This window comes from Mesorhizobium sp. B4-1-4 (genome assembly GCF_006439395.2).
GTDB lineage: Bacteria > Pseudomonadota > Alphaproteobacteria > Rhizobiales > Rhizobiaceae > Mesorhizobium.
This window is the reverse complement of record NZ_CP083950.1, coordinates 576,715-633,086: the sequence shown is the minus strand read 5'-3', so window position 1 is coordinate 633,086 and position 56,372 is coordinate 576,715. Positions and strand designations below refer to the sequence as shown.

Sequence of the window (56,372 nt, the reverse complement as noted above, 5' to 3'; positions counted from 1 at the left end):
CGTCACCACCGCCGCCAGCATGTGGATCATGACCGTGATCGGGCTTGCGTTTGGCGGCGGCCAGTTCGGCCTTGGCGCGATCGCAACGCTGCTGACGATGGTAACGCTCCAGGCGTTGAAATGGATCGACCTCAAGATTCCGCGCGACCATCATGCGATCCTGTCGGTCTCCTCGGCGAAATCCTCACCGCCCGACCTTCGGGAAATGGTGCGGCCGCTTGGCTACGACGCACGTCTTTCCACGATGGAGCATGACTCCGGCCGCGGCCGCTTCGTGTACTCCTTCAACCTCGAGTGGAAGCAACCCGAGGCGGCGGAAACGTCAACGGAAATCCTGGCGGTGGTCGGCCGGCACTGCGAGATCGAGCGATTTGAGCTGGTCGGCGAGAAGTCGCCCTGAATGACGGAAGCGTTGCGGTCTCACTTCCGCGCTACCAGGAACTCGATTCCCACGCTGCCATCCAGGTGAAACGCCACCGCCCGAGCGGAACGTTCCGGTACGGAGTGCAAGCGAGTGCGGCCTGACCGTGTTGCTCCGCAAGCGGACGCCCCGATGCCAGTCATTCGAAGGAAACAGATCCTACTGCAAAATCCGCGCGGCAGGCGGTACGGAGTGGTTATGGGCGATGCCGGCGTCGGCATCGCCCTCGCCGAGCGAACGGTCGAGGCCGGTCGCCACCACCGAAACCCTGAAGCGGCCTTCCATGCTCTTGTCGAAGATCGCGCCGACGATGATGTCGGCGTCTTCGTAGACCTCCTCGCGGATACGGGTGGCGGCCTCGTCGACCTCGAACAGGGTCATGTCCCTGCCGCCCGATATCGACACCAGGACGCCTTTCGCGCCCTTCATCGACATCTCGTCAAGCAGCGGATTGGCGATCGCGGCTTCGGCCGCCTTCATCGCCCGGTTCTCGCCGGACGCCTCGCCGGTTCCCATCATGGCGCGGCCCATGCCGCGCATGACCGACTTGACGTCGGCGAAGTCGAGATTGATCAGGCCTTCCTTGACGATGAGATCGGTGATGCAGCTGACGCCGGAATAGAGCACCCGGTCGGCGATGACGAAGGCATCGGCGAAGGTGGTCTTGGCATCGGCGATGCGGAACAGGTTCTGGTTCGGGATCACGATCACCGTGTCGGCGCTTTCGCGCAGCCGCTCGATGCCCTCCTCGGCCATCTGCATGCGGCGCCTGCCCTCGAAGGTGAAGGGCTTGGTGACGACGCCCACGGTCAGGATGCCTGCCTTGCGCGCGGCCTGGGCGATGATCGGCGCAGCACCGGTGCCGGTGCCGCCGCCCATGCCGGCGGTGACGAAACACATATGCGTGCCGGCCAGATGGTCCATGATTTCGTCGAGCGATTCCTCCGCGGCGGCGCGGCCGATCTCGGGCAGCGAGCCGGCGCCCAAGCCTTCGGTGACATGCGCGCCAAGCTGGATCAGCCGCGTCGCCTTCGACATGGTCAGCGCCTGGGCATCGGTGTTGGCGGCGATGAATTCAGTTCCCTGAAGCTGTTCGGCGATCATGTTGTTGATAGCATTGCCGCCGCCACCGCCAACGCCGATGACGGTGATCTTGGGCCTCATCTCGGAGATTTCCGGCTTCTTGAACTCGGCCATGCTGCTTCTCCTTCGCCAATTGCGCGCGCTTCACGACCCACCCGCAGACTGCCTGTAAGACATTGCGATCGAGCGGCATGACGCGAATCAGTCCGTTCGGATGGGTGCCCCAAAAAGCCAGAGAGCGGCCGGACGTGCAAGAGCGCGAAAGGTCAAGATTTGTGATGAAGGGGCCGACCATGCGCGGCAGGCTGTCCGGTCCTTGGCGAATGCGTGCGATTCGGCCTTCGCTTCAGGACGCCTTGCGCTCCGGAACCTGGCTGGTCGCCCGTTCCTCAGATGGAAATGATAGATCGGGTCAAGCAGGTAGGCCGCCGGCAGATATTCTTCGGCGAGATAGCGAAACACATCCGGGCCATGGATCTTGTTGTAGAGCACGTTGGTGCCGGCAGAGAAACGAGTTGGCTTGCCGCGCAGCGATTGAAGCGTCTATCATGTGGCGACAAACCGCTGGGTTCGGCGCTTTCGCCGTGCCCGGCCCGATCGGGACTGTCCACGGCAGATGTCGTCGGGGTAGATTTCAGAACGAATGAAGTAGCGCCCCCCGCCCATGGCCGACAGAACACAATTCGGGTTGACCGCCGTCGACACCGTCCCGTTGCATGAGAAGGTCTATCTGGAGCTTGTGCGGGCCCTGATGTCGGGCCAGTTCACGCCCGGGCAGAAGCTCACCTCGCGCAAGCTCGCCAAGGAACTCGGCACCAGCGACATGCCGGTGCGCAGCGCCTTCATGCGGCTGCAGGCGCTGCGGGCGCTGAGCCCGATGCCGAACGGCAGTGTCGAGGTGCCGGCGATCTCCGCCGACCGGTTCTCGCAACTGACCGTCGTGCGCACGATCCTCGAAGGCTCGGCGACCGAACTCGCGACAAAACGCATCAACGGCAACAATCTTCGGGCAATCCGGCGCCACAGCCTGGAATTGACCCTGGCGGCGCGCGAAGGCGATATCGACGACTATCTCAGGAAGAACTACGCCTTCAAATTCTCGATCTATCGCCATTGCGGCAACGAGCAGATGATCTTCTTGATAGAGACCGTCTGGATGCAGGTTGGCCCCTTCCTCCGGAATCTCGCCATGGGGTTCGAGGACGATCTCTCCTCCATCCTCGACATCGACTATCACGAGGAAGTCGTCGCCGCGATCGAGGCGCAGGATGGGGCACGAGCCCGCGCGGCCATCGTCCGCGACATCGAGGAGGGCGCCGCGCACATCCTCCAGCAGGCCAGATTTCCGGACGCTGGAAGCTAGGATTACCCGGCGATCCAAAGCCTAGGCGTGGCTGCCGCGGCCGATCAAGCACGTCGAATGTCCCTTGGCTTTCGGCCCTCTTGCCTCTATGTTGCGATCGCAGATCGCGAAATTGGTTTTGAAATGCCTCCCGATATCCCAGCTAGTGACTTGAAAAAATAAGGAAAAGCATCCGGCGGCGACCGGATATGCTTTTTGAAAACTCACTAGCATTTTTATCCGGGATAGCGCAGCCGGCCAGGCTTGGGCACCTTCGAAAACCAGAGGTTGGAAATTGAGCGATGCAATTGCGGACGTCCTGAGCTGGCTTGAAAGCAGGAACGACATCCAGAGCCTGAGGGCGGCGGTGTGCGATCTCAACGGCGTCATGCGGGGGAAACGCATCCCTGTGGAGCAGGCCCGGAAGGCGCTGGAAGGCAAGCTGCGCATGCCTTACTCGCTGATCGGCCTCGACATCTGGGGCGAGGACATCGAAGGCAACACGCTGGTGTTCTCGACCGGCGATGCCGACGGACTTTGCCACTGGACGGGACGCGGCATCCTGCCGGTGGACTGGACGGCGCATCCGACCGCGCTGGTCCCGCTCTGGCTCGCCGACGAAAGTGGCGCGCCCTATCTCGGTGACCCCCGGCGGGCGCTGGCCCGCATCCTCGGCCGCTACAAGGCGCTCGGCCTCACCCCCGTGGCGGCGACGGAACTCGAATTCTATCTGGTCGACCCGCAATCGCAGCGGCCGGTCGGGCCCGTCTCACCGGTCACCGGGCGCCGGCTCGATTCCGACGCCGCGCTGTCGATCGACGAGATCGACGATTTCGAAGCCTTCATCCACGACGTCTACGAAGCCTGCCGGGCGCAAGGCATTCCCGTCGACACGGCGATCGCCGAGAACGGCGTCGGCCAGTTCGAGATCAACCTGAACCATGTCGCCGATGCCCTGCGGGCGGCCGACGACGCGGTGTTGTTCAAGCGCACGGTCAAGGGCATTGCGCGCAAGCACGGTTTTGCCGCCTGTTTCATGGCCAAGCCCTATGGCGACCGGGCCGGCAACGGCTTCCATGTCCATTTCAGCCTGATCGACGCCGAAGGGCGCAATGTGTTCGACGACGGCACCGACCAAGGCTCCGACATCATGCGCCACGCCGTCGGCGGGCTGCTGGCGGCGATGGCCGAGAGCACATTGGTATTCGCGCCGCACTTCAATTCCTACCGCAGGCTGCGCCCGCGATCCTATGCGCCGACCGCGGTCGCCTGGGGCTACGAGAACCGCATGGTCGCAATCCGCATTCCCGGCGGCCCGACCGGAGCGCGGCGCATCGAGCACCGCGTGTCGGGCGCGGACGCCAATCCCTATCTCGTCCTTGCCGCCATACTGGGCGCGGCGCTGATCGGCATCGAAAGGCAGATGTCGCCAGGCGAGCCGACCGGAAGCGATGGCCAAGGCCTTCCACCGGCGAAGTTGCCGCCGGACTGGGCTTCCGCGATCGCAGCCTTCGAAGGCGGGGCGCATGTGGCGGAAATTTTCCCGGCGATCCTGCGCGACTCCTTCATCGCCTGCAAACGTCAGGAGTTGAACACGTTCGCCCTCAATGTCAGCGACTTCGAGATCGAGACCTATCTCGAAAGCGTCTGAGGGCCTTACGGCGATCGCTCGGCCTTCAGCACCGAGACCGCCGCTTCGCTGTTGTGGACATAGTCGTTGGCGTCCGGCTGCCTCTGCACCAGCAGGATGAACAGCAGGTCCGTCAGCGTCAGCTGCGCGTCGCGCGCGGTGATGGAGGAGGAGCGCGCACGCTCTTCATCGGCGATGGTGTAAAGGCGGATGTCGGCGACGCGGCTCAGCGGATTGTCCTGAAGGCCGGTGACGGCGATCACCATCGTGCCGCGCTTGCGGGCAAGCTCGGCGATGCGCAAAGTTTCGATGCTGGCGCCGGAATAGGACAGCGCGAACAGCACGTCGCCCTCGCCAAGGGTCGAGACATTGGCCATCTGGATGTGGCTGTCGCTGTCATACACGACATTGCGGCCGAGCTTCATCAGCTTGTAGGAGAAATCGCGTGCCACCAGAGAGGAGGCGCCGACGCCGACCAGATGGATGCGACGCGCGCCATCCAGCAGTTCCAGCGTCCGGGAGATGATGCGCTCGCTGTTGGCGGCGATGGTCTGCTGCATCGACAGAAGCTTGCTGCCGATCAGCTTCTTCAGGATGACCGGAAAACCGTCGCCGACCTCGATGGAACCGTGGATGACGCCGGCCGGCACCTGCCAGTCCCGCGCCTTGGCCTCGCTGACGGCGAGCTTGAGCTCCTGGTAGCTGGCATAGCCGAGCTTCTGGCTGAACTTGACCACACTTGACTGGCTGCGGCCGATCTCGGCCGCGAGGGCGGCCGTCGACAGCCGCAACATCTGGTCGGGATTGTCGACGATGTACTGGCCGATCTCACGATCGCCAGGCGACATGCCGTCGAGCTTCGCATTGATTTTCTTCAGAACGGACATGGACCCTCTAGAGCATGATGCCGAAAAGTGTGAAGCGGTTTTCGGACGACATCATGCTCCATCCCCTTGATCTGGTGCTCCGGTGCTCGACTTCAGAGGAATAAATTATTCCAATTCCGATTGACAGCCAAGAACGCAGAATTAATTCTCCGACTGGACAGGCGAAAGCTCGGGATTCGAGACGGGCTCCCGAAAGCGAGCCGGACGGCCGCCCGGATACGCTACACAAGGTATCAGCCATGGACAGACTGCGGATCGTCGGCGGACAAAGACTACAAGGCGCGGTAACGATCTCCGGCGCCAAGAATGCCGCCTTGCCGCAGATCGCGGCCGCCCTGCTCAGCCCCTACCCGCTCGAACTGACCAACCTGCCGGAAGTGACCGACGTCGAGAACATGCTCGGCGTGGTGCGGCTTCACGGTGCCGACGTGACGCGGTCGCCGCATGCCGCGACGATCGATACCAGGGCCGCCGTTTCCAAGGAGACGTCCTACGACACGGTGCGGAAGATGCGGGCGACGGTGCTGGTGCTGGCGCCGCTGCTTGCCCGTTTCGGCCATGCCCGGGTTTCGCTGCCGGGCGGCTGCGCGATCGGCGCGCGGCCGGTCGATATGCATGTCGCCGCGCTCGCGGCACTCGGCGCCCGGATCGCCATCGAGAATGGCTTGATCGTCGCCTCGACACCGAACGGGCTGACCGGCACGCGCATCGTCTTGAGCTCGCCATCGGTCGGGGCAACGGAAACCGCCATGATGGCCGCGACCACCGCCAAGGGAGAAACCGAGATCCTCAACGCCGCGCGCGAACCGGAGGTGGCCGATCTCGCGGCCTGCCTCAACGCCATGGGCGCGCGCATCGAAGGCGCCGGCACGCACCGCATCCTGATCGCGGGCGACAAAGGCTGGCATGCCGCCAGGCATGACATTATCCCGGACCGCATCGAGGCCGGCACCTATGCCATCGCCGCGGCGATCACCGGCGGGCAGTTGGAACTCACCCATGCCCGGCTGGAGCACATGGCCTCTGTCGTGCAATTGCTGGAGGCCACGGGCGTGAGCGTCTGGCCCGGCGATCGCGGGCTCATCGTGTCGCGCGAGCGGCCGCTCAGGGCCGCCGACCTCACGACGGAACCTTATCCGGGTTTTCCAACCGACCTGCAGGCGCAGTTCATGGCGCTGATGTGTTGCGCGGACGGCGCGTCGCTGCTGCGCGAAACCATCTTCGAGAACCGCTTCATGCATGTTCCTGAACTGATGCGGCTCGGCGCCAACATCAAGCTGCAGGGCACGACGGCGCTGGTGCGCGGCGGCGCGAAACTGCACGGCGCGCAGGTGATGGCCACCGACCTGCGCGCTTCGGTGTCGCTGGTGCTGGCGGCGCTGATCGCCGAGGGCGAGACAACCATCAACCGCGTCTATCATCTCGACCGCGGCTATGAACAACTGGACCGCAAGCTGCGTCTGTGCGGCGCCGACATAGAGCGGCTGGGCGCATGAGCGGCGCGATTTATTTCCTCGGCGTCGACGGCGGCGGCACCGGCTGCCGGGCCCGCATCGAGGATAGAGAGGGCATCGTGCTGGGACAGGGTCTGTCCGGCCCGGCGACAACGCGGCTCGGCATCGACGCGGCCTGGGCCTCCGTTGCAAAGGCGTTCGGCGCGGCGATCGAGGAGACAGGATTCGGCCCGGCCGAAACCGCCCGGATCCGCGCCGGCATCGGCCTTGCCGGCATCGGCCGCAAGGGTGCGCTGGAGGCGTTGCGGGCGATCGCGCATCCCTTTGCCAGCATCGATTTCGTCAGCGACGGCGTCGGCGCCTGCCTTGGCGCGCATTCCGGCCTCGACGGCGCCATCGTGATTGCCGGCACCGGTTCGATCGGCCTCGGCTTTGTCGAAGGCCGCGACCTGCGCGCCGGCGGCTACGGATTTCCGATCTCCGACGAGGGCAGCGGTGCCGACCTTGGGCTGAAGGCCGTGCAACTGGCGTTGCGCGCGCATGACGGCCGGCACGAGCGGACGGCGCTGCTGGCGGAAGTGATGCAGCGCTTCGAGGGTGACCCGATGGAAGCCGTCGCCTGGATGGACCGCGCCAGCGCCACCGATTACGCGGCGCTGGCGCCCATGGTGATGCGCCACGCCGACCAAGGCGATCCTGTCGGACGGCGCATCGTGCAAGGGGCCGCCGAGCAGATCGACACGCTGGTGCGGGTGCTGTTCGAGAAAGGCGCGCCGCGCGTGACCTTGCTGGGCGGCCTCGCCAGCCCGCTCGAACCCTGGCTCTCTCCCGATGTCCGGCGCCGCCTCAAGCCCGCTGACGGCGACGCCGTATCCGGCGCGATCATTCTTGCCAAGCGGTCACTCTGCACACGGTAGGCTTAGTAGGGTGAGGAATAAAATATTCCAAAAATCTGTTGACGGTGCGAATATCGAATTCTAAAAAGTTAACAACAGAGACTGAATGGCGACAGGCGGATTGATTCATCCGTGTGCACCGGCACCGGCCGAAGATCCATATTCGACGCCCGGCCGCGCGGCGATTTGAAAGCACCGAGATGACTGAACAAGGGTTGATGTCCGAGCTGGACCGGCTGGTTTCCGAAGGCCGGAACCCGAGGACTGTCGACATCGACCTGCTGCCTACCCTGGACGTCCTGCGCAAGATCAATGACGAGGACAGGGTTGTCCCGTCGGCTGTCGAAAAGGTGCTGCCGGAAATCGCGGCCGCGGTCGACCGCATCGTGCTTGCCTTCCAGAAGCGCGCGCGGCTGATCTACATCGGTGCCGGCACCAGCGGGCGGCTCGGGGTTCTCGATGCTTCGGAATGCCCGCCGACCTTCCGCGTGCCGGAAGGCATGGTTGTCGGCCTCATCGCCGGTGGTTCCGACGCGCTGGTGCGGTCGATCGAAGGCGCCGAGGACGATCCGAAGATGGGCGCACAGGCGCTGCGGGAGATCGAGCTCGCACCGGACGACGTGGTGGTCGGCATCGCGGTCAGCGGGCGCACACCCTACGTCATCGGCGGGCTGAACTATGCCAAGCAGATGGGCGCTACCACGGTCGCCCTTTCGTGCAATCCGGCATCGACCATTGCCGGGATCGCCGACATCGCCATCTCGCCGGTCGTCGGTCCTGAAGTGCTTACCGGCTCGACACGGCTGAAATCGGGGACCGCGCAGAAGCTGGTGCTCAACATGCTGACCACCGCCTCGATGATCCGCATCGGCAAGAGTTTCCAGAACCTGATGGTCGACCTCAACCCTTCCAACAAGAAGCTGGTGGCCAGGGCAATCAGGATGGTCATGCAGACGACCGGCTGCACTGCGCCTCAGGCACGGCACGCTCTCGACCAGACCGGAAACGACGTCAAGCTGGCCATCCTGGTGACGATCACCGGCATGGGCGTCGAGGAGGCGCGGGCGGCGCTCGGCAAGGCTGGGGGATTCCTGCGAAAAGCAATCACCGACATGACGGCATGATGGCGCATGAGACAAGACGGCGTGAAGCCGCATAGACTGGGCCGATACTCCAAAGCATGTGTCTCTTGGAAGCACTCGGCGGAAACTGCAAGGCATCGAGTTCAAAACCATAATGGGAGACGAAAAAATGGTAAGGCACTTCACAAGAACATTGCTGTCGGGCTTCGCCGTGGCGGCGATGCTCGGCATCGCGACGGTTTCGCCGCAGGCGGCGACGCTGCATATGGCGTGGTCGCAGGACGCCACCGGGCTTGACCCGCACAAGCAGACGGCCTTTTCGTCGCTGCGGCTCCTGGAACTGATCTATGAGCCGCTGGTGCGGGTCGACGCCAGCCTACAGATCGTTCCCGCCATCGCCACGTCCTGGGAATTCTCTAAGGATGGCAAGGAACTGACCTTCAAACTCGACCCCAAGGCGAAATTCCAGGACGGCACAGCGGTCACCTCGGCCGACGTCAAGGCCTCCTTCGAGCGCATCCTCGACGAGAAGACGGGTGCGGCCGCCCGTGCGAATTTCCTGTCGATCGCCAGCATCGATACACCTGACCCGACGACCGTCGTCTTCCATTTGTCGCAGCCAGACGTGCCGATCCTGACGGCGATGAGCGACGTCAACGCGGCCATCGTTCCGGCGGCTGAAATCAAGGCCGGCTCGATTGGCACCAAGGCGATCGGCTCGGGACCCTTCAAGCTCGACAAATGGGACCCCAACGCAAAGGAAGTCTTGAGCGCCAACAAGGAGTGGGCGGGCGGCGCGACCGGCGTCGACGGTATCGAGATCAGCGTGCTGCCCGACGAGGCGGCGATCCTGGCCGCCATGCGCACCAAGCAAGTCGATTTCGCGCTGCTCAATGACCCGCTCGTCGCCACGCTGGTGCCAAAGGAACCCAGCCTGCAGCTCAACCGCGTGCCGGTGCTGGCCTATCACGTCCTACAGCTCAACCCGTCGCGCAAGCCGATGACCGAGCTCAAGGTGCGCCAGGCGATCTCCTGCGCCATCGACCGGCAGGAGGTGCTGGACACCGCTTCGCTCGGCGAGGGCAAGGTCACCGGACCGCTGACCATCCCGGCGCTGGCGACCGATCCGAGCCAGTTGTTCTGCTACAAGCGTGACGTCGAAAAGGCCAAGAAGCTGATGGCCGAGGCCGGCTTTGCCAACGGATTTTCGGCGACCGTGATCGGTGCCACCGGCGAACCGCCGACGGCCGCGGCGGAAGCCCAGGTCATCCAGTCGCAGCTCGCCGAAATCGGCGTCAAGCTGGACATCAAGATGATGGAGCTCAATGTCTATGTCGACGCCTGGCTGAAGGGCGATTTCGACATGGCGATCGCGCTCAATGGCGGCCGTGCCGACCCCTACACAATGTACAACCGCTACTGGACCAAGACGGGCAATCTGCAGAAGGTGGCGAACTACATCGACGACACGCTCGACAACCTGATGCAGAAGGGCCGCGCCGAGACCGACCCGGCGAAACGCAAGGCGATCTTCGCCGAGTTCGAGAAGCACCTCGCCGAAGTGTCGCCGTGGATATGGCTCTACACATCCTACAGCTACACGGCCCAGCAGAAGAACATTGCAGGCTTCGTGCCGACGCCGACGGGCACGCTGTTCAGCCTGAGCGAGGTTACCATCCAGCAGTAGCCGCCGCAGGCCCTAGAGTCGGATGATTTCAGGTCGAATCGACCTGAAATCTGAATCCGCCTCTAGATCAAAAGATAGAGCATGATGTCGTCCGAAGACCGCTTCACACTTTTCGGCATCATGCTCTAGACGAGAGGACTTCTTCGCGTGAACTATCTGATGCGACGACTGGCGGCGTTTCCTCTCGTCCTGCTTGGCGTATCCATCCTGGTCTTCGTCGCGATCCGAATGGTACCGGGCGATTCGATCACGGCGATGCTGGGTACCGAAGCCGGCCTGCTGACGCCGGCGCAGCGGGACTCGCTTGCCGCCTATTTCGGCATCGACCAGCCCTGGTTCGTCCAGTACTGGCGCTGGATCGGCGGGATCCTGCACGGCAATTTCGGCATCTCCGTCACCTATGGCAGGCCGGTCCTCGACGTCATCCTCGAGCGTTTCCCGCTGACGCTGGAGCTGGCCCTCCTGTCGATGATCATCGCGCTGGCCGTCGGCCTGCCGGCCGGGATCTACGCCGCCACGCACAATGAGAAGCCTTCCGATCTCGGGGTGCGCATCGTCGCCATGATCGGCCAGTCGACGCCGAGCTTCGTGCTTGGCCTCTTGATCATCTACACGCTGTCGGCCGGCTTCGGCGTGTTACCTGCAATGGGCGAATTCGCGCCGCTCCGGCAGGATCCGCTGCGCAATCTCAGCCAGCTGATCCTGCCGGCAATCACGCTCGGCTTCGCTTTCGCCGCGTCAGTCACGCGCATATCGCGCTCGGCGATGCTCGACGTGTTGAGCGACGATTATGTGCGCACCGCGCGCAGCAAGGGCGCACCGGCGCGCAGCGTCATCTGGCGGCATGCGCTCCCCAACGCGCTGATCCCGGTCGTGACGCTGAGCGGCATCGAGTTCGGCTATCTCCTGGGCGGCGCCGTGATCGTCGAGCAGATCTATGCCCTGCCCGGTCTCGGACGCATGGTGCTCGATGCCATCCTGCAGCGCGACTACGCGCTGGTGCAGGGAAGCGTGCTGTTCATCGCCCTCAACTTCATGATCGTCAATCTCCTGGTCGACCTCGCCTATGTCGCGCTCGATCCGCGCATCCGGCTGGGCGAACAATGATGCGTATCCTGCGCGCCATTTTCGCCCATGGCAGCGGCCGCATCGGCGGCATCATCGTCGGCGCCTATCTCGTGGTCGCGATCCTCGGGCTGCTAGGGCTGACGCCGCACAATCCGATTACGCAATACCGCATCGACCGGCTGCACGCGCCCAGCGCCGCCTACTGGATGGGCACCGACCTGTTCGGGCGCGATGTGGCCAGCCGCCTGATGGCTGGCATCGGACAATCCTTCACGGTCGCCTTCTTCTCGGTCGCCTTCGCGGCCCTTGCCGGAACCGTGCTTGGGCTGGCGGCTGCCTGGCTCGGCCGTCGCTGGGACGGGGTGCTGATGCGGATCATGGATGTGCTGCTCGCCTTCCCGGCGATCCTGCTGGCGCTGCTCATCGTCACCGTTGCCGGGCCCGGCACATGGACCAGCGTCGTTGCCATCGGCATCGTCTACACGCCGATCTTCACGCGCGTCGTGCGCGGCCCTGCTTTGTCGCTCAAGGCCCGCGAATTCGTCGATGCCGCGCGCACCTTCGGCAGCAGTTCGAGCTATATCGTCACGCGCCACCTGCTGCTCAATCTGGTGGCGCCCTTGACGGTACAAGTGACGCTGGCGCTGGCCTGGGCGCTGCTCACCGAGGCGGGCTTGAGCTTCCTGGGTCTGGGCACGCAGCCGCCGGCCGCCTCGCTCGGCCTGATGCTGAGCGACAGCCGCAACCTGATGGAAACCGCGCCCTGGCTGATGATCTTCCCGGGCCTGACGATCATGATCAGCATCCTCGGCTTCAACCTGCTTGGTGATGCCTTGCGCGATATACTCGACCCGAAGATGCGAAGGACGCCGGCATGACCCCGCTTCTGTCTATCCGCGACCTTCGCGTCGGCTTCGGCCGCAATCCGCAGGCCAACGAGGTGGTGCGCGGCGTCAGTTTCGACCTCGCCGACGGCGAGACACTGGCCATTGTCGGCGAAAGCGGTTCCGGCAAATCCGTCACCGCGCTGTCGATCAACCGGCTCATCGATTTCGGCGGCGGCCGCATCACAGGCGGCTCGATGCAACTGAAGCGGGCCAACGGCACCATATTCGACCTGATGAGCGCGACCGAGCCGCAATTGACCGGCATTCGCGGCGCCGAGATCGGCATGATCTTCCAGGAACCGATGACCTCGCTCAATCCGGTGCTGACGATCGGTTCGCAGATCGAGGAATCGTTCCGGCTGCATCGCGGCCTGACCGGTCGGCAAGCCACGGCGGCAGCCAGGGATGCGCTCGACCGCGTGCGCATTCCCGATGCCGCGCGGCGGTTGAAATACACGCCCAACCAGCTGTCGGGCGGCATGCTGCAAAGGGTGATGATCGCCATTGCGCTGGCCTGCAATCCACGCCTGCTAATCGCGGATGAGCCGACGACCGCGCTCGACGTCACCGTGCAGGCGCAGATCATGGCGCTGCTGGCCGAACTGAAGCGCGAAAGCGCCATGTCGATGATCTTCATCACCCATGATATCGGCCTGGTCGCCGGCATCGCCGACAAGATGATGGTGATGCAGAACGGACAGGCCGTCGAACAGGGCGAGCTGAACCAGATCCTCGACAATCCGCGGCATCCCTACACGCAGCATTTGCTGCACGCCGTGCCGCATTTCGCCAACGGCCGCGCGACGCGCGCGGACGGGCAGCGCGACAAGGATGCAGGCACGGAGCCGGCCTTGACGGTCGACGGCCTCGTGGTGCGGTTTCCGCTCAAGAGCAATTTCTTCAGCCGCGCCACCGGCGCGGTGCACGCCGTCGATGGTGTCGACTTCGACCTGATGCCGGGTGAGACACTGGCCATCGTCGGCGAAAGCGGTTCGGGCAAATCCACCACAGCCAAGGCGGTGCTTGGGTTGGTGCGGTCGACGCGGGGCAGCTTCTCGGTCAGCACGCGAACGGCCTCGGCCGAGCGCAGCGCCAAGCCCGTGCAGATGGTGTTCCAGAACCCCTACGCTTCGCTCAACCCGAGACTGACCATCGAAAGCATCCTGGCCGAACCGGTGATCGCCACCGGTGGTCGCGTTGATACCGAGACGCGTGCCAGGATGGCGAGCCTGCTCGAACGCGTCGGCCTGCCGAAAAACAGCCTGCAGCGCTATCCCCACGAATTCTCCGGCGGCCAGCGGCAGAGGCTGTGCATCGCCCGTGCGCTGATGCTCAACCCTTCCGTCGTGGTTCTCGATGAAGCGGTGTCGGCGCTCGATGTTTCGGTGCAGGCCAAGGTGCTGGAGCTGCTGGTCGACCTGCAGCGCGAGTTTGGGCTCGCCTATCTGTTCATCTCGCACGACATGGCGGTGGTCGAGCGGATCGCCCACCGGATCGCCGTCATCTATGCCGGCCAGATCGTCGAGATCGGTGACGCGACCTCGGTGCTGTCGAAGCCGAAACATTCCTATACGAAGAAACTGATCGCCGCCGTTCCGACCATCGACCGCCGACGCGAGCGTTTCGAGATCGATACACGCCAGGTGCCCTCGCTGGTGCGCCCGCAGGGGTTTGAGCCGGCGCCGGCGAAGTGGGAGCTGTTGGGCGGGGATCATATGGTGAGGGTGGAAACTTAGACATGTTTGCGGGACAGCACCCCCCTCTGGCCTGCCGGCCATCTCCCCCACAAGGAGGGAGATTGGCAGTTCTAGCGTCCCGCACACCTTACAATGCAGGAGATTGGCGAAAGCGATGGCGACATCTGATCTCCCCCCTTGCGGGGGAGATGTCCGGCAGGACAGAGGGGGGTGGGACGGAGCGCCAGCTTGCGAATAGGAGGCGGGATTGACCAACCTTGCCCATCTCTTCGACCACGCGTTCCAACCGCTAGCGGACGCGGTAGTCACCAAGCGCATTCCCGGCGGCATGCTTGGCATCGTCGACAGAAATGGCGAACGCATCGCCAAGGCGATCGGCTCCGCGCAGCTCGTGCCGAAGCAGCGGCCGATGACCGTCGAAACCTGGTTCGACCTCGCATCCCTGACCAAGGTCATCTTCACGACGCCGCGCATCCTGGCGCTGGCGGAGAGCGGTGTCATCGATCTCGATGCGCCGCTGATCTCCGTCCTGCCTGATCTGCGCCAGTACGATGCGGGAGCCTGGGAGCGGACGGTGACGTTCCGCCAGTGCCTCGGTCACCAGACGGCCTTTCCAGCCGTCGAGCCGATCTACACTTATGGGCGCGACCCCGACCTGCTGCGCGCCTTCATCCTGCAGCGCGAATGGCGGGCTCGCGACCCGGTCTATTCCGATATCAATTTCATCCTGCTCGGCTTCGCGCTGGAACGGCTGTCGGGCAAAACGATCCGTGACCTGGAACCCGGTCCAGGCTTTGCCTGGTCAACAGAGTCGGACGCCGCCGCCGCGACCGAAGACTGCACCTGGCGCCATCGCGTGCTCTCAGGCGAGGTGCACGACGACAATTGTTCGGCGCTGCAGGGCGCGGGGCATGCCGGCCTGTTCGGCACGGCAGCTTCGGTGCTCGATTTCGCGCAAGGGCTGCTGGATGGCGATGGCGTATCCGAGCACTCGATCGCGCTGATGCGAACATCCGTGTCCGCCACCCGCACCCATGGCTGGGAGCGGCCTTACGAAGGCTGGTCGGGCGGCGCATTGTGCAGCCCGGGAACGATCGGCCACACCGGCTTTACCGGCACCGGCCTGTGGATCGACTTCGACAAAGGCAAGGCGTGGACCTTGCTCACCAACCGGATCCATCCGACACGTCATTTCGACAGCGGAATCGTCCAGCTTCGGCAAGCGGTCGGCGATCTCATCAACATCGACTAAGGAAGCGATCATGGAACCAATCTGGGCCGTCGGCCTGATGACCGGCACCGTGCTGGACGGCAACATCGACGTCGCTTTGATCAAAACCGACGGCGAAAGAATCGACGATTTCGGCACTTACCGGCTGATGCCTTATCCCGCGTCGATCCGTTCCCTGCTGGAAGACACGCTGAAAGAAGCGCGGGCCTGGAATTTCGTCGGACCCGAACCGGTGATCTTCCGCAGGGCCGAGGAAGCGCTGACGCGTGCCCAGTCGGCGGCGGTGAAGGAATTGGTCGAGGGCTATGGCATGACGATGGCCGATATCGGTGTCGTCGGCTTTCACGGCCAGACGGTGCTGCATCGCGCGCCGCAGGTCGGACGGCTCGGCCAGACACGGCAGCTTGGCGATGGCGAGTTGATGCATTCCATCCTGGGTACCAGGGTCGCCTATGACTTTCGCTCGGCCGACATGCGCGCCGGCGGACAAGGCGCGCCTTTGGCCGCCGCCTATCACACCGCGCTGATGCGCAGCGCCGGCGCCAGCGGCGAGGTGGCGGTGCTCAATCTCGGCGGCGTTGCCAACATCACCTGGTGGGACGGCGCCGACAATGTCGTTGCCTTCGACACCGGCCCCGCCAACGCGCCGCTCAACGATTTCATCAAGTCGAAGGGGCTCGGCGAAATGGATCGCGACGGCGCGCTTGGCCGCGCGGGAACGGTCGATGAGGCCAGGCTGGCCAAGCTGCTGCAGCACCCCTATCTGACCAAACCCTATCCGAAATCGCTCGACCGTTTCGACTTCGGCGCCGCGATGGCCGACGGCCTGGGCGCCGAGGATGGCGCTGCGCTGCTCACCGCCTTCACCGCCGCCGCCGTCGGCAAGGCGCTTGACCTTTTGCCAAGCCGGCCGAAAAAATTGGTGGTCAGCGGCGGCGGCCGTCACAACCCGACGATGATGGCGATGCTCGCCAGCCGCGCCGGTGTCGAAGTGGTGCTGGCCGAGAAGCTCGGCTGGAGCGGCGACGCGGTGGAAGCCGAATGTTTTGCCTTCCTGGCGGTGCGTGTGCTGCGCGGCCTGCCGATCAGTTTTCCAAGCACAACCGGAGCCCCGCAGCCGATGCGCGGCGGACGTCTGGCGGGCTGATCACTCAGCCAACAGTTTCTTCTGCAGGAAGATGCGGCTGCGACCGACCGGGAAATCGGACAGCGTCCCGAAGGGTTGATAGCCCTGGCGCTGGTAGACCCTGGAGGCGTTGGGACTGAAGGTGTCGATCCAGGCGTTCCGGCAGCCGCGCGCCACAGCTTCCTGCTCGGCAGCATCCAGCATCCTGCCGGCCATGTGCTGGCCGCGCAGCCTTTCATCGACCCACAGCCATTGCACGTAGAGCCAGCCCCAGGCCGTGTAGCCGGAGATGCCGGCAACGACCGCGCCATGCTCGTCGCGCACGAACACGGCCAGCGCCTTCCTTTCCGACGCGCCGACATCGCCGTCATTGAAGGCCGTCAGGCGCTCGCCGAGAAAGGCGAGGTCTTCCGGCAAGGGGTTTGCCGTTGTTTCGAGTGTCGTGTTCATGGCTGTTTCCGGAATGCTTGGCTGGGCAGGAATGAAGCGTTACGAAGCGCAATGCCCTCGCGCAATATCTATATCCGCTCTCGGACAGATTGAGCGTCCGGATCACCGCCATTGCGAAACTCGGCAGCGGCGATGCCGTAGCGTTTGAGCTTGTCGTAGAACGTCTTGCGCGGCACGCCGAGCGCGTCGATGGCGCCGCGCACGTCACCGCCATGGTCGCGCAGTGCATCGCGGATGAGCTGTGCCTCGTATTGCCCGACCCGTTCGGGCAAGGCCGCCGAGGGTGCCGGCAACCGCGCGGGCGCTGCCCTTGCCTGGTCGTCAGGTCCGAGGCCAAGCGCGACACGGTCGGCGAAATGCGCGAGCTCCCGCACATTGCCCGGCCAGTCATGCGACTGGAGATGATCGCTTACCGCCGCGTTCATCGCTGCGACCGGGCGGCCGAAGCGTTCCGCCGCCTTGCCGAGGAAATGCCCGAACAGCATCGGTATGTCGCCGCGCCGCTCGCGCAGTGGCGGGATGCGCAGCGTCACCACGTTGAGGCGGAAATAAAGATCCTCGCGGAAATCGCCACGTTGGTCGGGCCGGCCGAGATCGACCTTGGTCGCCGCGACGACCCTGAGATCGAGGCGCCGGGTCTCGTTCGAACCGAGTGGGGTGAGGCTGCGTGTCTCCAGCACCCGCAGCAGCTTGACCTGCAGGGCCGGCGGCATGGATTCGATTTCGTCGAGGAACAGCGTGCCGCCGCTGGAGTGCTCGACGCGGCCGATCCGCCGCCGCTGCGCGCCGGTGAACGCGCCGGCTTCATGGCCGAACAACTCGCTTTCGATGACGGTCTCCGGCAGGGCCCCGCAATTCAGCGCCACGAAGGGCTTCGCGCGCCGCCGGCCCCATCTGTGCAGGAGGTCCGCCACCACCTCCTTGCCGGTTCCGGTCTCCCCTTCCACCAGCACGTCGACATCCATGTCGGCGATCTGGCGCAATGTCTCGCGAAGGCGCCGGATGGCGGGCGCTTCGCCGATCAGCGGCAGGCCGTCGGCGGCGAGCACCGCGGCCTCGCGCAGCCGCCGGTTCTCCATCACCAGCCGCCGCTTCTCGCTCGCCCGTCTCAGCGCTTCGACGAGGCGGTCACCGGCATAGGGCTTTGGGATAAAATCATAGACGCCATCCTTGAGTGCGGCCACCGCAAGATCGACATCGCCATGTCCGGTGACCAGGATCACGGGTATGTCAGGGTCTATCGCCTTGATGCGGTCGAACAGCTGCAACCCGTTCATGCCGGGCATGCGGATGTCGCTGACGACCACACCGTCGAAATCCCTGTCGACGACACCGAGTGCCGCCTCGGCGGCATCAAGAGCGACCACCGTGAAGCCGGCAAGTTCGAGCAATTGCGTGGTGGCGTGCAGCAGGTCGGCATCGTCTTCGACGAGCGCCACAAGCCCTGATCCCTCGGTCATTCAATCCGCCTCAAATCGACGGTGAAGGACGCGCCCGCCGCGCTGCCGGGGTCGAGCCGCAGCGTGCCGCCCAGTTCCTGGGCGATCTCCTGCGAGATCACCAGTCCGAGGCCAAGCCCCTTCTCCTTGGTGGTCTGGAAGGGCATGAACAGATTGGCGGCCGCTTCCGGCCCGAGACCTGGACCGTTGTCGCGCACCGAGATCAGAATCCTGTCGTCCTGCTCGGCGAGCTCGATCTCGATGCGGGGGTCGGGTTGGTTCTTCATCGCGTCCAGTGCGTTCTGCAGCAGGTTGACCAGGATCTGCTCCAGCCGGATGCGGCTCGCCATCACCATCGGCGACGCGTTGCCACGCGGCTTGACGATGGTGACACCGGAATCGCGGATGCGGCCGGACAGCAGCGACAGTGCCCCGTCGATCGCTTCGCGCACCGGCAGCGGCGAGGCGGCGGTGCCCGGCCGGCGGGCAAAAGTGCGCAAGGTGCCGGTGATCGCGCCGATGCGCTCGGTCATCGAGACGATCGACGTCAGATTGGCACTCGCCGGTTCGCTCTTCCCGCTGTCGAGGAACCGGCCGGCATTCTCGGCATAGGTGCGGATCGCGGCGAGCGGCTGGTTGATCTCATGCGCCACGCCGGCCGCGATCTGACCGAGAATCGAAAGCCGGTTGGCCTGGGCGAGATCGTCACGCAGCCGGCGCACCTTGGCTTCGGCGCTCTCACGCTCGGCGATTTCGCCGGCAAGGGCGGTGTTGGAGCGCGTCAGCTCGGCCGTTCGCGTGGAGACCCGGCTTTCCAGCTCGGCGTTCATCCGCGCCAGCGCTTCCTGCCGCAACCGGCGTGTGCGTCGGCGGCGGGTGAGCACGTAGGCAAGCAAGCCGGTCAGCAGCAGCCCCAGCAATGTCGTCAGGCGCGCCGTGTTGGCGGCGGCCGAGAGCGCGGCGTCGGCCGGCGTCAGCAGCCAGAGACGCCAGCCAGGGACCGCACCGGCCAAACCCTGCACCACCTCGACGAACTGACGCGGCTTGCCGGGGCTGTCGATCGTCGCCAGGCCGTCACCGGTGCCGCGCCGTATCGGCAGCGGGTCGAAGGCCGCATCGGCCAGTTGCAGCTGCTCGTGGGCGGCGGCGGCGTCTTCGGCGGACAGCGGCGCCAGTGCATGAAACCGCCATTCGGGCTGGCTGGTGGCCAGCACGACGCCACGTTCGTCGGTGACGAAAACCAGGAACCCACTGGAGCGCCAATTGGCCTCCACGCCGTCGAGTTCAACCTTCAGCACCGCGACGCCCAGCGGCTTGCCGCCATCATCGACGCGGCTGGCAAGGTAGAGCCCGGGCCGGCCGCTGATCGTGCCGAGGCCGTACTGGCTGGCAGCCCCCTTCGCCATCGCCTCCTGGAAATAATGCCGAAAATTGTAGTCGATACCGACGAAGCTCGTCGGCTCGCCGGCATTGCTGGCGGCAATCGCGATGCCCGCCGTATCGATGACGTAGATAGCGGACGCCGAGGCATCGCCGGCAATGGCTTTCAGCTTTTCGTTGAGAGCGGTCTCTGCCGTCTTTCCGGCCCGGCGCAAGGCGTCGCGCACCGCGTCGTCGCGCGCCAGCACGAGCGGCACCAGACGCTGCTTTTCGATCTCGCCGGTCAGGGTGCCCGCCGCCAGCGGCAGGGCGGCGAGCGCGCCGTCCCGCAGATCGCCGGCCGCCTGGCCGGCGGCGATGCGTCCGGCAATGGCGATCGCGCCGGCAAGGATCGCGAGGGCGATGACGGCGGCAAGCCAGCGGCCATCGCGCAGCCGCGCCACCGCGTCGCGCAGCACTTCGCGACCGGCAAGGCCTGGATAGCCACTATTGGTGTCTGCTGGCGGCGTCTGCCTGCTCCTTTCCTCACGGCCCTGTCCGCACTCTAATGCGAAATTCCGCCCAGGCAAACGATCCCTGTGCGGAAATCCGCACACGTACCAGCCGAAGGACGCTGAACAACGCCCGGAATCCCGGGATTCCGGTCTTTCCCCGATCTGGCACGCCGCTTGCAAAAGTCCTGGCTAGCGGCGGGCGACCGGAACGCCGCGATGGGAGAAGTCACGCAGGGCGGTGCATTTGCCGTCCATCCGGCCAGGGAGAGTTCGATGCACATCGCAGACCAATCGGCCGCGCCTGCCGCGCAGCGCAAGCCCCTCTATGCCCAACTCTACGTGCAGGTGCTGGTGGCGATCACCGTCGGCATCCTGCTCGGCCACTACTATCCGTCGATCGGCGAGAGCATGAAGCCGCTCGGCGACGCCTTCATCAAGCTGGTCAAGATGATCATCGCCCCGGTCATCTTCCTGACGGTTGCGACCGGCATCGCCGGCATGAGCGACCTGCAGAAGGTCGGCCGCGTCGCCGGCAAGGCGATGCTCTACTTCCTCACCTTCTCGACACTGGCGCTGATCATCGGCCTTGTCGTGGCCAATGTCGTGCAGCCGGGCGCCGGCTTCAACATCGACCCGGCGACGCTCGACGCCTCCACCGTCAACACCTACGCCGCCAAGGCGCATGACCAGTCGGTCACCGGCTTCCTGATGAACATCATTCCCGGCACGATCGTCGGCGCCTTCGCGGATGGCGATATCCTGCAGGTGCTGTTCTTCTCGGTGCTGTTCGGCATTGCGCTGGCGCTGGTCGGCGACAGGGGCGCGCCGGTGCTCAATTTCCTGCAGGCGCTGATGGCGCCGATGTTCAAGCTGGTCAGCGTGCTGATGAAGGCCGCCCCCATCGGGGCTTTCGGCGCCATGGCCTTCACCATCGGCAAATACGGCATCGGCTCGGTCATCAATCTCGCCATGCTGGTCGGCACCTTCTACGCGACGTCATTCCTTTTCGTGTTCGTCGTGCTGGGCGCGGTCTGCCGCTATAACGGCTTCTCCATCCTGTCGCTCATCCGCTACATCAACGAAGAGCTGCTGCTGGTGCTGGGCACGTCCTCGTCGGAAGCAGCCCTCCCCTCGCTGATGGAGAAGATGGAAAAGGCCGGCGCCAAGCGCTCGGTGGTTGGGCTGGTCATCCCGACCGGCTATTCCTTCAACCTCGACGGCACCAACATCTACATGACGCTGGCGGCGCTGTTCATCGCGCAGGCAACGAACATCCACCTGTCCTTCGGCGACCAGATCCTGCTGCTTCTGGTGGCGATGCTGTCCTCGAAGGGCGCCGCCGGCATCACCGGGGCCGGCTTCATTACTCTTGCCGCGACGCTTTCTGTCGTGCCCTCGGTGCCCGTCGCCGGCATGGCGCTGATCCTCGGCGTCGACCGTTTCATGTCGGAGTGCCGGGCGCTGACCAACTTCGTCGGCAACGCCGTCGCCACGCTGGTCGTGGCGCGCTGGGAAGGCGAGCTCGATCAGGCGAAGCTCGCGAGGGCATTCGCCGGAACAGCCGACGACAGTCTGCCGGCTGATATCGTTCCCGCCGAGTGATCGGCACGCGAAAGCAATGGCCGGAGGCAGCGATACCTCCGGCCATTTTTCATGCGCTGACGATGTCAGGCGGCACGGGCTTTGCCGAGTGGCGCCAGCGCCTTGCCATCAGCGGCGAAGAGATGGCAGTGGGACGGATCGACCTGCATGGCGATGGGGCTGTGCAGCGGGGTGATGTCGGTGCCTTCGGTCTGCACGACAAGCCTTGCCTTCTCGCCAATATCGGCGTGCAGGATGGTCAGGCCGCCAAGCCGTTCGGCCAGCACGGCCTCACCCTTGAACTGGCCGGCATCGGCGATGCGGATATGTTCGGGCCGGATGCCGAGCAGCAGCTCGGCGTTCGCGGCATTCGTTCCTGCCTCGACCGGCACGACCAGGCTGGATCCGCCCGGCAGGGCAACGGCAACGCCCTCTCCACCGGCCGAGAGAACCCGCACCGGCAGCATGTTCATCTTCGGCGAGCCGATGAAGCCGGCGACGAAGACATTGGCGGGGCGGTTGTGCTGGCGCATCTGAGAACGTCGAGCGCAACCTGCTCGGACGGTGGCAATCGGAACCGCCTGGAACGTCGGCAGGTGCTTCTTCTGCGCTTCCAGCATGCGCTCGCGACAGGGGCTATAGATGACGTGCAACGTCATGCGGGATCATGCGACGCGAATACCGGCGGTTCGATGCCGCCCGGCATCAAGGGCGAGCCGCCCTCAATATGGAAGGCCGACATAGTTCTCGGCGAGCGCGGTCGATGCCGCGCGCGAATGCACGAGATAGTCGAGTTCCGCCTCCTGGATGCGCTGGCCGAATTCGCCGGTGTCTGGAAAGCGGTGCAGCATGGTCGTCATCCACCAGGAAAAGCGCACCGCTTTCCAGACCCGCGCCAGTGCCTTGCCGGAATAGGCGTCGAGACCTGTTGGAGATTTGGCCTCATAGAACTCCCGAAACCCGTTGAAGAGATAGCACACATCGCTGGCGGCGAGGTTGAGGCCCTTGGCGCCGGTCGGTGGCACGATGTGGGCGGCGTCGCCGACCAGGAAAAGCCGGCCAAAGCGCATTGGCTCGGCAACGAAGGAGCGCAGCGGCGCGATCGACTTCTCGAAGGATGGCCCTGTCGTGACGCCCGCCGCCGTCTGCTCCGGCAAGCGGCGGCGCAACTCGTCCCAGAAGCGATCATCGGACCAGTCCTCGACGCGATCGTCCTGCGAGCACTGTACATAGTAGCGGCTGAGGTGTGTCGAGCGCATCGAGCACAGCGCAAAACCCCGCTCGTGATTGGCATAGATCAGTTCATGATCGGCCGGCGGCACTTCGGCCAGCACGCCGAGCCAGCCAAACGGATACTGCCGCTCGAAGGTTTTCAGCGCGCGCTCCGGCACCGATTTGCGGCTGACACCGTGATAGCCGTCGCAGCCGGCGACGAAATCGCAGTCCACGCGATGAGTGATGCCGTCCTTCTCGTAGGTGACGAAAGGCGCGTCACCGTCAAAGTCATGCAGTGCGACATTCAAGGCTTCATAGACGGTGACGAGCCCTGCCTCTTCGCGCTTGTCCATCAGATCGTGCGTCACCTCGGTCTGGCCGTAGACGGTGACATGCTGGCCGCCGGTGAGCGCCGCGAGATCGATGCGGTGCAGACGCCCGTCGAACGCCAGCGAGATGCCGGAATGCGGTAGGCCTTCGGCATGCAGCCGCGCCGCCGCTCTGGCCTCTCCGAGCAGTTCGACGGTACCCTGTTCGAGCACCCCTGCTCGCACACGGCCAAGCACATGCGCCCGGCTCGAGCGTTCCAGAATGACCGTCTCGACACCGATGCCGGCCAGAAGCTGCCCAAGCAGCAGACCGGAGGGGCCCGAGCCGACGATGACGACCTGGGTGCGCATCAGTGGCCGAGACTTTCGATCTGCCGGGCCAGCTCGGCCGCCAGGCGCAGCGATGCGGCGGTTGCGACCACCATCTGCGGCAGCAGCAGCCATTCCAGCGTCCAGGCCGCGCCCGAACGCTCCTGCTCGTGCACCAGCGCCTGATGCATGCCGGAAAGCTGCGTTGCGTTGAAACGGGCGAGCGCCACCAGCGCCTCGGCCTTAACCGGATTCTGCTTGTGCGGCATGGCCGACGAGCCGCCACCACCCGACAGCGCGATGTCGGTGCCACCCTGCGCCATCAGCGCGATGTCCTGGCCGAACTTGCCGAGGCTGCCGGTCAGCAGCGACAGCCAGCCGGCAAAATCGGCGAGCGCGTCGCGCTGGCTATGCCATTGCGGCGCATCGGCAAGATCAAGTTTTTCGGCAAGCGCAGCGCGCACCGCTGGCCCCTTGTCGCCAAACTTTTCCAGCGTGCCGGCAGCTCCGCCGAACTGCACCACCAGCAGGCGCCTGGACTGTTCCGACAGTCTTTCCTGATGCCGCTGCAGCGGCGCCCGCCACGCCCTGATGCGATCCGCCACTCTGATCGAGATCGCCTTTTGCATGCGCGTCATGCCCGTCAGCGCCCTGCCCCCGAAACGCTCATCGAGCGAGGTGAGGCGCAACACCGTCTCGGTCAGGAGCAGGCCAAGATGCTCGACGACGGACTTCAGCCGAAGCACAAGGCCGGTATCGATGACATCCTGGCTCGTGGCGCCGAAATGCACTTTATCGCCATGCGGTTCGCCAACCGCCATCCTGAGCTGGCGCACCAGTTCCGGCACAATGACGCCATCCTTGGCGGCGGCGGACCGCAGCAAGGCCGTGTCCGGCCGGAACGAGGCCAGCACCGCCGTAATCGCCGACGCCGCGTCCTGGGTTATGACCCCGCTTTCGGCTTCGGCTTGCGCCAGCGCGCGCTCGAACGCCAGCATCGCCTCGATTTCCGCCTCGACGGAAAAATGCCGGGCCGCCTCCTGGTCGCCAAGAAGCGCGGAAAGCAGCGGATGGTCGAAGGGCGAGACAGTCATGTCACGGGTCGCCTAGCTGTCGAAGAAGACCGTTTCCTTCTCCCCCTGGAGATGGACGTCGAAGACATAGGTATCGCCTTGGCGCGCGGCGATCAGGGTGGGCACGCGGACGCGGTGTTCGATGCGCGCCAGGATCGGATCCCCGGCATTGGCTTCTTTCTCGTCGGAGAAATAAAGCCGCGTATGCAGGCCGATATTGATGCCGCGCGCGACGATCCACAATGTGATGTGCGGCGCCATCGGGCGGCCATCTGGGAAAGGCACCCGGCCTGGCTTGACCGTCTCGAATGCGCAGAGACCGGTCTCCATGTCGGTCGGGCAACGGCCCCAGCCGGAAAAGTTCGGATCGGCAGCACCGCGCAATTCCGCGGGCGAATTGTAGAGCCCCTCCGCGTCCGCCTGCCAGATCTCGATCAGCGCATCCTTGAGCGGTGTGCCGGTGCCGTCGAGGACCCGGATGTGAAGTTTGATGCGCTCGCCCTTGGTCTTGTCGTTGACCATTGTTGCACCGAGGTCGCTGGAATAGACACCACCGATGCCGCAGAAATTGGGCGTCAGCCCGATATGGACGTAGGGTCCGGCGGTCTGCGAGGGGCTCTCCCTGAGCCGGTCGAGCGACTGGGCCATCAATTGCCCTCCATCCGGTTTTCGAACAGCGAGGAGCGGCGCCCGCGCAGCACGATGTCGAATTTGTAGGCAAGCGCGTCCATCGGGATGGTCGCCTGCGTGTCGAGGACGGCCGTCAGCGCCTCTATGGCCGCCTTGTCGGCGATGCCGCGCACGATCGGGCATTTCCAGATCAGCGGGTCGCCCTCGAAATACATCTGCGTGATCAACCGCTGTGCAAAGCCATGGCCGAAGACCGAGAAATGGATATGCGCCGGACGCCAGTCATTGGGACCGTTCGGCCAGGGATACGGTCCGGGCTTGACGGCGCGAAAGGCGTAGCCGCCATCCTCACCCGATAAGGTGCGGCCACAACCGCCGAAATTCGGGTCGAGCGGCGCCAGGTAACCCTCCTTCTTGTGGCGGTAACGGCCACCGGCATTAGCCTGCCAGAACTCCAGCAGCACGCCGGGAACGCCGAGGCCGCGTTCGTCGAGCACTCGCCCATGGACGATGATGCGCTCGCCGATGGCGCTCTCGCCCGGCCTTGCGAAATTGTGGATGAGGTCGTTGTCCAGTTCACCGAGCATGGCATGGCCGAACACCGGGCCCGATATCTCCGACAGCGTGTTGTCGAAGGACAGCAGCGCCTTCTGCGGCGAGCGCAATACCGAGCTCTTGTAGCCCGGCGTCAGCGCCGGCGGGTGCCACGTTCGGTCGCGCTGGAAGAAAGCGCCGGTCTCGGGCACCCGGTTCGAGCCGGACTCAGGCATTCTTGGCTCCATCCATTTCCGAAAACACGTCCTTGGCAATTCTGAAGGCCCGGTTGGCAGCCGGCACGCCGGCATAGATGGCGACATGCAGGAACGTCTCGCAGATATCGTCGCGTGTGGCGCCGGTGTTGGCGGTTGCGCGCAGATGCAAGGCGACCTCTTCATCATGGCCAAGCGCCGCCAGCAGCGCCAGGGTGACGATCGAGCGCTCGCGTTTGCTGAAGCCCGGTCGCGACCACACCGTTCCCCAGGCGGCCTCGGTGATCAGTTCCTGAAACGGTTGATCGAAATCGGTGGCGCCGACCTCGGCGCGGTCGACATGGCGGTCGCCGAGCACCGACCGTCGGACGGCGAGACCCTTCCGATATCTGGCTGTGTTGCCGGGGACTTCATCCATGGGTTTCTGCTCCAGGGGCAAGCGATGCGACAAAACCGCGGATCAGCGCGACCAGCGCCTCCGGCTGTTCGATGCAGGGAATATGTCCGGCATTGCGGATGATCTCGAAACGCGCGCCGGGGATCAGATCGGCCAGAGAGCGGACAAGATCGGGAGGCGTCGAACCGTCCTGATCGCCGGCGATGCAGAGCGTCGGCACGGCAATGCGGCGCGCGCTCTCGGTGAAATCGGCGTCGCGAACAGCCTTGCATGTCCCGATATAGCCGGGCAGCGCCTGCCTGGTCAGCATGTTGCGGCAACCGGCAAGGTCGGCGGCGCGGGCGGCATGGAAATCCTGCGTGAACCACACTTTCATCACACCGTCGGCGATCGCGTCGATGCCGAAGCGCTCCACGGCCGCAATGCGGCTGTTCCAGCTTTCGGCAGTGCCGATCTTGTGGGCGGTGTCGCTGAGGATCAGACCCTCGACACGTTTCGGATGGCGGGCATGGAAGCCCTGCGCGATCATGCCACCGACCGACAGACCGAACAGCACGACCTTGTCGAAACCGAAATGGTCTACGAGGGCGCAGAGATCGTCGACATGGTCGTCAATCGAACGGACGCCGTTGCCATTGTCGGAAAGGCCGTGACCGCGCTTGTCGTAGACGAGCAGAGGCATCTCACCGGCCAGAATCGTAACGACCTCATCCCATATCCGCAGATCGGTGCCGAGCGAATTGATGAACACGACCGGGGGCGTCTTGCCTTTCGCCTCGACATATCGGTGGTGCAGCGTGATGCCGCCAATGGTGACGAATGGCACGGGTTCGATCCTCCATCTCCACATTGCACGCCGCGTTTGGTTCGGTAAAATGATATTTTGCGCCATTTCATTAACTCAAGGGTTATCAAATTCATGCCCGACAGCCGCATCCGGTTTCGTCATCTGCAAGCATTCCTAGAAGTCGCACGGCAGGGCAGCGTGGCCCGTGCCGCGGACTTCCTGCATGTCAGCGCGCCGGCGGTGACCAAGACCCTGCGCGAACTGGAGGAGGCGCTGGGCGTGGCCGTCGTCGAGCGTGACGGGCGCGGCATTCGCGTCACAAGGCTTGGCGAAATCTTCCTGGACCATGCCGGCTCGGCGATATCGGCGTTGAAGCGCGGCGTCGATTCCGTTCGCCAGGACGGCGCCGTCAACCGCCATCCGATCCGCATCGGCGCCCTGCCGACAGTGTCGGCGAAGGTCATGCCGCAAGCCATGAGCCTGTTTCTCAGGGAAAACACCGGGGCGGCGATCAAGATCGTCACCGGCGAGAACGCCGTGCTGCTTGAGCAATTGCGCATCGGCGCGCTCGATCTCGTTGTCGGACGGCTCGCGGCGCCCGAAAACATGACCGGGTTCTTCTTCGAGCACCTCTACTCCGAGCAGGTGCTGTTCGTGGTGCGGGCCGGGCATCCGTTGCTGGAACCGGGAGCCGACATCTTCGCGAGGCTCGACGAATTCCCGGTGCTGATGCCAACTCGGGAATCCGTCATCCGCCCCTTTGTCGATCGCCTGTTCATCACCAATGGCATGACTGCGCCGGCGACGGAAATCGAGACGGTTTCGGACTCCTTCGGCCGCTCCTTCATGCGGCAGAGCAACGCGGTGTGGATCATCTCGGCCGGCGTGGTCGCCAACGAGCTCGCAAGCCGCGCCTTCGTCGCCCTGCCGGTCGACACGGACGAAACCAAAGGACCGGTCGGCCTGACGATGCGCACCGACACCGCCCCCTCGCCCGCCTTCATGATCCTGCTGCAAACCATTCGCGAGGCGGCACGGCCTGGCGCATGAGCCCCAGGACGGTTCGAACCGAGCTCGGCTGCGGCGCGGAGTCTCCTAACCCAGGAGTTAATAAAACACCGCAAAATATCATTTTACTGAACCAAACCGCAGGTGCACTGTACCGACCGAGGAGCACAGAGGGAGGAAACGCATGACCCATTCCATTGGCAGCAGGCCCATCATTCGTGGCGTGTCGCGACGCCAGTTCATCGCCACCTCGATCGCCGGTGGCGCGGCACTCGCGCTTGGCGGCAAGAGAGCCTTCGCCCAGACAGGCGACACGCTCAAGGTCGGCTTCGTCAGCCCGCGCACCGGGCCGCTGGCAGGCTTTGGCCAGACCGACGGTTACGTGCTCGACCTTGCCCGCAAGGCACTGGCCGGCGGCCTCGAGATCGGCGGCAAGAAATACAGCATCGAGATCCTCGACCAGGACACGCAGTCGGATCCGTCACGAGCCGGCCAACTCGCCAAGGACCTGATCAACAACCAGGCCATCGACCTCATGCTGGCGGTATCGACGCCCGAGGTGATCAATCCAGTGGCCGACGCCTGCGAAGCCGCCGGCGTGCCGTGTCTATCGACAGTCATGCCGTGGGAAGCCTGGTATTTCGGCCGTGGCGCGAAGCCCGGCGCGCCCTCGCCGTTCAAATGGACCTATCATTTCGGCTTCGGCGTCGGCGAGTTCTTCAAGACCTACATTTCGCAATGGAACCTGATCGAGACCAACAAGAAGGTTGGCGTCATGTATCCCAACGACGCCGACGGCAACGCCATCCGCGCCAATCTCGCGCCGCTGCTGGCCAAGCAGGGTTTCACCATCGTCGATCCCGGCGCCTACGAAACCGGCACCACCGACTATTCCTCGCAGATCGCGCTGTTCAAGCAAGAAGGCGTCGAGATCTTCAACTCCTTCCCGATCCCGCCGGATTTCGCCGCCTTCTGGCGCCAGGCGGCGCAGCAGGGCCTGATCAGGCAGATCAAGATCGCCCAGGTCGCAAAGACCGGCCTGTTCCCATCGGATATCGAGGCGCTCGGCGACCTCGGCATGAAGATTTCGAGCGCCGCCTACTGGCACAAGGCCTTCCCCTACAGATCGCCGCTGACGGGCGTTTCGGGGATCGAACTGGCCGACGGCTATGAGGCGGCGAGCGGCAAGCAGTGGACACAACAACTCGGCGCCTCGATGTCGCTGCTCGATGCCGGCTTCGAGGCCTTGAAGGCGAGCACCGACGCCAAGGACAAGGCGGCGGTGGCGAAGGCGCTGAGCACGCTCAAGACCGAAACCATGATTGGCAAGGTCGACTTCACCAGCGGACCCGTGGCCAATGTCTCGCCCGGGCCGATCATCGGCACGCAGTGGGTCGCCGCCAAGGAAGGATCGAAGTTCCCGCTTGACTATGTCGTGACCGAGAACGCCACCGATCCGAAGGTTCCGGTCGGGGCCAAGCTTCTTCCTTACAACGGCTGATGGACCGCTGACGAGGATAGCCCTGGTGACCCATCCGCAACAACAGGCGTTCCTCAGTGCCAATGGGATCCACAAGCGCTTCGGCGCGCTTGTGGTGCTGGACGCCGTCGATTTCACCATGGCAGCCGACGAGGCCGTCGGCATTGTCGGCCCGAACGGAGCCGGCAAGACCACGCTGCTCAGCGTGCTTGCCGGCGCCTTTCCGCCCAGTTCGGGCACGGTCAGCTTCAAGGGCGGTGATGTGACGGCGCTGCCGGCGACAGGGCGTTGCCGGCTCGGCCTTGTGCGCACGCACCAGGTGCCGAAACCGTTCAGCGGCATGACCACTTTCGAAAATGTCTTCGTCGCCGCGTCGCATGGCGCCGGGCTCGGCCGCGACGAAGCCTATGAGGAGGCGCTCGGTTCGCTGAGACTTTGCGGCATGCTGGGCGTTGCCAACCGGCGAGCCGAGACGCTTGGCCTGCTCGACCGCAAGCGACTGGAACTGGCGCGGGCGCTGGCGGCCAGGCCGATGCTGCTGCTTCTGGACGAGATCGGCGGCGGCCTGACCGATGCAGAAGCGGGCGAGCTCGTCGACACGATCAAGGAGTTGCGCCGGCGCAAGATCGGCATCGTCTGGATCGAGCACATCGTGCACATCCTGCTGCAGGTGGCCGAGCGGCTGATCTGCATGGACGCGGGAACGATCATCGCCGACGGCGATCCGCAAACGGTCATGGCCGATCCGCGGGTGGTCCACGCCTATCTCGGCGGAGGCCCGAAATGAGCCTGCTGTCGGTCGAGAACCTGGTTGTCCGGCACGGCCTGCTGCAGGCGGTGCGCGGCGTGAGCTTCAGCATCGAGCGCGGCGAGACGCTGGCGCTGGTCGGCGCCAATGGCGCCGGCAAGACGACGCTGCTGCGGGCGATTGCCGGCGCGCACCAGCCCGCCGCCGGGCGGGTGCTGCTGGACGGCGCCGATCTTACCGGCGTGCCGCCGCATAGGCGCGTCGGCATGGGCATCGCACTGGTACCGGAGGGGCGAAAACTGTTCGTGCAGATGACGGTTGAAGAAAACCTGCTGCTCGGCAGGACCGCTCGCCGGCCGGGCGACTGGAGTGTCGACAGGGTGCTGGAGATGTTCCCAAACCTGAAGCCGCGCAGGCATGCCCAGACAGGCCATCTCTCGGGCGGCGAACAGCAGGCGACGGCGATCGGCCGGGCGCTGATGAGCAATCCGGACGTGCTGCTGCTCGACGAGGTTTCGCTCGGCCTGTCGCCGGCAATCGTCGACCGCGTCTACGCGGCGCTCCAGGGGCTGATCGCTTCCGGCACGACGATCATCCTGGTCGAGCAGGATCTCAACCGCGCGCTCGCGGTCTCCGACAGGGTCATCTGCATGCTCGAAGGGCGTGTCGCGCTCGAAGGGCCAAGCAAGGAGGTTTCGCGCGACGAGGTGACAAAAGCCTATTTCGGTCTGCATCGGAAAAGCGGGAACGTTCCGGCATGAGCAACCAGATCATCCAGGGCATTCTGCTCGGCGGCTATTACGCGCTGATCGCCTGCGGTCTGTCCTTCATGTTCTCAGTGATGCGCATCATCAACCTCGCCCATGGCAGCCTCGCCGTGTTCGCCGCCTTTGCGCTGTGGCTGCTCGCCTCGCGATTCCATGTCTCGCCATTTCTGGGCCTGCTCATCGTGCTGCCATTGATGGCGGCAATCGGCTGGGCGCTGCAGCGCTTCCTGCTCGAGCGCAGCGCGCGCGGCGGCGCGCTGCTGCCGATCCTGACCACGTTCGGCCTCGCCATCGTCGTCGACAACATGCTGTTCGAGCAGTTCGGCGCCGACACGCGTTCGCTGGCGCCCTATATCGGCAGCCTCTCCTACGATTCATGGGAATGGCCGGGCGGCATCTATGTCGGCAAGCTCGCCGTGATCATGTTCGCCACCGCGGTGATCCTGCTTGGCGGGTTGCAGCTGTTCCTGACCCGCACAAGGCTTGGCCGTTCGATCCGCGCCACATCGGAAGACCCCGACACCGCCGGGCTGGTCGGCGTCGATGCGCGCCGCGCCAATGCCATTGCAGCGGCCATCGCCATGGTCACGGTCGGCCTTGCCGGCGCCTTCCTCGGCATGCGCGCCACTTTCGATCCCTATGCCGGCGCACCGCAATTGCTGTTTGCTTTCGAAGCCGCGGTGATCGGCGGCGCCGGTTCGCTATGGGGAACGCTGATCGGCGGCATCGTGCTGGCGCTTGCCCAGACACTCGGCGCGCAGGTGCATCCGCAAGGCTTCCTCATCGGTGGTCACGCCGTCTTCCTCGTCGTGCTGTTCGTGCGGCTGTCCGCCTCGGGCCAGGGCCTGCGCGGCCTGTTGCGCTTGCCTTCCCGGAGAGCGCCATGAGCGCCTCCGCCCCCATGCCAGTCATCGAGCGCGGCACGACGACGTCGCGGATCGCCGCGATCGCGGCCACACTCGTCATCGCACTGCTCGCGGTCGCGCCACAATTCCTGTCGGCCGGCGCGGTCGACCGCATGACGGCGCTGTTCATCTATGTGATCCTGGCGGCGATGTGGAACGCGCTGGCCGGCTTCGGCGGGCTGGTCTCGGTCGGGCAGCAGGTGTTCTTCGGGCTCGGCGCCTATTTCGCCATCCGGCTGGCCGATGCCGGGCTCAACCCTTTCGCCGCGCTTTTCGTTTCCGCAATCGTTGTCGGCGCGGTTTCCTGGCCGCTGTCGCTGTTCATGCTGCGGCTCAAGAACGGCGAGTTCGCCATCGGCATGTGGGTGATCGCGGCCCTGACGCATCTCCTGGTCAATCTCGACCGGCTGGTGCAGGGCGAAACCGGCACCTCGCTGATCTCGCTCAATGTCTACGACGCCGGCACCAGGCGGGTGACGATCTACTGGCTGGCGCTGGCATCGATGACCGCCCTGCTCGCCGTCCTTTTCGGCTTGCTGCGCGGCAGCACGGGGGCCGCGATCCGCGCCATCCGCGACAATGAGGATGCCGCCGCTTCGGTCGGCGTGCGCGTCACCGGCACCAAGCGGCTGCTGTTTGTGCTCGCCGCCTTCGGGATCGGCATTGCCGGTGCCTTGTGGCTGGCGACCTCCATCACCTTCCAGCCGAAGACCTACTTCAACGTCCAGTGGACCGCCTACATGATCTTCATGGTGCTGGTCGGCGGCATCGGCACCTTCGAGGGCGCCATTTTGGGCGCGCTGGTGTTCTTCCTCATCGAGACATGGTTCGGCGGCACCGGCGTCTGGTATCTCGTCGGCCTCGGCGCCACGGCGGTGCTGTTCTCGCTGTTCCTGCCGCGCGGCCTGTGGGGAACGATCGAGGAGCGCTTTGGCCTGCGCCTGCTGCCGGTCGGCTACCGCGTCAGGCTTCCCGAGAACCCGGCAGCGCCGGCCGACGATGGCATTGCATCTTCGACGCGGCAAACCACACAGCATCAGGAGAAGGCATGACCATGCTTTTCGGCAAGACGATCCTCATCACCGGCGTCGCCTCCGGCATCGGCGCACGCACGGCGGAACTCGCCGGCCAGTTCGGCGCGGATGTGATCGGCGTCGATGTGCGCGAGCCGGCTGCATCGGTCGGCAGTTTCGTCAAGGCCGACATCTCGTCGAAGGCGGGCGTCGACGATCTCATCGCGCGCCTGCCGCGGCGGCTCGATGCGCTTTGCAACGTGGCCGGCCTCTCCGGCAATACCGGCGCGGTGTCGACGCTGGCCGTCAACTTCTTCGGGCTGCGTGCACTTTCCGAAGGCCTCGCGCCCAGGCTTCGCGAAGGTGGCGCGATCGTCAATGTCGCCTCGATCGCCGGCTATGGCTGGCGCGCCAATCTCAACCGCGCCGCTTCGATGGTCGGCATCGAAGGCTTTCCCGACGTCGCCAAGGTGGTAGCCGATCACGCGGTCAGAAACGAGGAAGCCTATCCCGTTTCAAAGGAATTGCTGCTCTTGTGGACCTTTCGCGCGGCGCATCAGGATCTATTCAAACGCCGTGGCATCCGCGTCAATGCTGTGAGCCCAGGGCCGGTCGAGACGCCGATCCTGAAACAGTTCCGCACCGTGCTTGGCGATGCCCGCGTCGACAGCGACATTGCCAGGGTCGGTCGCGCCGGAACATCGGGCGATATCGCGCCCGTCGTGCTGTTCCTGTGCTCGGATGGCGCGCGCTGGATCAATGGCGCCAACGTGCCCGTTGATGGCGGGCTCGAAGCATCGATCAATGCCGAAGCGCTCGGCTTCTAACACGCTACTTGTAAGGCTCCATCGAGAGCGAGGGAGAGAACAATGGATATCGGACTTCTGATCGACGGCGATGAAAGGGCGGCAACAGGCTCGGCTTCCTACGAACGCCTGGACCCTTTCACCGGCAGGCTGGCGACACGCGCCGCCGCTGCCAGTGTGGCCGATGCCAACGCAGCCGTCGAAGCCGCTGCCGCCGCTTTTCCGGCATGGTCGAAAACCGGCCCCGGCGAACGCCGCGCCTTGCTGTCAAAGGCTGCCGATGTGATGGCCTCCAAGGTCGATGAATTCACCAGGCTGATGATGGAAGAGACTGGCGCCACTGGCCCCTGGGCCGGCTTCAATGTCATGCTGGCAGCCAACATGCTGCGCGAGGCAGCCGCCATGACGACGCAGATTTCGGGCGAGATCATCCCCTCCGACAAGCCGGGGACGCTCGCCATGGCAATCCGCCAACCCGCGGGTGTATGCCTCGGAATCGCGCCATGGAACGCGCCGGTCATCCTCGGCACACGCGCCGTGGCGATGCCGATCGCCTGCGGCAATACGGTGGTGCTGAAGGCCTCCGAACTATGCCCCGGCACGCACCGGCTGATCGGCCAGGTGCTGGTCGAGGCCGGGCTGCCGAAGGGCGTCATCAATGTCGTCACCAACGATCCGAAGGACGCCGCCGCCATCGTCGAGACACTGGTCGCGCACCCGGCCGTCAGGCGCGTGAACTTCACCGGCTCGACCAAGGTCGGCCGCATCATCGCGGAGCTCGCCGGACGGCATCTCAAGCCGGTGCTGCTCGAGCTTGGCGGCAAGGCGCCGCTGATCGTGCTCGACGATGCCGACATCGACGCCGCGGTTAATGCCGCGGCGTTCGGCGCCTTCATGCACCAGGGCCAGATCTGCATGTCGACCGAACGGCTGATCGTCGATGAAAAGATCGCCGACGAGTTCGTGGCCAAGCTTGCCGCCCGTGCTTCGAAACTGCCGGCCGGCGATCCGCGCGGCCATGTCGTCCTGGGCTCCCTGATCAGCAGCCAGGCGGCCGACAAGATGGAGGAACTGGTCGCCGACGCGCTCGGCCAGGATGCCTCCCTGGCGGCGGGCGGCAAGCGCAGCGGAACTGTCGTGGAAGCGACGGTGCTTGATCATGTCACTCCGTCGATGCGCGTCTACGCGGAAGAATCCTTTGGGCCGGTCAAGCCGGTCATCCGCGTCAAAGGCGAGGACGAGGCGGTGCGCGTTGCCAACGATACGGAATACGGCCTGTCGTCTGCGGTCTTCAGCCGCGACATAAGGCGCGCCATGGCGGTCGCCGCCCGCATCCAGGCCGGCATCTGCCACATCAATGGTCCAACCGTTGGCGACGAGGCGCAGATGCCGTTCGGCGGCGTGAAGGGCTCCGGCTATGGCCGTTTCGGCGGCAAGGCCTCGATCGCCGAATTTACCGACCTGCGTTGGGTTACGATCGAGGATCCGGGCCAGCATTATCCGTTCTGACCCGCCCCCGCCTTGAGCTACCGAGCGTCAAATAGCCAGTGAGGGCGTGAAGCGAACGCTGGCGGATCGCATCTGACCGGGCGCCAGCACGATGCGGCCGGTCTCCTCGCCGCCTGGCCGGTTGAAGGCATCGGTGATGTTGCTGACCGGCTCGGCGCAAAAATACGGCTCGCCCGGCGGCGTATAGAGGACCAGGAAATCGAGCGGCGCCTCGGCCTCGATGTCCAGTTGCCGTCCCTGCTCCGGCCAGGAGATCCGGGCGCGGCGGGTCCATCCGGTGAAGACCGTGTCGAAGTCCAGCTCCGACACGTCAAAGCCAGTGGACGGATCGGCCCCCGCCGGCGGCAGGACGTGGCGCGTTGGCAAGACCTCCGCATCCGTTTCCCACATGCCGGACACCGGCGCCTGGATGTGCGTCCACGGCGTCGACGGAAAATAGGGATGGAGCCCGAAGCCGAGCGGCATCGGTGCATCCGACAGATTGCGCACCGTGACGGTCACGCAAAGCCTGCCGTCGGCCAGCAAGATTTCCTGCTCGGCCTCATAGCTCCATGGCCAGGAATCGGCGGTGTGGCGATAGCGCAAGACAACCGCGCCAGCTTCGTGCCGCGCGACAGTCCATGGCCTGCGCCAACCATGGCCATGCTCATGATGCGGATCGTCAGGGGCCGTCGGCAGCTCAACGATGCGTCCGGCGAATTCGAAGCGGCCGCCCCTTATGCGGTTGGAGTAGGGCACGAGCGGAAAGCAGGCCATGGCGCCCGCATCGCGGCGATCGATCGCCGCCGGATCCGCCGGGCGTAGCCAATCCACGGCAGCGTCATTTCGCCACCAGCGATACGACGCCAGCGCGCCGCCGGTGGCCGGAGCAATCTCTGCCGTCGCTAGGCCGTCGCCGATCGAGACCAGCTCCGTGTGCCGCCCGGTGGAATTCTTTGTCATCGCCATTCCCCTCCCTTGACTCCCGTCGCCATCCCTTTAAAACATATCATATGAATAGTATGAAGAATAAAAAATCCTTTAGCACGGCGCGGACGTCGAGGGTCGCGGTGGCAGTCTCCAGCGGCTCCACCGCGCTGCACGCCACCGTCGTCGAGCAGATCGGCTTGCGCATCGTGCAGGGCGACTTCCTGCCTGGCGAGGCCCTGCCCAACGCCGACGATTCCAGCGAGATGCTGGGCGTCAGCCGCACGGTGCTACGCGAGGCGATCAAGGTTCTGGCCGGCAAGGGGCTCGTCGAATCGCGGCCGAAGACCGGCACACGCGTGCGCCCGCGATCCGACTGGAATTTCCTCGATCCGGATGTTCTGTCGTGGCGCTATGCCGGCGGCGTCAGCGCCGAGGACGTTCGCGCCCTGTTCGAGCTGCGCCGCGCCATCGAACCCATGTCGGCAGCGCTCGCCGCCCAGCGGGCAACCCCGGCGCAGATCGCCGAAATCCGCGCCGCGCTGGCCGAGATGGAAGCGGTGAGCGACGATGGCGACCGCTTCGCCAAGCCCGACCTGGTGTTCCACCAGACGATCCTGCGCATGACCGGCAACGAGTTGATCGGCTCGCTGGCAGCACTCGTCGAAACCGCATTGGTAATGAGCTTTCGGCTCTCCAACGACAATCCGGAAGGGCAGCGCCATTCCTTGCCGCTGCACCGCGAGGTGGCCGAGAAGATCGCCGCCGGTGACGCGCCCGGCGCGCAAAGGGCACTGCTGGTGCTCATCGACAATGCCGAGGACGACGTGCGCCGCAGCGTCGAGAACCGCAACAAACGCCGCAATGATCGGGGCCAGCAATCGTGACCGAGACCAAACGTAAACTGCGGTCCGAAGCCTGGTTCGGCGGTGAGGGCAAGAACGCCTTCATGCACCGCAGCTGGATGAAGAATCAGGGCATACCCGCCGATGCCTTTGACGGCCGCCCGGTGATCGGCATCTGCAACACCTGGTCGGAACTGACCCCCTGCAATGCCCACCTGCGGGCGCTCGCCGATCACGTCAAGCGCGGCGTCTATGAAGCCGGCGGCCTGCCGCTGGAGTTTCCGGTGATGTCGCTGGGCGAGAGCAATATGCGCCCCACCGCCATGCTGTTTCGCAACCTCGTCAGCATGGATGTCGAGGAATCCATCCGCGGCAATCCGATCGACGGCGTGATCCTGCTTGTCGGCTGCGACAAGACCACGCCGGCGCTGCTGATGGGTGCGGCGTCCTGCAACCTGCCGACGATCGCGGTCTCCGGCGGGCCGATGCTCAACGGCAAGTTCCGCGGGCAGGATATCGGCTCGGGCACCCATGTCTGGAAATTCGCCGAGGATGTGAAGGCCGGCCGCATGCAGGTCGCCGACTTCCTCTCAGCCGAGCAGGGTCAGAGCCGGTCGGCGGGCAGCTGCATGACGATGGGCACGGCGTCGACCATGGCCAGCATGGTCGAGGCGCTCGGCATCGGCATGCCGGACAATGCCGCGATACCGGCGGTGGATTCGCGCCGTGGGGTGCTTGCCCAACTGGCCGGGCGCCAGATCGTCGACCTGGTCCGCCGCGACGTGACGATTTCGCAGATCCTCACCAGGCAAGCTTTCGAGAATGCCATCCGCGTCAACGGCGCCATCGGCGGTTCGACCAATGCGGTTCTGCACCTGATCGCCATTGCCAACCGGGTTGGTGTCGATCTCGGCCTCGAGGATTGGGACCGCCTTGGCCGCGACGTTCCGACCATTGTCGACCTGATGCCGTCGGGACGGTTCCTGATGGAAGATTTCTACTATGCCGGGGGGCTAGCTGCGGTCATGGCGTCGCTTGATGAAGTGGGGCTTCTTCATCGTGACGCCATGACCGTCAGCGACAAGACGATCGGCGAATTGATCGATGGCGCCTCCAATTACAACCGCGAGGTCATCCGGCCGCTGAGCGAGCCGCTGACCAAGGAAGGCGGCATCTCGATCCTGCGCGGCAATCTGGCGCCCAATGGGGCGGTCATCAAACCGTCGGCGGCAACGCCCGAACTGATGCAGCATCGCGGCAAGGCGGTCGTCTTCGAGAACATCGAACATTACTACGCCCGCATCGACGATCCGGGTCTGGATATCGACGCCTCGTCGGTGATGGTGCTGAAGAACTGCGGACCGCGCGGTTATCCCGGAATGGCTGAGGTCGGCAACATGCCGCTGCCGGCCAAGCTGCTCAAGCAAGGCGTCTCCGACATGGTTCGCATTTCGGACGCGCGCATGAGCGGCACCGCCTACGGAACAGTCGTACTGCATGTGGCGCCCGAGGCCGCAGCGGGCGGCGCGCTTGCCCTGGTGCGCGACGGCGATCTCATCGAGCTCGATGTCGCCGGCCGCCGGCTGGAGTTGCTGGTATCGGACGAGGAACTGGCGATCCGCCGTCGCGACTGGAAGCCGCCGGCGCCGCCTCAAGGCGGCTATCAGAGCCTCTATGTCGAGCGCGTGCTGCAGGCCGACAAGGGTTGCGACTTCGACTTCCTCGTCGGCCGGCGTGACGCTGGCATCCCCCGGCATTCCCACTAGAGAGGCACGCGATGACGGATCAGATCGGCGGCTACGCGACCTACCCCAGCCTCAAAGGCCGCAGCGTCTTCATAACCGGTGGCGGCAGCGGCATCGGCGAAAGCCTGGTGCGCCATTTCTGCGCACAAGGCAGCCGCGTCGCCTTCGTCGACCTGGCGGAGGAGCCTTCACGGCGCCTGGTCGAGGCGATCGCGGCCGAGGGGCATGCCGCGCCGCTGTTCATTCCCTGCGACTTGCGCAATGTCGAGGAGCTGCAGGCAGCCACGGCGCAGGCGGCTGCACAAAACGGCCCGATCCAGGCGCTGTGCAACAATGCCGGCAATGACGACCGCCACCAGACCAAGGACGTGACACCAGCCTATTGGGACGACCGCATGGCGGTCAATCTGCGCCACCAGTTCTTCGCGGCCCAGGCCGTGAGGCCGCAGATGAGCGCGCAGGGCGGCGGCTCGATCATCAATTTCGGCTCCATCACCTGGATGGTCGGCGATCCCGATTGCCCGGCCTATGTCACCGCGAAAGCCGCGGTCTACGGCATGACGCGGGCGCTGGCCCGCGAACTCGGCCCCGAGCGCATCCGCGTCAATTGCATGGTGCCCGGCTGGGTAATGACCGAGCGCCAGATGCGCCTGTGGCTGAACCCGGCTGGTGAGCGCCAGATCGAGGAGAGGCAGTGCCTGCCCGACAGGCTGCAGCCCTCCGATATCGCGCGCATGGCGCTGTTCCTCGCGGCCGACGACAGCCGCATGTGCACAAGCCAGCAATTCATCGTCGACGGGGGCTGGGTGTGACCCGGACGGCACCGAAAGAGGAAGGGAATTTCATGCGTCTTGTTCAATTCAAAATGCCGGATGGCAGCAGGCGGGTCGGCCGCGTATCCAAGGATGGCGACCACCTGCATCCGCTCAAGGGAACGACCACCGTCCTGGAACTGGCGGAAGCCGCGATCGCGCGTGGCGTGTCCATCGCAGCGCTCGTCGAGGAGCGCACGACGGTGGAACAGGTCGACTACGACCAACTGTTGAATGGAGGCAGCGTGCTGGCTCCGGTCGATCATCCGGAACCGGCGCGTTTCCTGGTCACCGGCACCGGCCTGACCCACACCGGAAGTGCCGCCGCGCGCAACCAGATGCATGTGCTAACCCATGGCGAAGGCGCCGCGGAATCCGATTCGCTGAAGATCTTTCGCATGGGGTTGGAGGGAGGCAAGCCCGGTGCTGGCAAGATCGGCATCCAGCCCGAATGGTTCTTCAAGGGCATCGGCACCTGTGTCGTGCCGCCCGGCGCGCCGCTGCCGATGCCGGCATTCGCAAAGGCCGGAGCCGAGGAAGCCGAGATCGTCGGGCTTTATCTCAACGGACCGGACGGCCATCCCTATCGCCTCGGCTATGCGCTCGGAAACGAATATTCCGACCACGTGACGGAGGGCGAGAACTACCTTTATCTCGCCCATTCCAAGCTCCGTTCCTGCTCGATCGGCCCGGAACTGCTGATCGGTGATCTGCCGGAAGAAGTGCGCGGCCATTCCCGCATCACGCGCAACGGCGCGGTCATCTGGGAACAAGAGTTCCTGTCGGGCGAGGCACACATGTCGCACTCGATCGTCAATCTCGAACACTACCATTTCCGCTACCCGATGCATCGCCGGCCAGGCGACCTGCACGCCTATTTCTTCGGCGCGGCGGTGATGAGCTACGCCTCCGGCGTCCAGACGGCTCCCGGCGACGAGTATGAAATCCAGGCACCGACATTCGGCAAGCCACTGCGCAACCGGATGGTTTCGGTGCCGGACGAGGGACTGATTACCGTCACCCAGCTGTGACGGCAAAAGTCCGGAGCATACGGTCCACCAGAACGAAAATGGGAGATTAAAAATGGGACTGAAAAAACTGTTTCTGAAGATGGCGGCGATCGGGCTCGGCATCGGCCTGATGACATCGGCGGCACTGGCCGCGAACCTGCGGGTGCTGGCCTGGGACGGCTACGCGGATGCCGACTGGGTCAAGGACTTCACCGCCAAGACCGGCATTGGCGTCGATGTCGTGTTCATCGGCAGCGACGACGAGATCTGGGCCAAGATCAAGGGCAGCGAAGGGCAGGACTTCGACGTCTTCGCCGTCAACACCGCCCAGTTGCAGCGCTACATCAAGGCCGACCTGGTCTCGCCGATCGACGTGACCAAGCTGCCCAACCAGAAGGAGGTGCTGCCGCGTTTCCGTGACCTGAGCACGGTGAGCGGCGTCACCAAGGACGGCAAGGTCTACGGCATCCCGTTCTGTTTCGACTCCATCGGGCTGATCTACGACACCGACAAGGTCAAGCCGGCGCCGACCTCGATGTCGGTGCTGTGGGATCCGGCTTACAAGGGCAAGATCCTCGCCTACGACAATGGCGAGCACAATTTCTCGTTTACCGCGCTGACGCTCGGCTACAAGGATCCGTTCAACCTGAGCGCCGAGCAGATGGCGGCGGTCAAGGCCAAGCTGGTCGAGCTCAAGCGCAATGTGCTGAGCTTCTACACCACCGCCGACGAGGCGCAGCAGATCTACCAGAACAACGACGTTGCGCTGATCTGGGCCAATTACGGCCAGCAGCAGGTCAAGGCGCTACAGAAGATCGGCGCCCATGTCGCCTACATTAACCCGAGCGAAGGCGCGCTCGCGTGGCTCGACAATTGGGTGATCTCCAAGGGCGTCCGCGACAATGCGGCGGCCGAGAAATGGATCGACTTCATGCTGAGCAAGAAGGTCAGCGGCGAGCTTTCCGAGCGCACCGGCTTCGGCAACACAGTGGTCGAGACGAGCAGCGCCGGCGGCAACGACAAGCTGGTCTGGCTCAACAATGTCGAAGACCCGCTCAAGCGTTCGGACATGTGGAACGAGGTCAAGGCAACGCCCTGATTTCGCTGCCCCAACTTCGAAGACCCGGCGGTCCGGACGTTCCGGACCGCCGAAGCGTAAGCGAGAGCATGCCATGAACCAGAACACCGACCTGCTGACGCTGCGGTCCGTCTCGAAATCCTACGGCCCGGTGCCCGTGCTGCACGACATCGACCTGTCGATCCGGGACGGTGAGTTCCTCACCGTCCTTGGACCGTCGGGTTCGGGCAAGACCACGGTCCTGCGGCTGATCGGCGGGCTGGAGCCGCTGACAGCCGGCGAGATCCGCCTTGAGGGCGAGGACATCAGCCGCATGCCGATCAACCGGCGGCCGTTCAACACCGTGTTCCAGGATTATGCACTGTTCCCGCATATGACCGTTTCCGGCAATGTCGGCTATGGGCTTTCGGTGCGCCATATCCAGCGCAAGGAGATCGCGCGCCGCGTCGCTGAGGCTCTCGAGCTGGTGCAGCTCGGGCGCTTCGCCGATCGCTTCCCGGCACAGCTCTCGGGCGGCCAGCGCCAGCGCGTCGCGCTCGCCCGGGCGCTGATCTGCCAGCCGCGGCTGATCCTGCTCGACGAGCCGCTCGCCGCGCTCGATCTTGAGCTGCGCCGGCAGATGCAGGAATTCCTGAAATCCATCCAGCGCGAGATCAAGACCACCTTCCTGTTCGTCACCCACGACCAGGAGGAAGCCATCGGCATGGCCGACCGGATCTGCGTCATGCAGGCTGGCCATATCCGCCAGCTCGGCACACCGCACGAGCTTTACTACAAGCCGAACTGCGAGTTCGTGGCGCGCTTCTTCGGCGAGAACAATCTGGTCGCCGGAAAGCTCGGGCCGGTCCAGGGCGAGCAGCGGCCGATCGAGACGGCACTTGGGCGCCTGGTCTGCTCGATCAGCGGCCAGCCGCATCTGAAGGCCGCGCCGGATGGCGCCAGCGCCTTCGCGGCGTTCCGTCCCGAGGCCTTGCGCATTGCCGATTGCGCCGACGGCGACAACCACCTTTCCGGCACGATCGCCGATCTGGCCTTCGCCGGCTCGTCGACGGTCGCCACGGTCATGGCGGGGACGGACAATGCCACGCAACGCCTGCGGCTACGGATGCCGAGCCGGATCGACGGCAGCGCGCTGAAATCCGGCGAGGCGGTCTCGCTTTCCTTCGCGCCGCATGAAGGCCATCTGGTGCTGGCATGAGCAAGGCCGGCTCGACACACACTGAGCAAGGGCACCTGTCGCTGCTGGTAACGGTGCTGGCTTTTGCCCTGCCGGTGATCTTTATCCTCGTGCCGCTGGCGATCTTCCTGATCTATAGTTTCTTCAGCGTCGACCAGGGCACGATCGTCTACGCGCCCACACTTGGCAACTATGTCAGGTTCTTCACCGACCCGATCTTTCTGCCGGTGTTCTGGAACACCATCGTGCTGTGTGTTTCGGTGGCCATCATCTGCATCCTGCTCGCCTATCCGGCCGCCTATTTCCTGACGACCCTGAAAGGGCGGTGGCGCTATGCCTTGCTGATGCTGCTCCTGGTGCCGCTCTTGATGAGCTACGTCATCAAGATCTATGCGATCCGCAGCATCCTCGGCCTTAACGGGTTCCTCAACAAGGCGCTGGTGGCGACCGGCACCCTTGAGCAGCCGTCGACGCTTTTCGTGTTCAACATGAACGCCATCCTTTTGACGCTGAGCCTGCTTCTGATCCCTTTCGCCATCCTGCCGATCTTCCTGTCGCTGGAACGGATCCCGCAGACCCTGCTGCGCGCCTCGGACGACCTTGGCGCGAGCGGCTTGCAGACGTTCCTGCGCATCACCTTGCCGCTCAGTCTTCCCGGTGTCGCCTCGGCGGCGAGCTTCGTCTTCGTGCTGGCGATCGGCGATTTCCTGACGCCGCAGATGGTCGGCGGCATCAGCGGCTTCACCTTCGGCCGCATCCTCTATAGCCAGTTCGGCACAGCCTATAACTGGCCGTTCGGCGCGGCGCTCTCGGTGGCGCTTGCGATCGTGGTGATCTGCGCAATCCTCATCGGCGAACGGTTCGGACGCAGCCGGGGGACCTCGATATGAGCGCCCTGCCCCGGCCTTCCACCCTCTTCCTGGCCGCGATCACGACGTTGGTCGCCGTGCTGCTCTACAGCCCGCTATTCGTGCCGATCGTATCGTCGTTCTTCACCATCTCGCATGGCGATGTCGACTGGTCGTCGCCGACGCTTTCTACCTATCGGACGCTGGCTGGAAACCACGACATACTAGCCGCCCTGCGCACCACGCTGATCGTCGGCCTGTGCACCGTCGTGCTCTCGGTAGTCAGCGGCACGCTGCTGGCGCTCTACTATCACGGCCGCCGGTCAGGACGTTCGGTGCTGCAGTTCATCATCTTCCTGCCGTTCCTGATGCCGCCGATCATCAGCGGCCTGGCGCTGCTGATCTTCTTCCGCGAGATCGGCCTCGAACGCTCGCTACTGACAGTCATCATCGGACATACCGTCTTCGTGCTGGCGATCGTCTATCGCACCGTGCTGATGCGGCTGCAGTCGATGAGCCGCACGCTGGTCGAAGCATCCTACGATCTCGGTGCCACCGGCTGGCAGACCTTCTGGCGCGTCATCCTGCCGAACCTGTCGAGCGCCATGGTCGGCGGCGCCATCCTGGCCTTCGCCCTGTCGTTCGACGAAACGATGATCACCATTCTGGTCACCGGCACGCAAAGCACGCTGCCGGTCAGGCTGTGGGCGATGATGCGGCTTGGCTTCTCGCCCGACATCAATGCGCTGGTGGCGCTGATCCTGATGTTCACCGTGCTGCTCTGCGTACTCGCCGCCCGTTTTCTGATCCCCAGGCAGATGGCGACGGAACGGGCCTGAGTTACCGAGCACCTGTCATCGCGGTAAGGCAGTCGGGTTAAAGATCGAAGATCCGTCCCGGATTGAGGATGTTCTTCGGGTCCAGCGCTGTCTTCAGCCGCCGCATCGTGGCGATTTCGGCCTCGCCGCGCACCAGATGCAGCCACTGCTTCTTGTCGAGGCCGATGCCGTGCTCGGCCGAAACGCCGCCTCCCGCCGCCGCCACGCCGCGATAGATGATGCCATATGCCGCCGCCGGGTCCGCCGTCAGGACCTGATAGTGCAGGTTGCCGTCGCCGAGATGGCCGAAGACATAGATGTCGGCGCTGGGATCGACGGCATGAATGGCGGCGTCCGCTTCCCGCAGGAAGGCGCCCATGCGCGCCAACGGGATGCTGATGTCGACGCCGATCAGGCCTTTGATCGAAAACAGGACACGATTGGCGTCCTCCCGCACGTCCCAGAGCGCACGGAATTCGCGCGGCGATTGCGAGACGACCACATCGTCGACCACGCCGTCCTCGACCGCCTGCATCAGAACCTCGGCGAAGCGCCCGCCGTCGCGTTCGGGCTCGCTGCCCTGGATCTCGGCCAACACATAGACCGGTGAGCCGGCCGGCAATGGTGCCGGCATGGCCATGCTGCCGACCATGACGTCATAAAGCGGCGCGAAGTTGACCTCATAGGCGGAAAGTAGCGGGCCGAGCTTTTGTCGTAGCAGCCCAAGCAACGCGATCGCCGCATCGAGCGAAGGCAGCGCGCAGAAGGCGTTCACCTCGGATGCCGGTTTGGGATGCAGCCTGAGCGCGGCGCGGGTGACGACGCCAAGCGTGCCTTCCGCGCCGATGAAGAGCTGGCCGAGGTCGTAGCCGGAATTATCCTTGGGCAGGCCCTTGAGCGACGTCAGCACGCTGCCATCGGCGAGCACGGCCTCCAGCCCCAGCACCTGCGCCCGGTACATGCCGTAGCGCAGCACGCGGATGCCGCCGGCATTGGTCGCGATATTGCCGCCGACAGTGGCCGAACCACGCGCGCCGATGTCGACGCCGAACATCAATCCGGCGCCATCGGCTGCCTCCTGCACCACCTGCAGCGTCGCGCCCGCTTCGGCGACGATGCTGGCGGCCTGAACGTCCGGAGCGGCAAGGCCGGTCATGCGCTCCAGCGACAGCACGATCTCGCCCGGCTGGACGCGCGCGCCACCAGCCAGCCCGGTGCGTCCGCCATGGACGACGACCGGCTGGCCGACAGCGTTGCACCCGGCAAGTGCTGCCGCGACACCAACGGTATCGCGTGGGCGTAGCACCACTTCGGGAAGGACGCCAAGCTTGCCGTCGGGATCGTCGCGATAGCGCTGGTCCACCTCGGAGCCAGCGAGCACGCCGCCCGCGCCCAGCCGATCGCCAAGGGCGGACAGAAGTCGTTCCGTTTCAGGCGACATCGAGCTCAGGCGTCCGTGCGGCGAGAGAGGTCGTCTCGACCAGCAGGATGGTCCGATGATGATCCTTGTTCAACACGCTCGCCACCCTTCAACTTCGGCCGACCGACCTTATTCGTCATCGCCCGCCATGCAAGCGATATCGGCTTGTCCGCAAGCGACGGGACGAAACCTCCTACCGGCATCAATCTCGAAGAGACGAGATCGATGCCGGTAGGATGTTATCTGCTTACTGCAGCTTGGCCTGCAAGGCGTTGACATCGTCGGTGGTCATTTCACCGTCGGTGGTTACCTTGCCGTCGACAATCCTCCACAGCCGGAACGGACCGGTGATGTCGCCGAATTTGTCGAAGGCGACCGGACCGATAACGCCTTCATAGCGGATCGGCTTGCCGTCCTTGATCAGGCCGAGCGCCTTGGCGAACTCCTCCTTGCCGGCAAAGATCGGCGTGCCGGCGGGGTCGACCGCCTTGTACATGGCATCCCTGATCTTGGCCGGATCCTCGGAGCCGGCAATGGCGATGGCCAGTCCGACAATGGCGCCGGCATCGTAGGACCGGTCGGCCGCCGGGTTCGACGGCTCGATGCCGGAGAATGCCTTGTAGTTCTTGGTGAAATACTCGGTCGATGCGGTCGGGCTGGTGCCGGACGAGGTGCCATAGGCGTCCTTCAGGTAATCGGCGCCGACCGACTCGATGAAGTCAGGGCTGTTCATGCCGTCATTGAGCAGGAATTTCTGCACGCCGCCCTGCGAAATCCAGGTGCGGGCGATGGTGGCGCCATCGACCGGCGTGCTGACCAGATAGAGCCCGTCCGGCTCGCCTCCCATCGCCGCCGTGACCTCGGAAGCATAGCTCGACTGCTTCTCGTTGTAGGGCGTGTCGGAGACGATGGTGCCGCCGAGCGCTTTATAGGCGCGCGAGAATTCGGCAACCATGTTGACGCCGAAGTCGTTGTTGACGTGGATGATCGCCAGCTTCTTGAAGCCCCTGTCGATGGCGTATTTGGCCGCGGCCACACCCTGCAGCGCGTCCGAGGTGATGGTGCGGAAGAAGATGCCGTTGGTCTTGCCCTCCCGACCGAGCGCGGTCAGCGTTGGCGAGGACGACGCCGGCGAGACCTGGACGATCTTGGCCGGCGCGGTGACCGAGGTCAGGATCGGGATCGACACCGAGGAGATGATGCCGCCGATGATGACCGGCACCTTCTTGACCTGAACCAGTTGGGTCGCGGCGTCGACTGCGATGTTGCCCTGGCTCTGGCTGTCGCGCGTGTCGGTCGCAAGGTCACAGCCGCGCACGCCGCCGGCGTCGTTGATGTCGCGGAAAGCCATTTCGACCGACTTGGCGCCGGCTTGGCCGTACTCGCCGGCGGGGCCGGTCAGTTCCATGACGAGGCCAACGGTGATCTTGCAGTCGGCGGCCTGCGCGGCACTGGCAATCGTGACGAGAGCGAGCGCGGTGGTGAGTTGGAGTATCGTCTTTCTCATTGTTGTTCCCCTTGAGTTACACGAACTGGTTTGACGTCTGGAAAGTGTCAGTGTTCCGGCACCTGCAGCCAGGTTTCATGCAGATGCCGCCATTGGACGCCATTGGGCGCCGATGAACTGGTGGTGAAAACGGCACTCGACTGGCGGCGGCTATGCTTGCCGCCGCGCAACTGCGCCTCGACATAAAGGACGACGATCGTATCGCTGCCCTGCCAGCCGGGCTTGATGTCCTCGATCAAGATGGCGAAGCCGTCGTCGCATGTGGCGCGGCTGGAGCGGACGTGGTCAACCACGGCGTCACGATCGAGGATCTGGCCGCCTGGTGCGATCATGGTCAAGCCTTCGCCCATGGCGGCTTCGAAGCGGCCGAAATCCGCTTTGTCGGCGCGCGCGGCGACGAACCAGTCGGCGAAGAAGCGGTGCAGGTCGATGACTTCAGCGCTGGCTTGCGAAAATAGCCTGTCGTTCATTGCCTCACACCCGGCCCGCATTGAGATTGTAGTGCATGATCGAACCGTGCCGGCCATTGCGGTCACGCTCCAGCGTGTAGACGTCGCCCTCAAGGCCGGCACCCTGCGCTATGACGGCAGCAATCCGCGCGCGGTCATCGGCATCGAGTTCGATATCCATGATCTTAGCGTTGGCCAGCGCGTGCGCCTGGTTGCGGGCACCGACGATGACGGCGGCCACTTGCGGCTGCTCCAGCACCCAGGCGCTGGCGATGGTGGCGATGTCGACGCCGTGGCGATCACCTACGATCTTCAACGCCTGAAGCAGTCGCTGGAACAGGTCCCAGCCGCCGAAATCGTCGATGATCAGCTTGTATTTGACCAGCGAGCGGTTTTCGAGCGGCGTGGCGGGTTCGGCCACACCGAGCCATCTGTCGCTGAGGAAGCCGCCTGCCACCGAGCCGTAGCAGAGGAAGCTGACGCCGTTTGTCTTCGCAAGTGCGGCGAGGCTGTGCGCAGGCCGCTGGTCGAGGACCGAATATTGCAGCTGCTGGCTGACCAGCGGGATGCCGGCGGCCAGGATTTCGGCGAGCCGAGGCGTGTCGAAATTGGTGGTGCCGAGATTGCGCACCTTGCCCTCGCGCCGAAGCTCGTCGAGCCAGCCCATCGCCTCGACATAGCGAGGCTGCGCATAGTCCCACCAGTGGAACTGCACGAGATCGAGCCGCTCGGTCTTCAGCCTGCGCAGCGACTGATCGACGATGCCCCTGATATAGTCGCGGCTGATGCCGGCCAGCCGTTCCAGATCTGGCACCAGCTTGGTATGCACCTTCATCCTGGCCGCCGCATCGAGGCCGCGCTCATTGGCCAGCCGCAGGCGGGCGGCGCCGATCAGCTCCTCGACGCCGGTGTAGATGTCGGCGCAATCATAAGTCCATATGCCGGCATCGAAAGTGGCGATCAGGTCGGTGACCGCCTGGCTGCGATCAACAGCGCCGTGACCGCCGGCGAGTTGCCAGCCACCGCGGATTACGCGCGAGATCGCGTAGCCTGGGCCGAGTTCGAAGGTCTTGGCGGTCATGTCGGGTCATTCTCCTTCGGCAGCGGCACGGCCGTGGTTTCGGCATGGCTGAACCGCCGCTTGGCCAGTCTGACGATCCGTAGCCGACTGGCGCAATTGGGATCGGGACAGGCGATCTCGGCGTCCGAGGTCATCCAGTCATTGGCGTGGGTCGGGCGCTGCTTTGCCGCAAGCAGCGGCAGCACGGCGGCGAGCGAATAGATCGAAAAGCCTTGTCCGGCCGGCATCGACAGCATCTCGCCCTTGAGTTCGAAATAGTCGCCGGCCTTGGCGCCGCAATAGATCGGCTTGCCTTCGGGGATGACCGCCTCGACGCGAAGATCGAAGAGTTCGAAACTATCGTCAGCCATGTCAGGCCCCCATCAGGCTGAAAGTGATATCGCAGGCGCCGGTGCGGCGGATGACGCCGCATGCGGCGGCGAACTGTTCGCGTTCCTCGGCAACCACCTGCGCCACCACGCTGCCGGCCAGCCAGCCGATCGGGAACAGAAGCCGCGCCCCTTGCCCGTAGAACAGGCCGATGTCGAAGATGGCATTGGGATTGCCGCCCCACATGCGCGGCGGCACGTAGGACAGCACGATATCTCCGGGCTGCGGCGTCAGCGTGGCGTTCTCCGCCGGCAGCGGCCGCGCATAGGCCTGCCCCTCGAGATCGGCTGATGGAACCGGACAGGAAATCTCAGGTCCGGTCCACATCGCGTGGATGCCTGGGACGGCGCGTGGCGTGGCGAGATACAATGTGAGGAAGTCTGCGTTTTCCGGCGCCTTCGCTGGCAGCAGCACAGCCGTGACGGAAAGCTTCGAGCGTGGCTCGGTGATCCGGATGGAGGTCATGTCTGATCTTTCCCAGCCGCGGATTGCAGCTTGCTTCGCAGGAAGGTGAAGGGCCGGCTGATGTCGGCGACCAGCGCGTCGCGCGCCGCCTGCGCGTTCTGCGTGGCCAGCGCCTCGACAATGCGGCGGTGATACTGCGCGGTGTCAACCTCACCGGCTTCCGAGAAGGCGTAGATGGCGACGCGGATGCATGGCCCCGATTGCAGCCACAGGCTCTCGATCATCGGGATCAGCACGGCCGAGCCGCAGGAGCGGTAAATCTCGAAGTGAAAGCTCTGGTTGAGTGTCACTTCGCGGTCGACATCCTTCTTGTGCTTCAGCGCCCGCATTTCGTCCCATTCGGCCAGAATGGTTTCGATGGTGGCGATCTGGCGCGGACCCATGCGGGCGGCGGCCAGCGCGATCGCCTCGCCCTCGATCAGGATGCGGGCCCGCAGGAGATCATCGAGGCGATCGAGCGTGATTGGCGGCACGCGCACCGAACGATTGGGCAACGCCTCCAGCGCCTTCTCCGTGATCAGCCGTCCGAGCGCCTCGCGCACCGGCATGGTCGAGGTAACCAGCGCATCGGCAAGCCCACGGATGGTCAGCACCTGGCTCGGTTCGAACAGGCCACCGATCAAGGCGCGCCGCAATTCGGAATAGACGCGATCCTGCACCGTTTCGCGGCCGACCGGCGCAAGCTGGGCCGCGATCGCCTCGTTGTTCTTTTCGACGGCAGCCTTTTGCATGGAATTCCGTTCTCGGCCCGTTTTCGGCTTGCGGAGGAAATTAAAGCCGAATATCGTGATCAAAGCAAGTGTGATCACAAATCAAAAATCAGGAGGCGGCGACGATCGTCTTCGGCCAGAGGGTCTGATGAGCGAGGCAGCCAGACGGCAAGGGCGAGAGACCCGTGCGCCGGTGCTGACGGCAAGGAACGTCGTGCGGCGTTTCGGCGGCCTCGTCGCCGTCAAGGATGTCTCGTTCGACGTCAAAGCAGGAGAAATCCTTGGTCTGATCGGGCCAAACGGAGCGGGCAAGACCACCATGTTCGACCTGCTGGCCGGCAGCATATTGCCGACCAGCGGCGACATCCTCCTGAACGGTACGCCCGTTTCCGGCGAAGCCGCTCACCTGCGCATCGGTCGCGGGCTCGGCCGTACCTTCCAGATTCCGCGCCCGCTGCCCAATCTGACGCTGATCGAAAACATCATGCTGGCGGCGCAGGGCCAGGCCGGCGAAAGGCTGCTCGCCAACTTCGTCACGCCGTGGCGGGTGGCGGCGCAGGAAAGAGCCGCCCGGACAAAGGCGCTCGAACTGCTGGAACTCGTCACCCTCACCCACCTCGCCCATCAGCCGGCGCGCGTGCTCTCGGGCGGCCAGCGCAAGCTGCTCGAACTCGCCCGCGTCATGATGGCCGACCCGGCGATCATCCTGCTCGATGAACCGGCGGCCGGCGTCAACGCGACGCTTCTGGAAGTCATCATCGACCGCATCCGCGACATCAATGCGCGCGGCATCACCTTCCTCTTGATCGAGCACAACATCGACATGGTGACGCGGCTCTGCCATCGCGTCCTCGTCATGGCGAGCGGCCAGTTGCTCAGCGAAGGCACGGCGGAAGAAGTCGCCCGCGATCCGCGCGTCATCGAGGCCTACCTCGGAGGCGCGGCGTGAGCGAGACTGTCCTCGATGTCCGTAATCTCGAAGCCGGCTACGAACCCGGCGTGCCGATCGTGCGCGGCGCTTCGATCACCGTGAGCAAGGGGGAGATCGTCGTCGTCCTCGGCCCCAATGGCGCCGGCAAGTCGAGCTTCATCAAGGCGATCGCCGGCCTCGTCCCGATAACCGGCGGCACGGTGTTGCTGGACGGCAAGGACATCACCGCAGCACCTGCCCATACCATGGTGCGGCTTGGCCTCGCCTTCGTGCCGCAGACCGAGAACATCTTTCCGCTGATGTCGGTCGAGGACAATCTCAGGGTCGCCTGCGGCATCCTCGAACGTCGCGAGATCCCTGCCCGCATCGAGGAAATGTATGCTGCCTTCCCAGACCTCGTCCGCCAGCGCCGCACGGCCGCCGGCAATCTGTCGGGAGGCCAACGGCAGATGCTGGCCGTCGCGCGGGCGCTGATCGTCCACCCCAAGGTGCTGGTGCTGGACGAACCGTCCGCCGGCCTGTCACCGAAATTCGTCTCCATGGTGTTCGAAATGCTGGCCGGCATCCGCAAGTCCGGCGTCACCATCCTGCTGGTCGAACAGAACGCCAAGGCAGCCCTTGCCATCGGCGACCGCGCCTATGTGCTGGTCGAGGGCAAGGACCGCCACGAGGGCGTCGCCTCCGAATTGTGGAACGACCCGGTCGTCGCCGAACTCTATCTCGGCCAGCGCCCGCTCAAGACGGAAAAGACGTCACAGGCCGGAAAGGGAGACGCGACATGAGCCTGCAGTTCATCGTCGACGGATTGCTGACCGGCTCGATGATCGGCCTCGGCGCCATCGGCGTGACGCTCACCTATTCGATCCTGCGTTTCTCCAACTTCGCCCATGGCGACTTCATGGCCTGGGGGACCTATGCGACACTGGCCGTGGTCAGCGCCATCGGCGCGACATTCGGCAAGGTGGCGCCGATCGCGCCGCTGTCCTTCGGCTGGCCGCTCATCGTTGCGCTGATCATTGGCATGGCATTCACCGCGCTGCTGGCGCTGCTGCTCGACAAGGTGCTGTTTTCGCGGCTGCGCTCTCAAGGCCAGGCGATCATCGTTGTGATGGCGAGTTTCGGCGCCTCCATGGCACTGCGGAGCCTGCTCGAATTCACCTTCACCTCGCGGCCGACCTATTTCAGCCGGGCCATCCAGATCGCCATGCCGGTTGGCTTCGGCATCCGCATCACGCCCGACCAGATCGCCTTGCTGCTGCTGACCGCTATCCTCGTGCTCGGCGTGCATCTGTTGATGACGCGCACGCAGACCGGCCGCTCGATGCAGGCCTTGAGCCAGAACGCGGCATTGGCGCGCATCGTCGGCATCGATGTCGCCAAGGTGGTGCGCGTCACCTGGATCGTCGGCGGCGCATTGGCCTGCGTGGCCGGCGTGATGATCGGCATTCTGGTGCAGATCCGCCCGTTCATGGGCTTCGACATGCTGCTGCCGATGTTCGCCGCCGCCATCCTCGGCGGTATCGGCAGCATCCCGGGTGCGGTGCTTGGCGGCCTGATCATCGGGCTCGCCGAAGCCGGCGCGGTGCAATTGATCGGCGCCGAATGGCGCGCCGCCGTCTCCTTCATGATCCTGATGGCGGTGCTGTTCGTGCGGCCGATCGGCCTCTTTGGCGTGAGGGAAAGATGATCGATCTCGTCGGCTACGGGGCCTTCTTCCTGACAACCGCGCTGATCTTCTCGCTGGTCACGCTGGGGCTCAATCTGCAATGGGGGCTGACCGGCCTGTTCAATGTCGGCCTCGCCGGCTTCGTCGCCATCGGCGCCTATACGTCCGCACTGCTGACCACGCCAGATGACGCCGCAAGACTGGGCGGCTTCGGCCTGCCTATCCTCGTCGGCTGGCTGGGCGCCATGATCGTCGGCGGCCTTGCCGCGGCGCTGACCGGCGTGGCCACGCTGCGCCTCAGGTCGGACTACCTGGCGATCACCACGTTCGGCGTCGCGGTGGTCGTACAACTGGTCGCGCTCAACGCACAGAAGCTGACCGGCGGGCCGTTCGGCATCGGTTTCGTCCCGCGTCCCTTCGGCAGCCTCGCCGAAACGCCGCTGCTGTTCAACCTGTCCAACCTTGCCGTCGTCTCGGCTGTCACGCTGATCGCCTATCTCGCCCTGGAGCATCTGTCACGCAGCCCGTGGGGCCGCGTGCTCAAGGCGCTGCGGGAGGACGAACGAGCGGCGATTTCGCTCGGCAAGAGCGCGCGCTTCTACCGCGTCCAGGCCTTTGCCGTCGGCGGCGCCATCATGGCGCTGGCCGGCGCGCTGCAGGCGCATTTCACCGGCTTCATCGCGCCGGACAATTATCTGCCGATCCTGACCTTCCAGGTCTGGGTGATGCTGATCGTCGGCGGCTCGGGCAGCAATCTCGGCGCCGTCATCGGCAGCATCCTGGTCTGGGCGATCTGGGCCGGGTCGGGCACGCTGACCAGCGTGCTGTTCCCGCCGGAGCAGCAGGCGCGCGCCGCCTCGCTGCAGATCGTCGCCATCGGCGTCATGCTTTGCGTCATCCTGCTGGTCCGGCCGAACGGGCTGTTCGGCGACAGGCCACGACGGCCACGTTTCGGCAAGCGGGCGAAGCTGGCCGCGGCCAAGAGCAGTTCCAACTCATGAATGCCGTGGTCCGGCAGGAGGCGCATGGCGCCTCGCTCTGGCACGCCATCAGCCGCAGCCCCCGCGAGCGGCCTGCCCTGCATGGCGAGATCGACGTCGACCTCGCCATTGTCGGCGGTGGTTTTTCCGGCCTTTCGACCGCCCTGCACGCCGCCGGAAAAGGCATCTCGGTCGCGGTTCTCGAAGCCGAGATCATCGCCTGGGGCGCGACGGGCCGGAATGCCGGTTTCGTCGTGCCGAACTTCGCCAAGATGGACCCTGACAGCATCCTCGCGCATCTCGGACCGGAGCGAGGCGAAAGGCTGATCGATTTCGCCGCCGGCAGTGCCGACCTTGTCTTCGGCCTGATCCGGCAGCACGGCATCGACTGCGACGCCGTACAGAGCGGCTGGATCCAGCCGGCGCACTCGGCGGCGGCCTTCGAAAAGGTCCAATCACGTGCGCAACAATGGGCCTTGCGGGGCCGGCCTGCCGTAACCCTGGATCGGCAGGAGGTGGAAGCGCTGACCGGCGCGCGCGGCTATGTCGGAGGATGGATGGACCGTTCGGGCGGCGTCATCAATCCGGTCGCCTATGCACGCGGGTTGGCCGATGCGGCGGAAAGGGCGGGCGCGCGGATTTTCGAGCGGACACGTGTGACGTCGGTTGATCGCATGGGCGATGGTTGGTCGCTGAAAACGCCATCGGGCTCAGTGCGCGCGGCCAAGGTGCTGATCGCCACAAACGCTTATGGCGGTCCGCTCTTTCAGACGCTGCAGCGGACCTATTTTCCGCTGAAAGTTTTCCAGATCGCGACAAGGCCCCTGCCACTCGAAACCCGCGCGCGCCTGCTTCCCGGCGGGCAGGGTGTCGGCGACACCAGGCGCAATCTCTTCACCTTCCGCTTCGATGCCGACAACCGACTGATCAGCGGCGGCATGCATATTCTGAGCGCCGGTGCCGACACGCGCGTTCCGCAAACGATCTGGCGGCGGCTCGCCGAGCACCTCGATCTGCCCGACCTGCCGCCGCTTGCCTATAGCTGGTCGGGAATGGCAGCGGTCGAACCGGATTTCCTGCCGCACATCCTGGATCTCGGCCCCGGCCTGATCGCCGGCCGTGCCTGCAATGGACGCGGCATCGCCATGACGACGGCGATGGGCAAGGTACTGGCCGATTGGGCCGCTGGAACCGACGCCGGCGACCTGCCGCTGCCTTTCGCGCCGCCGGCGCCGATCCCGTTCCACGCCCTGCTGCGGCATGCGCCCAACATGCTGCTCGGCTGGAGCATTCTGCGCGACCGGATGGACGAGACGGCATAAGCCGGCCGCGCCTGCCCTGCAATCAGCGCGCCGTGCGAAGATTTTCGGAAAGAACCGCGGCGGCCATTGCGATGTCCTGTTCGAGCGAAACCCGAACGGCGGGGCCATTGCGCTGCTCCAAGGCGGCAACGATCCTGCGATGCGCGTCGTTCGACCGCGGAATGTAGCGATCGGCCTGCATCAACAGCTTGAGATAAGGACCGACCCGGCCCCAGAGGTCGCGGATCATGTTCAACAGGATCGGCGCGCCGGCATGCTGGTAGATGGCGAAGTGGAAGGCCTCGTTCAGCGAGAGATAGGCCTTGGCATCACCGGCCTCGATGGCGCGCTGCATGCCGGCCAGCGTCGCCTGTATGTCCACCAACCCATCTTCCGTCATCAGCGACGCGGCCATCTCACCCGCCAGCCCTTCGACCGCGATACGGATATGGGTCAGTTCCTCGAAAGCAGGGGCCGACAGCAACGGCACAATGATCGAGCGGTTGTTCTGCATCTCGAGCAGCCGTTCGGCGACCAGCCTTTGCAGCGCCTCGCGGATCGGTGTCGTCGAGATGCCGAACGTCTCGGCGAGCTTGCGGATGACGAGCGTCTGGCCCGGGCTGAAGCCGCCTGAAATCAACTCCTGCTTGAGCGCGCCATAGGCGCGATCATTCAGGGTTTGATGTTCGAGCTT

55 protein-coding genes (2 of these 55 only partly in view) are annotated in these 56,372 nt (G+C 64.8%); 34 read left to right on the top strand and 21 right to left on the bottom strand.

Annotated elements, in window-relative coordinates:
- Window positions 1-400, top strand: the 3' portion of a protein-coding gene (locus tag FJW03_RS02810; RefSeq protein WP_140607355.1) for an MgtC/SapB family protein. 326 nt of this gene lie to the left of the window's left edge; 400 of the gene's 726 nt are visible here — the last part of the coding sequence; its start codon lies off the left edge, out of view; its stop codon occupies window positions 398-400.
- Between the two features lie 180 nt (window positions 401-580).
- On the opposite strand, the gene ftsZ is transcribed toward FJW03_RS02810, so the two are convergent.
- Window positions 581-1,618, bottom strand: a complete 1,038-nt coding sequence (gene ftsZ / locus FJW03_RS02805; RefSeq protein WP_140607356.1) for a cell division protein FtsZ — start codon at window positions 1,616-1,618, stop codon at window positions 581-583.
- Between the two features lie 550 nt (window positions 1,619-2,168).
- Between ftsZ and FJW03_RS02800 the strand changes: the two genes are divergently transcribed.
- Window positions 2,169-2,867 carry a GntR family transcriptional regulator gene (locus tag FJW03_RS02800; RefSeq protein WP_140696558.1) on the top strand — a complete coding sequence of 233 codons (699 nt, stop codon included), beginning with the start codon at window positions 2,169-2,171 and terminating at the stop codon, window positions 2,865-2,867.
- A gap of 274 nt (window positions 2,868-3,141) precedes the next feature.
- Window positions 3,142-4,497 (top strand): glutamine synthetase family protein, encoded by a 1,356-nt coding sequence (locus FJW03_RS02795; RefSeq protein ID WP_140760585.1) that lies wholly within the window; start codon window positions 3,142-3,144, stop codon window positions 4,495-4,497.
- Window positions 4,498-4,502: 5 nt separating this feature from the next.
- Here FJW03_RS02795 and FJW03_RS02790 read toward each other — a convergent pair whose 3' ends face one another.
- Window positions 4,503-5,363: a MurR/RpiR family transcriptional regulator gene (locus FJW03_RS02790; RefSeq protein WP_140760583.1), complete on the bottom strand. Its 861-nt coding sequence runs from the start codon at window positions 5,361-5,363 to the stop codon at window positions 4,503-4,505.
- A 239-nt stretch (window positions 5,364-5,602) separates the two neighbouring features.
- Between FJW03_RS02790 and murA the strand changes: the two genes are divergently transcribed.
- The 9 genes from murA to FJW03_RS02745 all read left to right on the top strand — a co-directional run bounded on the left by murA (window position 5,603) and on the right by FJW03_RS02745 (window position 16,512).
- A complete protein-coding gene (gene murA / locus FJW03_RS02785) occupies window positions 5,603-6,859 on the top strand; it encodes a UDP-N-acetylglucosamine 1-carboxyvinyltransferase (RefSeq protein ID WP_140760581.1) in 1,257 nt (418 codons plus the stop codon).
- On the top strand, window positions 6,856-7,734 hold the full coding sequence (locus tag FJW03_RS02780; RefSeq protein ID WP_140760578.1) for an N-acetylglucosamine kinase: 879 nt from the start codon (window positions 6,856-6,858) through the stop codon (window positions 7,732-7,734). The genes murA and FJW03_RS02780 overlap by 4 nt, the downstream gene beginning before the upstream one ends.
- 179 nt (window positions 7,735-7,913) lie before the next feature.
- Complete coding sequence (gene murQ, locus FJW03_RS02775) at window positions 7,914-8,837, top strand: N-acetylmuramic acid 6-phosphate etherase (RefSeq protein ID WP_140760576.1); 924 nt, start codon at window positions 7,914-7,916, stop codon at window positions 8,835-8,837.
- A 127-nt stretch (window positions 8,838-8,964) separates the two neighbouring features.
- Entirely contained in the window at window positions 8,965-10,482 is a 1,518-nt protein-coding gene (locus tag FJW03_RS02770) for an ABC transporter substrate-binding protein (protein ID WP_140760575.1), read from the top strand.
- 147 nt (window positions 10,483-10,629) lie between these two features.
- Window positions 10,630-11,589 carry an ABC transporter permease gene (locus FJW03_RS02765; RefSeq protein WP_140760573.1) on the top strand — a complete coding sequence of 320 codons (960 nt, stop codon included), beginning with the start codon at window positions 10,630-10,632 and terminating at the stop codon, window positions 11,587-11,589.
- Window positions 11,589-12,428: an ABC transporter permease gene (locus FJW03_RS02760; RefSeq protein ID WP_140760826.1), complete on the top strand. Its 840-nt coding sequence runs from the start codon at window positions 11,589-11,591 to the stop codon at window positions 12,426-12,428. The genes FJW03_RS02765 and FJW03_RS02760 overlap by 1 nt, the downstream gene beginning before the upstream one ends.
- On the top strand, window positions 12,425-14,173 hold the full coding sequence (locus tag FJW03_RS02755; protein WP_140760571.1) for an ABC transporter ATP-binding protein: 1,749 nt from the start codon (window positions 12,425-12,427) through the stop codon (window positions 14,171-14,173). Before FJW03_RS02760 ends, FJW03_RS02755 begins: the two co-directional genes overlap by 4 nt.
- A gap of 208 nt (window positions 14,174-14,381) precedes the next feature.
- Window positions 14,382-15,386, top strand: coding sequence for a serine hydrolase domain-containing protein (locus FJW03_RS02750; protein ID WP_140760569.1), 1,005 nt, complete (start codon window positions 14,382-14,384; stop codon window positions 15,384-15,386).
- A 10-nt stretch (window positions 15,387-15,396) separates the two neighbouring features.
- Window positions 15,397-16,512, top strand: a complete 1,116-nt coding sequence (locus FJW03_RS02745; protein ID WP_140760567.1) for an anhydro-N-acetylmuramic acid kinase — start codon at window positions 15,397-15,399, stop codon at window positions 16,510-16,512.
- Here FJW03_RS02745 and FJW03_RS02740 read toward each other — a convergent pair whose 3' ends face one another.
- The 3 genes from FJW03_RS02740 to FJW03_RS02730 form a co-directional block, all read right to left on the bottom strand.
- A complete protein-coding gene (locus FJW03_RS02740; RefSeq protein WP_140607368.1) occupies window positions 16,513-16,941 on the bottom strand; it encodes a GNAT family N-acetyltransferase in 429 nt (142 codons plus the stop codon).
- Window positions 16,942-17,009: 68 nt separating this feature from the next.
- Window positions 17,010-18,401, bottom strand: a complete 1,392-nt coding sequence (locus FJW03_RS02735; RefSeq protein ID WP_140760564.1) for a sigma-54-dependent transcriptional regulator — start codon at window positions 18,399-18,401, stop codon at window positions 17,010-17,012.
- On the bottom strand, window positions 18,398-20,218 hold the full coding sequence (locus tag FJW03_RS02730; protein ID WP_140607370.1) for a sensor histidine kinase: 1,821 nt from the start codon (window positions 20,216-20,218) through the stop codon (window positions 18,398-18,400). Before FJW03_RS02730 ends, FJW03_RS02735 begins: the two co-directional genes overlap by 4 nt.
- A gap of 309 nt (window positions 20,219-20,527) precedes the next feature.
- On the opposite strand from FJW03_RS02730, the gene FJW03_RS02725 reads away from it, so the two are divergent.
- Window positions 20,528-21,856: a dicarboxylate/amino acid:cation symporter gene (locus tag FJW03_RS02725; protein ID WP_140760562.1), complete on the top strand. Its 1,329-nt coding sequence runs from the start codon at window positions 20,528-20,530 to the stop codon at window positions 21,854-21,856.
- A gap of 65 nt (window positions 21,857-21,921) precedes the next feature.
- On the opposite strand, the gene FJW03_RS02720 is transcribed toward FJW03_RS02725, so the two are convergent.
- From FJW03_RS02720 to pcaD, 7 genes are all read right to left on the bottom strand, one after another.
- Window positions 21,922-22,494 carry a TOBE domain-containing protein gene (locus FJW03_RS02720; RefSeq protein WP_140760560.1) on the bottom strand — a complete coding sequence of 191 codons (573 nt, stop codon included), beginning with the start codon at window positions 22,492-22,494 and terminating at the stop codon, window positions 21,922-21,924.
- Between the two features lie 63 nt (window positions 22,495-22,557).
- Entirely contained in the window at window positions 22,558-23,730 is a 1,173-nt protein-coding gene (pobA, locus tag FJW03_RS02715) for a 4-hydroxybenzoate 3-monooxygenase (RefSeq protein ID WP_140760558.1), read from the bottom strand.
- The gene (locus FJW03_RS02710) at window positions 23,730-24,782 is read right to left on the bottom strand and encodes a 3-carboxy-cis,cis-muconate cycloisomerase (RefSeq protein WP_140760556.1); all 1,053 of its coding nucleotides are present in this window, start codon (window positions 24,780-24,782) and stop codon (window positions 23,730-23,732) included. Before FJW03_RS02710 ends, pobA begins: the two co-directional genes overlap by 1 nt.
- A 12-nt stretch (window positions 24,783-24,794) precedes the next feature.
- The gene (pcaG, locus tag FJW03_RS02705) at window positions 24,795-25,409 is read right to left on the bottom strand and encodes a protocatechuate 3,4-dioxygenase subunit alpha (protein ID WP_140760554.1); all 615 of its coding nucleotides are present in this window, start codon (window positions 25,407-25,409) and stop codon (window positions 24,795-24,797) included.
- Window positions 25,409-26,161, bottom strand: a complete 753-nt coding sequence (gene pcaH / locus FJW03_RS02700; protein ID WP_140760551.1) for a protocatechuate 3,4-dioxygenase subunit beta — start codon at window positions 26,159-26,161, stop codon at window positions 25,409-25,411. Before pcaH ends, pcaG begins: the two co-directional genes overlap by 1 nt.
- The gene (gene pcaC, locus FJW03_RS02695; protein ID WP_140696515.1) at window positions 26,154-26,558 is read right to left on the bottom strand and encodes a 4-carboxymuconolactone decarboxylase; all 405 of its coding nucleotides are present in this window, start codon (window positions 26,556-26,558) and stop codon (window positions 26,154-26,156) included. Before pcaC ends, pcaH begins: the two co-directional genes overlap by 8 nt.
- Window positions 26,551-27,363, bottom strand: coding sequence for a 3-oxoadipate enol-lactonase (gene pcaD / locus FJW03_RS02690; protein ID WP_140760549.1), 813 nt, complete (start codon window positions 27,361-27,363; stop codon window positions 26,551-26,553). The genes pcaC and pcaD overlap by 8 nt, the downstream gene beginning before the upstream one ends.
- A gap of 93 nt (window positions 27,364-27,456) precedes the next feature.
- Between pcaD and pcaQ the strand changes: the two genes are divergently transcribed.
- The 8 genes from pcaQ to FJW03_RS02650 all read left to right on the top strand — a co-directional run bounded on the left by pcaQ (window position 27,457) and on the right by FJW03_RS02650 (window position 35,560).
- Entirely contained in the window at window positions 27,457-28,374 is a 918-nt protein-coding gene (gene pcaQ / locus FJW03_RS02685) for a pca operon transcription factor PcaQ (RefSeq protein WP_140760547.1), read from the top strand.
- 142 nt (window positions 28,375-28,516) lie between these two features.
- Window positions 28,517-29,833, top strand: a complete 1,317-nt coding sequence (locus FJW03_RS02680) for an ABC transporter substrate-binding protein (RefSeq protein WP_140607380.1) — start codon at window positions 28,517-28,519, stop codon at window positions 29,831-29,833.
- A gap of 22 nt (window positions 29,834-29,855) precedes the next feature.
- Window positions 29,856-30,599 carry an ABC transporter ATP-binding protein gene (locus tag FJW03_RS02675; RefSeq protein ID WP_140760544.1) on the top strand — a complete coding sequence of 248 codons (744 nt, stop codon included), beginning with the start codon at window positions 29,856-29,858 and terminating at the stop codon, window positions 30,597-30,599.
- Window positions 30,596-31,321 carry an ABC transporter ATP-binding protein gene (locus FJW03_RS02670; RefSeq protein ID WP_140760542.1) on the top strand — a complete coding sequence of 242 codons (726 nt, stop codon included), beginning with the start codon at window positions 30,596-30,598 and terminating at the stop codon, window positions 31,319-31,321. Before FJW03_RS02675 ends, FJW03_RS02670 begins: the two co-directional genes overlap by 4 nt.
- A complete protein-coding gene (locus FJW03_RS02665; protein WP_140760540.1) occupies window positions 31,318-32,214 on the top strand; it encodes a branched-chain amino acid ABC transporter permease in 897 nt (298 codons plus the stop codon). Before FJW03_RS02670 ends, FJW03_RS02665 begins: the two co-directional genes overlap by 4 nt.
- Window positions 32,211-33,284 (top strand): branched-chain amino acid ABC transporter permease, encoded by a 1,074-nt coding sequence (locus tag FJW03_RS02660; protein WP_140607384.1) that lies wholly within the window; start codon window positions 32,211-32,213, stop codon window positions 33,282-33,284. The genes FJW03_RS02665 and FJW03_RS02660 overlap by 4 nt, the downstream gene beginning before the upstream one ends.
- Before the next feature lie 2 nt (window positions 33,285-33,286).
- Window positions 33,287-34,072: a coniferyl-alcohol dehydrogenase gene (locus FJW03_RS02655; RefSeq protein WP_140760823.1), complete on the top strand. Its 786-nt coding sequence runs from the start codon at window positions 33,287-33,289 to the stop codon at window positions 34,070-34,072.
- 42 nt (window positions 34,073-34,114) lie between these two features.
- Complete coding sequence (locus tag FJW03_RS02650) at window positions 34,115-35,560, top strand: aldehyde dehydrogenase (RefSeq protein WP_140607385.1); 1,446 nt, start codon at window positions 34,115-34,117, stop codon at window positions 35,558-35,560.
- 27 nt (window positions 35,561-35,587) lie between these two features.
- Here the strand turns inward: FJW03_RS02650 and FJW03_RS02645 are convergent, their stop codons facing one another.
- Window positions 35,588-36,502, bottom strand: a complete 915-nt coding sequence (locus FJW03_RS02645) for an aldose 1-epimerase (protein ID WP_140607386.1) — start codon at window positions 36,500-36,502, stop codon at window positions 35,588-35,590.
- A gap of 107 nt (window positions 36,503-36,609) precedes the next feature.
- Between FJW03_RS02645 and FJW03_RS02640 the strand changes: the two genes are divergently transcribed.
- The 8 genes from FJW03_RS02640 (at window position 36,610) to FJW03_RS02605 (ending at window position 44,820) form a co-directional block, all read left to right on the top strand.
- Window positions 36,610-37,353 (top strand): FadR/GntR family transcriptional regulator, encoded by a 744-nt coding sequence (locus tag FJW03_RS02640; protein ID WP_140696497.1) that lies wholly within the window; start codon window positions 36,610-36,612, stop codon window positions 37,351-37,353.
- On the top strand, window positions 37,350-39,077 hold the full coding sequence (locus tag FJW03_RS02635) for an IlvD/Edd family dehydratase (RefSeq protein WP_140760538.1): 1,728 nt from the start codon (window positions 37,350-37,352) through the stop codon (window positions 39,075-39,077). The genes FJW03_RS02640 and FJW03_RS02635 overlap by 4 nt, the downstream gene beginning before the upstream one ends.
- A gap of 11 nt (window positions 39,078-39,088) precedes the next feature.
- Entirely contained in the window at window positions 39,089-39,868 is a 780-nt protein-coding gene (locus FJW03_RS02630; RefSeq protein ID WP_140760536.1) for an SDR family NAD(P)-dependent oxidoreductase, read from the top strand.
- Between the two features lie 32 nt (window positions 39,869-39,900).
- Window positions 39,901-40,899, top strand: a complete 999-nt coding sequence (araD1, locus tag FJW03_RS02625; protein ID WP_140760533.1) for an AraD1 family protein — start codon at window positions 39,901-39,903, stop codon at window positions 40,897-40,899.
- 52 nt (window positions 40,900-40,951) lie between these two features.
- The gene (locus FJW03_RS02620; protein WP_140760531.1) at window positions 40,952-41,977 is read left to right on the top strand and encodes an ABC transporter substrate-binding protein; all 1,026 of its coding nucleotides are present in this window, start codon (window positions 40,952-40,954) and stop codon (window positions 41,975-41,977) included.
- 73 nt (window positions 41,978-42,050) lie between these two features.
- Entirely contained in the window at window positions 42,051-43,154 is a 1,104-nt protein-coding gene (locus tag FJW03_RS02615) for an ABC transporter ATP-binding protein (protein WP_140760528.1), read from the top strand.
- Window positions 43,151-44,023 carry an ABC transporter permease gene (locus FJW03_RS02610; protein ID WP_140760525.1) on the top strand — a complete coding sequence of 291 codons (873 nt, stop codon included), beginning with the start codon at window positions 43,151-43,153 and terminating at the stop codon, window positions 44,021-44,023. Before FJW03_RS02615 ends, FJW03_RS02610 begins: the two co-directional genes overlap by 4 nt.
- Entirely contained in the window at window positions 44,020-44,820 is an 801-nt protein-coding gene (locus FJW03_RS02605; protein WP_140760522.1) for an ABC transporter permease, read from the top strand. The genes FJW03_RS02610 and FJW03_RS02605 overlap by 4 nt, the downstream gene beginning before the upstream one ends.
- 37 nt (window positions 44,821-44,857) lie before the next feature.
- On the opposite strand, the gene FJW03_RS02600 is transcribed toward FJW03_RS02605, so the two are convergent.
- The 7 genes from FJW03_RS02600 to FJW03_RS02570 form a co-directional block, all read right to left on the bottom strand.
- Window positions 44,858-46,240 (bottom strand): FAD-binding oxidoreductase, encoded by a 1,383-nt coding sequence (locus FJW03_RS02600; RefSeq protein WP_140760519.1) that lies wholly within the window; start codon window positions 46,238-46,240, stop codon window positions 44,858-44,860.
- Window positions 46,241-46,466: 226 nt separating this feature from the next.
- Complete coding sequence (locus tag FJW03_RS02595; protein WP_140760516.1) at window positions 46,467-47,726, bottom strand: ABC transporter substrate-binding protein; 1,260 nt, start codon at window positions 47,724-47,726, stop codon at window positions 46,467-46,469.
- A 47-nt stretch (window positions 47,727-47,773) separates the two neighbouring features.
- On the bottom strand, window positions 47,774-48,196 hold the full coding sequence (locus FJW03_RS02590) for a hypothetical protein (RefSeq protein ID WP_140760513.1): 423 nt from the start codon (window positions 48,194-48,196) through the stop codon (window positions 47,774-47,776).
- 4 nt (window positions 48,197-48,200) lie between these two features.
- Window positions 48,201-49,256, bottom strand: a complete 1,056-nt coding sequence (locus FJW03_RS02585; RefSeq protein WP_140760510.1) for an aldo/keto reductase — start codon at window positions 49,254-49,256, stop codon at window positions 48,201-48,203.
- Complete coding sequence (locus FJW03_RS02580) at window positions 49,253-49,606, bottom strand: TIGR04076 family protein (RefSeq protein WP_140760507.1); 354 nt, start codon at window positions 49,604-49,606, stop codon at window positions 49,253-49,255. Before FJW03_RS02580 ends, FJW03_RS02585 begins: the two co-directional genes overlap by 4 nt.
- A 1-nt stretch (window position 49,607) precedes the next feature.
- A complete protein-coding gene (locus FJW03_RS02575; protein WP_140760504.1) occupies window positions 49,608-50,090 on the bottom strand; it encodes a DUF3830 family protein in 483 nt (160 codons plus the stop codon).
- Window positions 50,087-50,821 (bottom strand): GntR family transcriptional regulator, encoded by a 735-nt coding sequence (locus FJW03_RS02570; RefSeq protein ID WP_140760501.1) that lies wholly within the window; start codon window positions 50,819-50,821, stop codon window positions 50,087-50,089. The genes FJW03_RS02575 and FJW03_RS02570 overlap by 4 nt, the downstream gene beginning before the upstream one ends.
- Window positions 50,822-50,948: 127 nt before the next feature.
- Between FJW03_RS02570 and FJW03_RS02565 the strand changes: the two genes are divergently transcribed.
- From FJW03_RS02565 to FJW03_RS02545, 5 genes are read left to right on the top strand one after another with little or no spacing between them, the layout of a single operon-like run.
- Window positions 50,949-51,749, top strand: a complete 801-nt coding sequence (locus tag FJW03_RS02565) for an ABC transporter ATP-binding protein (protein WP_140760498.1) — start codon at window positions 50,949-50,951, stop codon at window positions 51,747-51,749.
- Entirely contained in the window at window positions 51,746-52,513 is a 768-nt protein-coding gene (locus FJW03_RS02560) for an ABC transporter ATP-binding protein (protein ID WP_140760495.1), read from the top strand. The genes FJW03_RS02565 and FJW03_RS02560 overlap by 4 nt, the downstream gene beginning before the upstream one ends.
- Window positions 52,510-53,418, top strand: a complete 909-nt coding sequence (locus tag FJW03_RS02555) for a branched-chain amino acid ABC transporter permease (RefSeq protein WP_140607404.1) — start codon at window positions 52,510-52,512, stop codon at window positions 53,416-53,418. The genes FJW03_RS02560 and FJW03_RS02555 overlap by 4 nt, the downstream gene beginning before the upstream one ends.
- Window positions 53,415-54,398, top strand: coding sequence for a branched-chain amino acid ABC transporter permease (locus tag FJW03_RS02550; RefSeq protein WP_181165507.1), 984 nt, complete (start codon window positions 53,415-53,417; stop codon window positions 54,396-54,398). Before FJW03_RS02555 ends, FJW03_RS02550 begins: the two co-directional genes overlap by 4 nt.
- The gene (locus tag FJW03_RS02545) at window positions 54,395-55,699 is read left to right on the top strand and encodes an NAD(P)/FAD-dependent oxidoreductase (protein WP_140760493.1); all 1,305 of its coding nucleotides are present in this window, start codon (window positions 54,395-54,397) and stop codon (window positions 55,697-55,699) included. The genes FJW03_RS02550 and FJW03_RS02545 overlap by 4 nt, the downstream gene beginning before the upstream one ends.
- A 22-nt stretch (window positions 55,700-55,721) precedes the next feature.
- Here FJW03_RS02545 and FJW03_RS02540 read toward each other — a convergent pair whose 3' ends face one another.
- On the bottom strand, window positions 55,722-56,372 hold the 3' portion of the coding sequence (locus FJW03_RS02540; RefSeq protein WP_140760491.1) for a GntR family transcriptional regulator. The gene runs 6 nt beyond the window's last position; 651 of the gene's 657 nt are visible here — the last part of the coding sequence; its start codon lies beyond the right edge, outside the window; it ends in the stop codon at window positions 55,722-55,724.

Bases quoted from the DNA above. Each gene is read 5' to 3' on its own strand.
- ftsZ (WP_140607356.1), bottom strand. From the start codon at position 1,618: ATGGCCGAGTTCAAGAAGCCGGAAATCTCCGAGATGAGGCCCAAGATC.
- FJW03_RS02800 (WP_140696558.1), top strand. From the start codon at position 2,169: ATGGCCGACAGAACACAATTCGGGTTGACCGCCGTCGACACCGTCCCG.
- FJW03_RS02790 (WP_140760583.1), bottom strand. From the start codon at position 5,363: ATGTCCGTTCTGAAGAAAATCAATGCGAAGCTCGACGGCATGTCGCCT.
- murA (WP_140760581.1), top strand. From the start codon at position 5,603: ATGGACAGACTGCGGATCGTCGGCGGACAAAGACTACAAGGCGCGGTA.
- FJW03_RS02780 (WP_140760578.1), top strand. From the start codon at position 6,856: ATGAGCGGCGCGATTTATTTCCTCGGCGTCGACGGCGGCGGCACCGGC.
- murQ (WP_140760576.1), top strand. From the start codon at position 7,914: ATGACTGAACAAGGGTTGATGTCCGAGCTGGACCGGCTGGTTTCCGAA.
- FJW03_RS02770 (WP_140760575.1), top strand. From the start codon at position 8,965: ATGGTAAGGCACTTCACAAGAACATTGCTGTCGGGCTTCGCCGTGGCG.
- FJW03_RS02760 (WP_140760826.1), top strand. From the start codon at position 11,589: ATGCGTATCCTGCGCGCCATTTTCGCCCATGGCAGCGGCCGCATCGGC.
- FJW03_RS02755 (WP_140760571.1), top strand. From the start codon at position 12,425: ATGACCCCGCTTCTGTCTATCCGCGACCTTCGCGTCGGCTTCGGCCGC.
- FJW03_RS02745 (WP_140760567.1), top strand. From the start codon at position 15,397: ATGGAACCAATCTGGGCCGTCGGCCTGATGACCGGCACCGTGCTGGAC.
- FJW03_RS02740 (WP_140607368.1), bottom strand. From the start codon at position 16,941: ATGAACACGACACTCGAAACAACGGCAAACCCCTTGCCGGAAGACCTC.
- FJW03_RS02735 (WP_140760564.1), bottom strand. From the start codon at position 18,401: ATGACCGAGGGATCAGGGCTTGTGGCGCTCGTCGAAGACGATGCCGAC.
- FJW03_RS02725 (WP_140760562.1), top strand. From the start codon at position 20,528: ATGCACATCGCAGACCAATCGGCCGCGCCTGCCGCGCAGCGCAAGCCC.
- FJW03_RS02720 (WP_140760560.1), bottom strand. From the start codon at position 22,494: ATGACGTTGCACGTCATCTATAGCCCCTGTCGCGAGCGCATGCTGGAA.
- pobA (WP_140760558.1), bottom strand. From the start codon at position 23,730: ATGCGCACCCAGGTCGTCATCGTCGGCTCGGGCCCCTCCGGTCTGCTG.
- FJW03_RS02710 (WP_140760556.1), bottom strand. From the start codon at position 24,782: ATGACTGTCTCGCCCTTCGACCATCCGCTGCTTTCCGCGCTTCTTGGC.
- pcaG (WP_140760554.1), bottom strand. From the start codon at position 25,409: ATGGCCCAGTCGCTCGACCGGCTCAGGGAGAGCCCCTCGCAGACCGCC.
- pcaH (WP_140760551.1), bottom strand. From the start codon at position 26,161: ATGCCTGAGTCCGGCTCGAACCGGGTGCCCGAGACCGGCGCTTTCTTC.
- pcaC (WP_140696515.1), bottom strand. From the start codon at position 26,558: ATGGATGAAGTCCCCGGCAACACAGCCAGATATCGGAAGGGTCTCGCC.
- pcaQ (WP_140760547.1), top strand. From the start codon at position 27,457: ATGCCCGACAGCCGCATCCGGTTTCGTCATCTGCAAGCATTCCTAGAA.
- FJW03_RS02680 (WP_140607380.1), top strand. From the start codon at position 28,517: ATGACCCATTCCATTGGCAGCAGGCCCATCATTCGTGGCGTGTCGCGA.
- FJW03_RS02670 (WP_140760542.1), top strand. From the start codon at position 30,596: ATGAGCCTGCTGTCGGTCGAGAACCTGGTTGTCCGGCACGGCCTGCTG.
- FJW03_RS02665 (WP_140760540.1), top strand. From the start codon at position 31,318: ATGAGCAACCAGATCATCCAGGGCATTCTGCTCGGCGGCTATTACGCG.
- FJW03_RS02660 (WP_140607384.1), top strand. From the start codon at position 32,211: ATGAGCGCCTCCGCCCCCATGCCAGTCATCGAGCGCGGCACGACGACG.
- FJW03_RS02655 (WP_140760823.1), top strand. From the start codon at position 33,287: ATGCTTTTCGGCAAGACGATCCTCATCACCGGCGTCGCCTCCGGCATC.
- FJW03_RS02650 (WP_140607385.1), top strand. From the start codon at position 34,115: ATGGATATCGGACTTCTGATCGACGGCGATGAAAGGGCGGCAACAGGC.
- FJW03_RS02645 (WP_140607386.1), bottom strand. From the start codon at position 36,502: ATGACAAAGAATTCCACCGGGCGGCACACGGAGCTGGTCTCGATCGGC.
- FJW03_RS02630 (WP_140760536.1), top strand. From the start codon at position 39,089: ATGACGGATCAGATCGGCGGCTACGCGACCTACCCCAGCCTCAAAGGC.
- araD1 (WP_140760533.1), top strand. From the start codon at position 39,901: ATGCGTCTTGTTCAATTCAAAATGCCGGATGGCAGCAGGCGGGTCGGC.
- FJW03_RS02620 (WP_140760531.1), top strand. From the start codon at position 40,952: ATGGGACTGAAAAAACTGTTTCTGAAGATGGCGGCGATCGGGCTCGGC.
- FJW03_RS02615 (WP_140760528.1), top strand. From the start codon at position 42,051: ATGAACCAGAACACCGACCTGCTGACGCTGCGGTCCGTCTCGAAATCC.
- FJW03_RS02610 (WP_140760525.1), top strand. From the start codon at position 43,151: ATGAGCAAGGCCGGCTCGACACACACTGAGCAAGGGCACCTGTCGCTG.
- FJW03_RS02605 (WP_140760522.1), top strand. From the start codon at position 44,020: ATGAGCGCCCTGCCCCGGCCTTCCACCCTCTTCCTGGCCGCGATCACG.
- FJW03_RS02600 (WP_140760519.1), bottom strand. From the start codon at position 46,240: ATGTCGCCTGAAACGGAACGACTTCTGTCCGCCCTTGGCGATCGGCTG.
- FJW03_RS02595 (WP_140760516.1), bottom strand. From the start codon at position 47,726: ATGAGAAAGACGATACTCCAACTCACCACCGCGCTCGCTCTCGTCACG.
- FJW03_RS02590 (WP_140760513.1), bottom strand. From the start codon at position 48,196: ATGAACGACAGGCTATTTTCGCAAGCCAGCGCTGAAGTCATCGACCTG.
- FJW03_RS02585 (WP_140760510.1), bottom strand. From the start codon at position 49,256: ATGACCGCCAAGACCTTCGAACTCGGCCCAGGCTACGCGATCTCGCGC.
- FJW03_RS02580 (WP_140760507.1), bottom strand. From the start codon at position 49,606: ATGGCTGACGATAGTTTCGAACTCTTCGATCTTCGCGTCGAGGCGGTC.
- FJW03_RS02575 (WP_140760504.1), bottom strand. From the start codon at position 50,090: ATGACCTCCATCCGGATCACCGAGCCACGCTCGAAGCTTTCCGTCACG.
- FJW03_RS02570 (WP_140760501.1), bottom strand. From the start codon at position 50,821: ATGCAAAAGGCTGCCGTCGAAAAGAACAACGAGGCGATCGCGGCCCAG.
- FJW03_RS02565 (WP_140760498.1), top strand. From the start codon at position 50,949: ATGAGCGAGGCAGCCAGACGGCAAGGGCGAGAGACCCGTGCGCCGGTG.
- FJW03_RS02555 (WP_140607404.1), top strand. From the start codon at position 52,510: ATGAGCCTGCAGTTCATCGTCGACGGATTGCTGACCGGCTCGATGATC.
- FJW03_RS02550 (WP_181165507.1), top strand. From the start codon at position 53,415: ATGATCGATCTCGTCGGCTACGGGGCCTTCTTCCTGACAACCGCGCTG.
- FJW03_RS02545 (WP_140760493.1), top strand. From the start codon at position 54,395: ATGAATGCCGTGGTCCGGCAGGAGGCGCATGGCGCCTCGCTCTGGCAC.